We start from the raw sequence: 57,274 nt of genomic DNA, 5'->3' as shown, positions 1-57,274 counted from the left end.
CGACGGGACGGCCCCGGCCGCACCCCGCACGAGCTGACCGGGCCGGTCCGTCAGCGCTGCGGGGCCGCCGCCACCCGGTCGAGCCACCGTTCGGCCTCCGTCGGGTCGAGCACCCGCTCCAGCACCAGATCGCCCGGCATCTTCGCGAAGAACCGACCCGCCGGCCAACTCCGGGCGTAGGGCGGCGGATCGAGCACCAACAGCCGGACGCCGTCCACCTCGGGAATGTCCGACGGGGTGCCCTCGTTCCAGATCTCGCCCCCGTCGGGGGCGGTGAGGCGGAACGTGCCCCAGGTCGGTACCTGCCCCGGCACGTCACGGCACACGGCGACCGCCTCGGGGGCCGGCACCTCGCCCGGGACGTGTCCGGCGCCCGCCAGTTCGGCCGCCAGCAGCGTGTGCAACTGGAAGTTGTCGGCTATGCCCGTCATCCGCAGGCGGTAGCCGGTACGCGTCGTGCGGTGCAGCGCCACCAGGGGGTGGTCGTCGAGGACCAGCAGTGCGTAGATCAGACACTTGAGGTGGCCGTCGGCCGCCCCGGCGATCCGGCCGGCCGCCGCGAGCAGCTCCGGCCGGTGCGCCACGGCGTCCCTGACCGACCGGTGGTTGAGCACCGCCAGCGCGGCCGTCTCCCACTGCGGCAGCGTCCACCAGGCCACCGCCACCTCCTGACCCACCCGCGCCACCACTCCGCCGTGCGGGTCCCCCGCGTCCGGCAGCGGCAGTTCGCCCCCGCCCGCGCCCCGCCAACGCTCCGGGAACCGGGCCGCCGCGCCGAGGACGTCCCGGAGTCCGGTCAGCAGCGCCGGGGCGCTCGCCACCGGGTCTGCGCCCCGCTCCACGCACGCCCCCACGATCAGGGCCACGCTCGCCCGCGGCCCGGCCGGAACCTCGGGCAGCAGCGCCGCGAGCCGTACCGCGGCGGCGGCGATCTCGGCGTCCGACGCCGGCCCGAACCGCTGGTGGAGCATGCTGAGCGCTTCCTGTGACGCCTGCGGGTCCCGGGCCCGCACGGCGGCCTCGAACCGGCCCACGGCACCGGCGAACAGGGCTCTGCGGAAGATCATGCCCGCACGATAACCGCACAGTCCGACAAAGGGACCTGCTCTGTCGGGATCGGCCGGGATCCACCAGTGGCGACCCCGACGGCGGGGGCCCGGGAGCCCGCGCGCAGGACAGCGCGCCGCGCGTCGGCGACGATGGCGGGGGACGAGTTGCCCCGGGGCCGACCCGGCGGGTCGCGCCGGTGGCGGAGAGTGCGTCGCCCCAGGTCGACGGGGTGCGCGTGGAATCGGAAGCGGGTGTGTCGGACGTGACGGACGGGACTGTTGGGGCGAGCGCCGCGCTCCTGATGGACGCTTTCGGGCGGATTCGGGAGGAGGTCCACGCGGTCGTCGAGGGCCTTTCGCCCGCCGAACTGACGGCTCGTGTCGACCCCGGGGCCAACTCGGTCGGGTGGCTGGTCTGGCACCTCACCCGGGTCCAGGACGACCATGTGTCCGAGGCGGCGGGTGCGGAGCAGGAGTGGACCGCAGGGGACTGGGTCACCCGCTTCGACCTGCCGTACGCGCGGCTCGCCACCGGGTACGGGCACTCGAACCGCCAGGTGGCACGGATGCGGGCGGTCCCCGGTGCACTGCTGACCGGTTATCACGACGCCGTGCACGCCCGGACGGTGGAGTTCGTCCGGGGTCTCGACGGCGACGACCTGGAGCGGATCGTGGACGAGCGGTGGTCCCCGGCCGTCACCCTCGGCGTCCGGCTGGTCAGTGTGCTCGCGGACGACCTCCAGCACGTTGGTCAGGCGGCCTTCGTCCGCGGCGTGCTGGCGCGCACGGGCTCCTGACCGGCCTCGGTGCCGCGCCCGCCCGTGGTCCGACGGAGGGTGCCCGCTCCCGGCGCAGCGCAAGGGCGCCCGCCCGGTCAACCGCTGCGCTCCCGGGGGCTGTCCCCCCGAGGCTGGTCCATGTAGCGTGCACCGATCCAGGGCGCCCGGTCGGACCTCCCCCGCATCGGACCGCGGTGGCCCGCGAGGTACGCACCCGACCCCAGGAGCCCCGCCCATGACCACCGCCCCCACGCCGCGGTACCCCGACCGACTCGACCTGGGGGAGGGCGCCCGGTCCGTCGACGGCCGGGTCGTCCTGGTCGACATCCCCACCGGGCGCCTGCTGGCCGCCCCCGACGACCCCGCGGCCCCCTTGGAGACCGTCCTCCGCCTCGACGTGCCCCTCGGCGCGGTGGCACCCGTCGCCGGCCGCCCCGGCACCTGGATCGCCGCCGCGGACACCGGGATCTGCCTGCTCACCCCCGACGGCGTCCCCACCTGGCTCGCCCGCCCCGAGGACGGCTCCCCCGAGCGGATGCGGATGAACGACGGCACCGCCGATCCGCACGGCCGCTTCTGGGCCGGCAGCATGGCCCACGACGCCGTGGTGGGGGCGTCCTCCCTCTACCGGGTCGATCCGGACGGCACGGTGACCCGGGCCGTCACCGGACTGACGGTCCCCAACGGCCCCGCCTTCACCGCCGACGGCACGCTCATGTACCTCGCGGACAGCACCAAGGGCGTGATCCGCCGCTACCCGGTCGACCCGGCGACCGGCCGCCTCGGCCCTCCGCAGCTCTTCGCCACCTTCACCGAGGGGCTGCCCGACGGCATGACCGTCGACGTCGAGGGCGCCCTGTGGGTCGCGGTCTGGGGCACCGGGACCGTGCACCGCTACCGGGCCGACGGCAGCCGCAGCCATCTGCTGCGCCTGCCGGCCGTGCAACCCGCCGGGGTCTGCCTGCACGGCGACGTCCTGTACGTCACCACCGCCCGGGCCGGTCTCGCGGACCCCGGACCCTACGACGGGGCGGTGTTCACCGTCCGCACCGCCGTGCCGGGCACCCCGGCCGCCGCCTACCGGACGTCCCCAACTGCCGTGTAACAACTGGGCGTCGGGGCTCCCGGTACGCCTGCGGCGCAGGGGGTGCCCCGGAGTACTGTGCGCTGGTCGTCACCCCCGCCCAGGGGGAACGCGGACCGTTCGTGGAGGCTTCATGAAGCAGACAACCCGTGCGTGGCAACGCTCGGGCGTACTGGTGGCCGGTACAGCCGTCGGGTTGTTGGGGATCGGCCTGGCAGCCGCCCCGGCCACCGCCCACACCCCGGTGTGGAGCGTGACCTGTTCGGAGGTGACCGTCGACCTCACCGACTACGCGGACGACGAGAAGGTCACCAACACCGTGACCATCACCGCGGACGGCAAGGACGTCCTGCCCACCAAGAAGTTCGGCAAGACGTTCTCGGACCGGCTGACGCTGCCCGAGCACCGCGCGGAGATCGAGGTCAGACTGGTCGTCAAGGCCGGCGACGGCAAGCAGTTCGACGTGGACGAGACGAAGACCGCGCCGGTGTGCGCGTCCCCGTCCCCCTCGGGCTCGCCCGAGCCGTCCGGCAGCACGGAGCCGTCCCCGACGCCCACCGTGACCGCCTCGACCAGCGCCGAGCCCACCGGGCCCGGCTCGTCGGAGTCGGCGCGGCCCTCGCAGCCCCCGGCCTCCGCGGAGCCCACGGAACCCGAAGGGTCCGAGTCCGCCGCACCCGCACCGCGGACCAGCACGCCCGCGGACGAGGACCTGGCGGCCACCGGAGGTTCCAGCACCACCCCCTGGATAGCCGGCGCGGCCGTTCTCGTGCTGCTCGCCGGCGGCGGCATCGTGTTCGCCGCCCGCAAGCGCCGGACCCCCCGCGGCTGAGGCCCCGCACCCGTCGGTGCCCCGCGGCCCGTCCGGTCGTGGGGCACCGTCGCGTCCGGACGACGAACCGGCCGGGCGCCGGGCCGGTCCGTTTCCGGAAATCACGTTGCACGAAGCCACGGCGCGACGGACCATGCTGCGCGGACCGCAACCACCGACGGCGGACCGCACCCACCACGGACGGAAGTCAACGCGTGACGCTGAACGACGAAGAGCGGCAGGTGCTCACCGACCCCGAGGGGCAGCCGTTGCTCACCTACGTGCGGGGTGAACGCGCGGGACGCCCCTGGGCCGACCTCGTCCGGGTGACCGGCACCGCCGACCCGATACCGGTGGTCCTCGCCGCCCTGTCCGGCTGGGTGGTGTCCGGCAGCGTGCAGCTGGGTGAGGAACTGATCCGCCACGGGGCGCGGACCCTGCGGCACGCCCACGGCATGCGACGCGACCTCGTGGCCGAGCCGCTCGTCGCCGTGCCCCTGCCGCACGGGGCGCGCGTCGTCCCCTGCGACCGCAGCCCCCGCGCCCTGCTGCCCGCATGGCGGGCGGCCTTCGGCCCCGGCCATCCGGACCACCACCCGGGCACCGACGAGGAGGCGTACGCGGAGCGCCTCGTACCGCTGCTCGACGGCACGGTGCTGGGACCGGTGCTCCCGAGCAGCGTCCTCGCGGTGGACCCCGCGGACCGGGTGCTCGCGGGCGTCATCGTGACCGACCGCGGCGGACAGCCGTGGATCGCCGAGGTGTTCCGCGCCCCCGGCGACCGGTACGCGGGACTCGGCGCCGCACTGTTGCGCCACGCACTGGCCGATGCCGCCGACCGCGGTCTGACGAGCGTCGAACTGGCCGTCACCGACGGCAACCCCGCCCGCCGCGGGTACGAACGCCTCGGCTTCGTCCGCACGTCCACCGCGCTCACCGTCGTGGTCCCGTAGCCGAGGGGTGCTCGGCGCCCGCGGACCGCCACGAACCGCGACGTCGGTCGTTTGACCGGGCACGTCCCACCGACCGAACCGGGAGAGCACCCAGTGAAGTTCCGCCACGCCACGTTGGCCGCCGCGACCGGCGCCCTGATGATGTGCGGTGCCGTGACCGCCCATGCAGCCGACGGCACGCCCCGCGTCACCACCAGCGACAACGACCGGGGCCGGTTCGTCGACCTGAAGAAGGAGACGGCCAACCTGACCCGTGACATGGACCGGAAGGCCGTCGCCCCGGTCCACATGGCCGGATACCTGTTGACGCCCCGCCCCTCGCGGTGAGGGCCCCGCGGTACGCCGTGACGACCGGCGCTTAGGACGGCTCGGGCAGCGGCTCCCCGGTCTCCACCAGCGTCTTGAGGCTCGACAGCACCAGCGGCCAGCCCTCGCTGACCATCGCGACGACGGTGCTGTCGGGCACCGGTCCCTCATGGACGACCGTCAGTTTCACCACCTCGCCCAGCGGTTCCAGGGCGAACGACACCGTCGAACGCCCCTCCGCGACCAAGCGCTCGTGCACCGTGCCGCCCAGACCGACGGATGCCGCGAACGCGGGGGTGAACGTGTGCCAGGTGTACGCGAGCCGTCGGTACGGGGTGGCGTCGACGACCACCTGCTCCGGGTCCTCGATCACGGTGCCGTCCGCGAGGACCCAGGTCATCGGGGAACCGGTCCGCCAGTCCGACCGCAGCTCCACCTGCCAGTAGCGCCGGGTCAGCGCCGGATCGGTGAGGGCCCGCCACAGCTGCTCGGCTCCGGCCCTGATGTAGGTGGTGTGGACGAACCGGTCGTTCTTCATGGCGTCTCCGTACGGCCCGGGAACTGCATCCTAAGGACGCGGCCCCCGCCCCGCACGTCCGGTGCGGCCGCCGTGGCACCTCCGGGTGCCGTCGTCGTCGGGCCGCCCTAGGCTGGTGCCGCTCGCCCCGGGCGCGCCCGGGAACGGAAGCGGGGGCAGGGCCAGGAGGTTCGTCATGCCGCGTCCCGTGTGGTCGGGAGCCATCACCTTCGGTCTGGTCACCATCGCGGTCAAGGTGCTGCCGGCGACGGAGAGCCACACCATCGCCTTCCACCAGTACCACCGCACGGACATGGCCCGGGTCCGGGTCAAGAAGGTGTGCGCCGTCGACGGGCAGGCCCTGACCGCGGACGAGATCGGACGCGGGTTCGAGACCCCGGACGGCGACACCATCGAGATCACCGACGAGGAACTCGACGCGATCCCGCTCCCCACGGCCAAGGCCATCGAGATCGCCGGCTTCGTGCCCGCCGCGAGCATCGATCCCCTGCGCATCGGGGAGGGCTACTACCTCCAGAGCGGCGGCGAGGTGGCGGCGAAGCCCTATGTGCTGCTGCGCAGGGCACTGGAGCGCAACGCCAAGGTCGCCGTCGCGAAGTTCGCCTGGCACGGCCGCGAACGCCTCGGGCTGCTGAGGGTCAAGGACGACGTGCTGGTCCTGCACGCCATGAAGTGGCCCGACGAGATCCGCTCCCCGAAGGAGCTCGCGCCCACCGACGTCGAGATCGACGACCGGGAGATCGACGCGGCCGTCAGCCTGGTCGACGCGATGCCCGCGACCGACCCCGCCTCGTTCACCGACGCGTACCAGGAGGCCCTGGAGGAGGTCATCAGGGCCAAGTCCGGCGACGCCGGGGCACCCGCCCCGAGCGCGGCCGAACCGGAGCCGGGCGGCGAGGTGCTGGACCTGATGTCCGCACTGGAACGGTCCCTGGAACGGACGGGCGCGGCGGGCCGGGGCGACGGGCGGGCGGCGACGGTCCACGAACTGCCGCGGCGCCCGACCCGAGGCGGCGGGAAGCGGCGCAAGGCCGCCGGCTCCTGACCCGAACCCCCCCCGCGCGGGTGCGGTGGACCGCCCGAACGGGCGCATTTCCCGCACCTCGTAGCGTCGTCCGCGACCTCCCGTGCCTATCGTCGAGGGGCCGTCTCACGTGCGACGGCCCGTTGGACAGGTGCCGGGATCCGTCCCGGAAACGGAGGTCCCCGGCGGACCCCTAGGTCAGGAGGCCGGTGCTCATGGTGAAACCTGGGTGGCGGAACAGCATGGTCGGCGAACTCTCGGCCGAGTTCGCGGGGACCTTCATCCTCATCCTCTTCGGCTGCGGCGTCGTCGCCCAGGTCGTCGCGGCGGGCATCGGTGACCACGACAGCATCGCCTGGGCCTGGGGGCTCGGCGTCACGCTCGGCATCTACGTGGCGGCCCGCCTCAGCGGTGCGCACCTCAACCCCGCGGTCACGCTGGCGCTCGCCGCGTTCAAGGGGTTCGAGTGGCGCAAGGTGCTGCCCTACGCACTGGCCCAGACCGCCGGTGCGTTCGTCGCCGCGCTGCTCGTCCGGTGGAACTACAGCGAGGTCCTGGCCATGGCCGACCCCGGGCACACCCTGAAGACGCAGGTCGTCTTCTCGACGCTGCCCGGCAACGGCACCCTGCCGATCAGTGAGTTCGGTGCCCTGCGCGACCAGATCATCGGCACCGCGATCCTGCTGTTCGTGATCTTCGCGGTCACCGACCTCCTCAACACCCCGCCGGGCGCCAACCTCGGCGCGTTGATCATCGGACTGCTGATCGTCGCCATCGGCATGGCCTGGGGCACCGACGCCGGGTACGCGATCAACCCGGCCCGTGACCTCGGACCGCGACTCGCCAGTTTCCTCACCGGCTACGGCGACGCCTGGCGGGACCAGTACGGCAACTTCTACTTCTGGGTGCCCATCGTCGGCCCCCTGATCGGCGGCGTGCTGGGCGCCGCGCTGTACAAGGTCCTCGTCGGACGGTACCTGCCGCAGGCCGACGAGGAACCCCAGGAACCGGGGCAGGTCCCGGCGGCGGAGGGCCCTGGCTGAGCCGGCGGGCCGCCCGCTAGGGTGGCCCCGCGGGCGGCCCGCCCGAACGGCGGCACCGTCCCCGACGGCCGGCCCCGCCCGTACGGGTACGCACGGCGCGCCCGTGGCCCGCCGACTAGGAGCCGCGCGTGATCGCCCCGCCCGCGTGTGAACCCGTCGACCCGGACATCGCCCCCGCGGACCGCGCCGCGCCCGTGCGCCGGGTGGTCGCGGCCGTGGCCTGCGGCGGAGCCCTGGGTGCCGGCGCCCGGTACGGCGCCGTGCTGCTGTGGCCGACCCCGGCCGGTGCGTTCCCCTGGACCACTCTGACCGTGAACGCGGTCGGTTGCGCACTGATCGGCGTGCTGATGGCCGCGTTGAGCGCCGCCCGGACGCCGGGGCCGTTGGTGCGGCCGTTCCTCGGGACCGGGGTGCTGGGGGGATTCACCACCTTCTCCGCGTACGCCGTGGACGTACAGCACCTCGTGCGGCAGGACGAGGGCACCCGGGCGGCCGGGTACCTCCTGCTCACCCCGCTGTGCGCGCTCGCCGCGGTGTGGGCGGGCGCCCGGCTCACCCGGTGGGCGCTGCGGCGGGGCCGGTCGTGACGGGGTCCGGGGGAGCCGTGGAGTGGCTGCTCGTCCTGCTGGGCGCCGCGGTCGGTGCGCCGCTGCGCTATCTGACGGACCGGGCGGTCCGGGCCCGGCACGACACCCTCTTCCCCTGGGGCACCTTCGCCGTGAACGTCGTCGGCTCGCTGGTGCTGGGGCTGCTGACCGGCGCGGTCCTCGCCGGGGCGGGGGACTCGCGCGTGTACGCCCTGCTCGGAACCGGCTTCTGCGGGGCGCTCACCACGTACTCCACCTTCGCCTACGAGACCCTGCGGCTCGCCGAGGAGGGTGCGTCGGGGCGGGCCGTCCTCAACGTCCTGGGGAGCACGGCGGCCGGGGTGGGCGCGGCCTTCGCGGGGGTGGCGGCGGCCACCGCGCTCTGAGGCGGGAGCCGACCGGCACGTCGACTCCCGGTGCGGTGTGAGGAAGGTGACGCTCCGCCGAGTGAACCATTCGTGTGCGATGAGCGTATGAGCAGGTGAGACCGGACCGCACCAGCGGCCACGGCCGGGTGCGGTACCCGGCCGGGACCGCCGGCACGATCGTTCCGGGTGGACGCGCCCCGCGGAGGCCCGCATGCCCATCAGCCGAGACAACGACGTCGCCGTGCCCGAACCGGGGGGCGGCCCGCCGCTGTCGGTGCCGAGCGCGCTCCAGCGCTGGGCGGTCACCGGGCGGGACAGAGCGGTCGTCACCGCCCTGGTGGAAGAGGGCGCGCTCCTGTCGCGCGAGGACGTCTGCCGGGTCCTCGTCCGGGACGACGGGCCCGGTGGCCCCCGATGCGACTGGGTGCGGCTCGCGGGACGTCTGGACGGCCTGGAACTGACGGCGTCGGAGCGGGTGTTCCTCGCCCTGCTGCTCTCCATGGCGGGCTCCCAACAGGTCGAGCTGTCCCTCGTCCAACACCTCGACGAGGGCCGGCTCGCGATCGTGCTGCGCGCACTCGTCCGCCTCTCCGGCAACAGCCGGATCGCGGTGGGCACCCGGGTGTGACCCGACCGGAACAGGACAAGTCGCCCTGAGGGACGGGGAGATGGGGTGGCCCATCCCACAGGCGGCGATCTGAACGCCCCACGCGTCCCCTGCGTATCACACGGCGTTCAGACGTCCCGCGGTCCGACACCGCCACCGCAGTCCGGTGGTCGTGTCGACCGCGTTCCCCAGGAGGTCACCCCGATGAATCACCGACGCATCCCCCCGCGCAAGGCCGTGGTCGCGGGAGCCGCGGTGGTCGCGCTCGCCGCTGCCGCCGTCGTCCTGCCGAACGCCAGCGCCTCCCCCGAGGCGGCGCTGGCGTTCGGCCCCAGACAACTCACCCCCCTCGCCGCATCGGAGCTCGCCTCCCGACTCGCCGCGACGCTCGGCCGGGACCACGGCGGCTCGTACTACGACGTGGACCGGCAACAACTCGTCGTCAACGTCGTCCGTGCGGACGGCGCCGCCGTCGAGGAGGCGCGCGAGTCCGGCGCGGTCATCCGCGGTGTCGACCGCAGCACCAGTCAACTCCGAGTGGCATCAAGGGAGTTGAAGGAGCGGGCCACCATCCCCGGCACCTCCTGGGCCGTTGACCCGGTGACCAACCAGATACGTGTCACCGCCGACCGCACCGTCACGGGCGAGCGGTGGGACCGGCTGACGCGGGCCGTTGCCGGGCTCGGCGACTCAGTCGCCCGGATCGAACGCTCGGCGGGCGAGTTCGCCCCCTTCGTCGAAGGGGGCGACGCCATCTTCGGCGGCGGTGCCCGATGTTCGCTCGGCTTCAACGTCACCACCAGGGAGGGGACCCCGGGCTTCCTCACCGCCGGCCACTGCGCGGTCGCCGCGGCCCGGTGGAGCGACGACAACGGCACGGTGCTGGGCAGCGTCCGGGCGGCCACCTTCCCGGGCGCCGGCGACCTCGCCCTCGTCGGGTACGACGACCCGGGCGTCCGGGCGCCGAGCAGCGTCAACACCGGGCAGGGGCGGAGCGTCGCCATCGACCGGGCCGCCGACGCCACCGTGGGGCAGTCGGTGCAACGGATGGGCAGCACCACGGGGTTGCACGACGGTCGGGTGACCGGTCTGAACGCCACCGTGAACTATCCCGAGGGCACCGTCTCCGGGCTCATCCAGACCGACGTCTGCGCCGAGCCCGGGGACAGCGGCGGCCCCCTGTTCACCGGGGAGGGCGCCGCCGTCGGGCTCACCTCGGGCGGCAGCGGCAACTGCACCAGCGGCGGGGTCACCTTCTTCCAGCCGGTCACCACGGCGCTGGAGGCGTTCGGGGCACGGATCGGTGCCCCGGCGGGCAACGAGGGAGAGCAGCCCGGCGACCCGACGGGCCCGGCGAGCCCGCCGCACCAGGAGACCGCTCCGCCGCCCGTGGACGAGGAGCCCGCCCGGGACGACGACTGACCGGAGCTCCCCCGACCCGGACGGCGGCGCGGACCGGGCCACGCGTCAACGCCCGGCGCCTGCCCGGACCCGACGCAGGACCCGCAACAAGTACCCCTTGCGGTCCAGGGGGTCGAGGTCGGTGCGCGGCCGGCTCGGCGGCGCACCCGCGACCGGCCGGTAGTGGCCGAACGCCGACTCCAGGACCCCCTCTCCGCCGGTCAGGGTCGGCAACTGCCGTTCCAGTTCCTGGAGTCCGGCTGCCGGCACGTCCCCCTCCAGCACGCACCGGGCGTCCGTGAGGCGGGGCGTGTCGGGCCGGGCGCCGAGCCCGGCCAGTAAGCCCCACACCGGGGCGAAGGCGCCGGCCGGAACCTCCAGCCGGAACCGGTGCACCGGCTCCAGGACCTCCGTACCGGCCCGGCGCAGCGCCGCGACCAGGACCAGCGGGGTCAGCTGGCGGAAGTCCCCGGCGGTGCTCGACATCGCCTTGTCGAAGGTGGCGTGCGCATGGCTCTGCCGAGGTGCGTAGGCCGAGGTCGTGAGGACGACGACACCGTCCGCGATACGCCAACCGTGCAGACCCTGGAGCAACGTCTCGCGCACCGACTCCTCCACCGCCTTGATGAAGGCCAGCGGCAGCGAGCCGAGTTCGATGCCCAGCCGGAACTCCACCCCGGTGCCCTCCGGCGCGGGCTCCACCCGCAGCCCCACGGTGGCCAGGAAGGGGTTCCCCTCCGGTCCCGCCCCCCTGCCCTGCTCCCGGTCCAGCCGTTCGACGGCCTCGCCGGTGCCCAACAGCCGCTCCCGATGGATCGTCGTGGAGGGACGGAAGGTCACCGCCACCCCGAACTCCTCGGCCAGCGTCGCCTGGATGACCTCCTTCTGCACCTCGCCGTAGAGCGAGACGGACACCTCGTGACGGATGTCGTCCTGTCGGAGGTCGATCAGCGGGTCCTGCTCGGCGAGCAGGGTGAGGGCGCTGTGCAAGGCCCCCCGGTCCCGGTCCCGCACCGGTGTGACCACCGTCTCCAGGGTCGGCGGCGCGAACTGGCGGCCGCGTGCCCCGGACGGCGGCGGGCCCGAGCCGTGGGGCCCGGGGCCGGCGGCGGTCAGACGGTCGCCGATCCGGACGCCGGTGAGCCCCCGTAGCCGGGCGATCCGTCCCGCGGTCGCCTCCGCGCCCCGCCGGAACCCGCCCTCCTCGAAGACCTCGACGGCCGTCACCTTGGCCTCGGTGCTGCGCCCGTCCGGGTCGGCGCACACCAGTCGGTCCCGGCCGCGGACCGTTCCGGAGAACAGCCGGGCGTAGGCGATGCGTTCCCCGGCCGGTCCGCGTTCCACCTTGAAGACCGTGCCCGACACCGGCCCGTCCGAGGGCCCCTCGGCGGCGGGCAGCAGTTCCGGGAGGGCGTCGACCAGCGCGTCGATTCCGGCGCCGGTCACGGCCGAGCCGAAGAACACCGGATGGACCCGGCCCGCGCGGGTCTGGGACGCGAGGCAGGCGCGCAGCAGGTCGTAGGGGACATCGCGCTCGTCGTCGACGTACCGGGCGAGCAGTGCGTCGTCGCGTTCGGTGAGCAGTTCCAGGAGGTCCGCGCGGAAGGGCGCGTCCGCCGCGCCGAACGCCCGTACCCGAGCCCGTCGGGTGCCCGGCGCGTGCACGGTGGCCGCCGCGACCGACGCGGGGGTCAGTCGCGCCGACACCTCGCGCAGCACCTGATCGGGGTCGGCGCCCGCGCGGTCCACCTTGTTCACGAAGACGAGCGTCGGGATGCCGAGCCGGGTCAGGGTCCGCATCAGCACCCGGGTCCGCGCCTGGACGCCCTCGACGGACGACACGACCAGCACGGCCCCGTCGAGCACGCCGAGCACCCGTTCCACCTCGGCGATGAAGTCGGGGTGACCGGGGGTGTCGAGGAGGTTGACCGTGACGTCCCCGAGGGTGAAGGAGACCACGGCCGACCTGATGGTGATGCCGCGCCGGCGCTCCAGCGCCAGCGAATCGGTCTGTGTGGTGCCGTCGTCGACGCGACCGATCGCGTCGATGACTCCGGCGGCGTACAGCAGCCGCTCGGTCAGGCTCGTCTTACCGGCGTCGATGTGCGCCAGGATTCCCAGGTTGAGCGTACGCAAGGAGCTTTCCGTCCCTGTGGTCGTCGGGCATGACCTTCTCGCTGGACGTGAGAGCTCCTCGCATGACCGCCTCCTGGGTCGACCGGTGGTGAGGACCGAGTTCAGCAGCCCGCCCGGGGACCGGGCAACCGGTTTTCCGCCCGGTGTCCGCACGGCTGCCGGGCCGGCTCCGGACAGCGGAAGGTGCCCGGGGGGACGTGTGACCCCGTCCCCCCGGGCACCGGCGCGGCGCGCCCGAGTAGCGCGTGCGGACCGTCAGTCGTCGTCGAGACCCCGGTCGATGGCGCGGATGCCCTCACCGTCGGCCGTGTCGCCGTCGAGCGACCAGACCATGGCTCCGCCGAGCCCCCGGTCCACCACGTACTCCGCCTTGGTGCGCAGCACCTTCGGGTCGTCGTACGTCCACAGGGAGTTGCCGTCGAACAGCCAGGCGTGGCCGTTCTTCTTGTCCCGGTACACCTTGTACGTGCCCGAGGCCGCGAGCTTCTTGAGCTCCTTGTAGTCCTCGTACCCGGCCTGGTGCTTGGCGGGCGCCGGACCCGTGTTCGGCTGGTGCAGGCCGTCGCCGCCGCCCGACACCCCGGTCCAGCCCTGGCCGTACAGGGGCATGCCGACGACCAGCTTGTCGGCGGGTGCCCCGCGCCGCAGCCAGTCGTTGACCGTCTGGTCCACGCTGAAGTCGTCCTTGGCGTACAGCGCGGACTGCTGGTTCGTGGTCTTCTCGCCGGACACGTGGAAGTCGTAGCCCTGGAGGTTCACGAAGTCGAAGTCCCGCATGATCTTGCGGACCTCGAAGCCCGCGTCGATCTTCGCCGGAGCGGTGGGCACGAACGCCGACAGCTCGTAGTGCTTGCGCTGCTGGCCCTGCTTCTGCTGCGCCTTCGCGTATCCGTCGAGTTCGGTGCGGAACTCGCGGATGAGCGCGGTGAAGTTCTTCTTGTCCTCGGGGGTGTAGGGCGTGTCGTCCTCGCCCGAGGAACCGGGCCACTCCCAGTCGACGTCGATGCCGTCGAAGACGCCGGCCGCGGCCCCCTCGCCGCCGCGGGTGCCGTCCTGGGGCAGGTTGCCCTTGATGTAGAGGTCGACGCAGGACTTGACGAACGCCTTGCGCTTCGCCGGGGTGCTGACGGCGTTGGAGAAGTGCGTGGACCAGCTCCAGCCGCCCAGCGAGATCAAGACCTTGAGGCCCGGGTGCTTCTTCTTCAGCTCGACGAGCTGGTTGAAGTTGCCGGCCAGCCGCTGGTCGTAGGTGTCCGCGACGCCGTCGACGGAGTTCGCCGCGTCGATGGGACGGACGTAGTCCGCCCACGGGTCGCCCTCACCGGGCACGCTGTCGAGGAAGCACTTGCCTTGGGGGGAGACGTTCCCGAAGGCGTAGTTGATGTGGGTGAGCCGTGCCGCCGCACCGCTCTTGTCCAGGTCCTGGACCTGGAAGTCGCGCCCGTAGACGCCCCACTGGGTGAAGTAGCCGATCCGCCTCAGCTCGCTCTGCTGGTTCTTCTTGTCGTTCTGCGAACTGCTGGAATCGGCCGAGGCGGGGGCCGTGACCAGCAGCGAAACCGGAAGAGACGTGGCGCAGGCGGCTATCGCCAGCCGCGCGAGAATTCTTCGACGCATGCCGGGAAGTTATTGGTCTGGACCATCAGGGTCAAGAGGTTGAACCGGTGAACCGCGGTCGGAGTCGGATCGTCCGCCCGCCGGGCCGCGCGCACACCGACGTCCCGCCCGATCTACCCCAACCCCGTTGACGTCATGCCGATTTGACGTCACGTCAGTTATGTCGGAGGTGTTCGACGATGATGTGCCGGACGGGCAGCCGCGATCACCGGCGTCTCCCCGGCGGAGGGCCGGCACGCCGTGCCGGGGCCGGGGCGGGCGACCGGCGCGCCGTTTCACGGGGCGACGCCCAGCAGGAAGCGGTGAACCCTCCTACGATGGAGCGTGGCGCCCGGACGGTGCCGCGGTCATCAACCCGGGGGGCGGGAGACCCATGCCGGAACCCTCCGCCGTGACACGCACCGTGATCCTCACCGTGGACGACGACCCGGGAGTGTCCCGGGCGGTCGCCCGTGACCTGCGGCGACGCTACGGAGCTGACCACCGCATCGTGCGCGCCGAGTCCGGCGAGACGGCCCTGGAAGCGCTGCGCGAGCTGAAGCTGCGCGGGGACCAGGTCGCCGTGCTGCTCGCCGACTACCGGATGCCCCAGATGAACGGCATCGAGTTCCTCGAACAGGCACTCGACGTCTTCCCCGCCGCCCGCCGCGTCCTCCTCACCGCCTACGCCGACACCGGAGCGGCGATCGACGCGATCAACGTCGTCGACCTCGACCACTACCTGCTCAAGCCCTGGGACCCGCCCGAGGAGAAGCTGTACCCCGTCCTCGACGAGCTGCTGGAGTCCTGGCGGCACGCCGACCACCGCACCGTCGCGACCACCAAGGTCGTCGGTCACCGCTGGTCGGCGCGGTGCTCCGAGGTCCGGGAGTTCCTCGCCCGCAACCAGGTCCCCTACCGCTGGTACTCCTCCGACGAGCCCGAGGGGCGCCGGCTCCTGGCGGCGGCCGGGGTCGACGCCCTACGACTACCGCTGGTGATCACCGCGGACGGCACGACCCTGGTGGAACCACCGGACCAGGAGCTCGCCGCCCAGCTCCCGCATCGAGAACTACCTCGGCTTCCCCGACGGGGTCTCCGGCTCCCAGCTCACCGACCGGGCCCGCCGCCAGGCGACCCGGTTCGGCGCCGAGATCCTCACCGCCCGCGAGGTCACCGCACTGGAGGTGACCGGAGCCGCACGGTCGGTGCGGTTCCACGACGGCAGCGCCATCACCGCCCACAGCGTGCTGCTCGCCACCGGCGTGTCGTACCGGCAACTCGACGCGCCGGGCGTGGCCGACTTCACCGGCCGCGGCGTCTACTACGGGTCGGCCCTCACCGAGGCCGCGGCCTGCCAGGACCATGACGTGTACGTCGTCGGCGGCGCCAACTCGGCCGGTCAGGCGGCCGTGTACCTGTCCCGCAGCGCCAAGTCCGTCACCCTGCTCGTCCGGGGCGCATCACTGGCCGCGTCCATGTCGCACTACCTGGTCCAACAGGTCCAGGACGCCCCGAACATCACCGTCCGCACCGGCACCGTCGTGGAGTCCGCCCACGGCACCGGCCACCTCGAAGGGATCACCCTGCGCGACACCCGCATCGACCGCACCGAACGGGTCGACGCGCAGTGGCTGTTCGTGTTCATCGGCGCCGCCCCGCTCACCGACTGGTTGGACGGCACCGTCGCCCGGGACGCCCGCGGGTTCATCCTGGCCGGACCGGACCTCTCCCCGGACGGCACCCCGCCGACCGGTTGGGAACTCGACCGCCCGCCCTACCACCTGGAGACCGCGGTGCCGGGCGTGTTCGTCGCCGGGGACGCCCGCGCCGAGTCCGCGAAACGCGTCGCCTCCGCCGTGGGCGAGGGCGCCATGGCCGTGATGCTGGTGCACCGGTACCTGGAGCAGTCATGAACGAAGGACCGACCGCCCTGCCGTGCGAGACGGAGGAACTGCGCGGGCTGTTCCTCTTCGAGAAGCTGACCCCCGAACAACTGGACCGGCTGTGCGACGAAGGCACGGTCGAACGCCACCCGACGGGACCCGTGTACACCGAGGGGGAGCCGGCGACCTGCTTCTACGTCCTGCTGGACGGCACCGTGGTGCTCTCCCGGCGGGTGGGCGCCGACGACGTCGAGATCACCCGCACCTCCGCGCCCGGGGTCTACGCGGGGGCCTTCCAGTCCTATCTGGGGGACCGGGTGCCCCAGCGGTACAACAGCTCACTGCGGGTCACTGAGCCGTCCCGCTTCTTCGTGTTGCCCGCCGACACGTTCGCCGCCGTCATGCACGAGTGGTTCCCCATGGCGGTGCACCTGCTGGAGGGCGTGTTCTTCGGCAACCGCACCGCCCAACAGGCGATCGGACAGCGCGAGCGCCTGCTCGCCCTCGGCTCGCTGTCCGCCGGTCTCACCCACGAGTTGAACAACCCCGCGGCGGCGGCCGTGCGCGCCACCGCCTCCCTGCGCGAACGCGTCGCCGGAATGCGGCACAAGCTCGCCGTGCTCGCCGCCGGCCCGTACCACCGGGACACCCTGGCGGCCCTGGTCGGACTCCAGGAGCGCACCGCCGACCGGGTCGCCAAGGCCCCCGCCCTCACCCCGTTGGAGGCCACCGACCGCGAGGACGCCATCGGCGACTGGCTGGACGAGCACGGCGTCGCGGACGGCTGGCAGCTCGCGCCCGTCTTCGTCCAGGCGGGCCTCGACACCGACTGGCTCGACGAGATCGCGGTCACCGTGCAGGAGGGCGCCCTCGAAGGCGCCGTCCGCTGGCTGAACTACACCGTGGAGACGGAGCTCCTGATGAACGAGATCGGGGACTCCGCGACCCGGATCTCCGACCTCGTCGGGGCGGCCCGACAGTACTCCCAGCTCGATCGCGCACCGCACCAGAACACCGATGTGCACGAACTCCTCGACGCCACCCTGCTGATGCTCGGCGGGAAGATGGGCCCCGGCGTCACCGTCGTCAAGGAGTACGACACCACCCTCCCGAGGATCCCCGCCTTCCCCGGCGAGCTGAACCAGGTGTGGACCAACCTGATCGACAACGCCGTCGCCGCGATGCGCAGCGCCCACCGGGAGGACGACCCCGACCAGGGGCGGTTGACCGTGCGGACCGCACGCGACGGGGACCGGCTCCTCGTGGAGTTCGCGGACACCGGCCCGGGCGTCCCGCCCGAGATCAGGGACCGGATCTTCGACCCGTTCTTCACCACGAAGCCGGTCGGGGAGGGCACCGGACTCGGCCTCGACATCTCCTGGCGGATCGTCGTCAACAAACACCACGGGGACCTCAGGGTCGCCCGCGCGGAACCGGGCGACACACGGTTCCAGAGCGGCTGCCCCTGACCCCGGCGGAGCCCGACACGCCGGGTACCCCCCAGCCCCCCGAGGAGACACCATGACCGTGCCCGAAGGAATCGACCCCACCGCGGAGCCGTCCGGCACCGGCTGCGCCGAATGCGAGGACAGCGGCGGCTGGTGGTTCCACCTGCGCCGGTGCGCCCGGTGCGGACACATCGGCTGCTGTGACAGCTCCCCCGCGCAACACGCCACCGCACACGCCAGGGCCACCGGACACCCCCTGATACGGAGCTTCGAGCCCGGCGAGCAGTGGTTCTGGAACTACAAGACCGAGCAGATGTACGAGTCGGGTCCGGCGCTCGCACCGCCCGAGTCCCACCCCGAGGACCAGGCCGCGCCCGGCCCCGCCGGCCGCGTCCCCCCGAACTGGGCCGACACGCTGCGCTGATCCGTCATCCCTTGGGTGCTGCCCAGCGGGCGGGTTCGCCGCCCGCGCACAAGGATGGGGGTGACGGCCGGTCGCCCGGGCAGCCGGAGCGGCGTACGGACGAGCGGTCCAGGAAGGACGGTCACCGTGGCACGACCCAGGATTCTCGTGGTGGGCGCCGGTTTCGCCGGGGTGGAGTGCGTCCGCAGGCTGGAGCGGCGGCTGACGCCCGGGGAAGCGGACATCACCCTCGTCACCCCGTTCTCGTACCAGCTCTACCTGCCCCTGTTGCCGCAGGTCGCCTCGGGGGTGCTGACCCCGCAGTCCATCGCGGTGTCGCTGCGGCGCAGCCGCCGGCACCGCACCCGGATCATCCCCGGTGGCGCCATCGGGGTGGACGCGGCGGCGAAGGTCTGTGTGATCCGGAAGATCACCGACGAGGTCGTGAACGTGCCGTACGACATCGTCGTCCTGGCTCCGGGCAGCGTCACCCGCACGTTCGACATCCCCGGACTGGTGGACCACGCCCGCGGGATGAAGACCCTGGCCGAGGCCACCTACATCCGGGACCACGTCATCGCCCAGCTCGACCTCGCCGATGCCAGTCACGACGAGGAGGAACGGGCCTCCCGGCTCCAGTTCGTCGTGGTCGGCGGCGGGTACGCGGGCACCGAGACCGCCGCCTGCCTGCAACGCATCACCACCAGCGCCGTGCGGCGCTACCCGCGGCTCGACGCCCGACAGATCAAGTGGCACCTCGTCGACATCGCCCCGAAGCTCATGCCCGAGCTCGGCGACAAGCTGGGGCTCGACGCCCTGGCGATCCTGCGCCGACGCGGGATCGAGGTCTCGCTCGGCGTCTCGGTGGCCGAGGCGGCGGCCGACGAGGTGACCCTGACCGACGGCCGGGTCCTGCCGTGCCGCACCCTCATCTGGACCGCCGGGGTGGCCGCCAGCCCGCTGATCGCCACGCTGGGCGCCGAGACGGTGCGCGGACGGCTCGCCGTGCGCGCCGACATGAGCCTGCCCGGCACCGACGGCGTCTTCGCCCTCGGTGACGCCGGCGCCGTCCCCGACGTCGCCAAGGGCGGCGACGCGGTGTGTCCCCCCACGGCGCAGCACGCCTCGCGCCAGGGCAGCAAGGTCGCCGACAACGTCATCGCCACGCTGCGCGACCAGCCGCTCCAGCCCTACGAACACCGGGACCTCGGGCTCGTGGTCGACCTCGGCGGCAAGGACGCCGTGTCCAAGCCGCTCGGTGTCGAACTGCGGGGCCTGCCCGCCCAGGTGGTGGCCCGCGGCTACCACTGGTCGGCGCTGCGCACCAACGTGGCCAAGACGCGGGTGCTGACCAACTGGGTGCTCAACGCGGTCGCCGGGGACGACTTCGTCCGCACCGGATTCCTCGCGCGGACCCCGGCCACCCTGCGCGACTTCGAGCACACCGATGCGTACCTGACTCCGGAACAGGTCCGCGAGCACACGGCCGCACTGCGGGCGACCAGGGCGTGAACACCCGCCGCCGGGGCGTTCGACGCCCCGTACCGCGGCATCCGTCCGTCGTGGATCAGGCGCCCGGCACCCGGTCCAGGAAGCCGAACACCGAACGGATCCGGTCGTCCTCGTCGAGCACCATCACATCGGACCCGGCGGCCGGCGCAGACCCGTCCGCCGGGTTCACCAGCTCCCAGGAGAACCGGGCCGTGTCGTGGTGGCCGTCCACGGCGCCCGTCTGCCGGAACACCAGCCCGGGGAACTGCGCGTGGACGCCGTTGATCGCCGCGGCGAGCTGCTCGTGCCCGGCCACGTCCGCCAGCGGGTCCGTGTAGGTGCCGTCCTCGGTCCAGGCGGCGGCGACCGCCCGGGCGACCTCCTCGGGCGAGCCCGCGTTCCACGCCTCGAAGTAACGGGCGGCGGCGTTCTCGTAGCGGTTCGCGGTCATCGCGGGGCCTTTCGTCGGGCCCGGTCCCGAGGTCGGACCGGGGTGTGCCGTGCGGTGGTCACCACGATGCCCGCCCGGCGCGCCGGGGGCGATTACCCGCGAGGTAATCGCCCCCGGGCGGGCGGCCGTTCGCTCAGTGGTCGCCGCCGAGCAGCCACTCGCCCGGCAGCGCGGAGCGGACCGCGTCCAGCGCCGCGGCGTCCCGGGCGCGGGCCCACAGCCAGTCCGTGCCGTCCGCGCGCAGCAGCACGCCGTCCCCGGTGAACCAGCGCACGGGCGGCCCGTCCGGCACCGCCCACACGGGGTACGGGGCGAGGGGGAGCGGGGTGAACCGTTCCGTCAGGGCCGTGCTCGTGGGCGCGTCCAGATGACGGTTGTCGGTGGGTCCGTCGGGCGCGAGGAGCCGATCGGACAGCACCATCTCGACGCAGCCCAGCGAGAAGCGGTCGAGGAAGGGCCGCCACTCCTCCTCGTCGGTCGCCCGGAACCACATCGGGGGGTCGGCGTCCGCGCGGTCGCCGGACGCATCGGCGTCGCGCGACACCGGTACCCCCCATTCGACCGTGTACTGGTTCTCCACCCGGACGATGAGCACCGAACCGCTCGCGTCGGTCTCCCACTGCGCGGGCCGCAGCAACCGGTCCTGGGCGCGGACCAGGTCGTCCCGGCGCCCGAAGAGCGCGTACGCCGCGTGCACGGCGGCCGGCAGTCGGATGCCCAACCGGCCTGCGTGCTCCCGGAGTTCACCGGCGGGCCAACCGTCGTCGGGCGTGAGGGGGGTCGCCCAACGCTCGGCGAACCATCTGATGAAGTCCCAGGCCCCCTCGGCCCCACCGGACGCTGCGGCGAGCACGGGCCGCGGGTCGTAGTCGTCTCCCATGATCGTCAGCCTAGTAGCGGGCGATCATGACACGGGGCCGGATGCCGGGATCGTTCCGCGGACCGTCGGACCCGATGGGACCGGGCGGTGCCGCAGGCGCGCGGGTCGGGGCGCCGGTCAGCGGGCCCACCAATGGGCGAAAGCGGACAATCTGCATAGACTGGCGAGGTCACAGCCAGGACCGGACCCGGACGTGCGGCGGAGTTGAATCATGGCGTCGAACCGCCCCGCGGACCCACCCGACGACCTGTTGGCCCGCCTCGGCTCCCTCACCGCCGAGGCGAGGACGCGGGCGGAGGCGCACCGCACCCAGGTGGAACTGGCACTCGCCCTCCAGCGCGGCATGCTGCCCACCGAGCTGCCCGCCGCCCCGGGGCTGAGCGTGGCGGCCCGCTACGCCCCCGCCTTCGCGGGGCTGAACGTCGGGGGCGACTGGTACGACGGCTTCGTCCTGCCCGACGGCAGCATCGGCTACTCCATCGGCGACGTCCAGGGACACACCATCGAGGCCGCCGCCTTCATGGGGCAGGTCCGGGTCGGCCTGCGGGCGCTGGCCTCGGTGACCAGTGACCCGGGGGAGCTGCTGGGCCGCACCAACGACCTGCTGCTGTCGCTCGGCGGCGCGCTCTTCGCCACCTGCACGATGGTCCGCTTCGATCCGGTCGCCTGGGAGCTGGACAGCGCCCGCGCCGGCCACGTGCCCTTGGTCCGGGCCACCGCCGACGGCGCCTCCGGCGTGGTCGAGGACGAGGGAGGGCTGCCGCTCGGCATCGAGTCGGGGGTCACCTACCCGGTCACCCGGTACCGACTCACCGGGCGGGGCGCCTTCGTCCTGGTCACCGACGGGGTGGTGGAGGGCCCCTCGCTCGCCGTCGACGAAGGGCTGGCCCAGGTGGCCACTCTCGCCGGAGTGGGCGTCGGCGCCGCCCTGGGCGCCGAGTCCCTGGCCACGTCGGTGATGCGGATCGCCGACTCGATCGGCCATGACGACGACGCCGCGGTCCTGGTCATCAGCCACGACGCTCCGCCGCAGGGGGCGGCGTCGGGGCGCGGGGAAGGGGAGGAGCGCACCTGACGCCCGGGGCACCCGTTCCGGGTGCTGGTCTGGACTGGTCCGGTCCGGCCCGATCCGGCACCCGGGACGGTCCGGGCCTTGCGGGGTGGACCGGCAGGGGGGGCGGGCGGTCGGGGCGGGCCCGGTCCGCGGCCCCTCGTGGGGTGGGCCCGCCGCGGGCCGAGCGTGTCACGACGGCCCGACCGGCGGCGCGCGGTGTCTGATGGCTGGCGTGGCGAACAACCAGTCCAAGGGCCGACGGGCCGTGGTGCTCGTACTCCAGAACCTCGCCGTCGCGGCCTGCTACTACGTCGGCGGACGCCTCGGTCTGCTGAAGGCGCTGGTGGTCGAGGGCTCCGTGGTCAGCCCCATCTGGCCGCCGACCGGTATCGCCCTCGCGGCGCTGCTGACGCTCGGACCTGCGGTCTGGCCGGGCGTCGCGCTCGGTGCCCTGCTCGTCGTCGAGTACATCAGCACGCCGCTCCAGCCCAGCGCCATCGGCATCCTGGCCGGGAACACGCTCGCCCCGCTGTGCGCGTACGTCCTCCTGCGGGCGGTCGGCTTCCGCAACGAGCTGGACCGGCTGCGGGACGGCTTCGTGCTGGTGTTCCTGGGCGCGCTCGTCGGCATGCTCGTGAGCGCCACCGGAGGGGTGGGCCAGTTGTTGTTCAGCGGCCGGATCCACGCCTCGGACTTCTGGCCGGTGTGGTCGGCGTGGTGGACCGGGGACGCGCTCGGCGTGCTCGTGGTCACCCCGGTCCTGCTCATCCTGTGGCGGACCCGCTGGCCGCTGCCGTTCGACCGCTGGCCCGAGGTGCTGGCGCTGGCGGTCTGCGCGGGGTTCGTCGCACCCTTCGTGGCGACCAGTGAGCTCAGTCTGCTCTTCCTCGTGTACCCGCTGCTGATCTGGGCCGCGGTGCGCTTCCAACTGCCCGGTGCGGCCCTGTGCGCCCTGTTCGTCTCGGTGGTGACGGCGGTCGCCGCGGCCGACGGCGACGGCCCCTTCGAGGGGCACAGCCAGTTCGAGGTGATGATCAACCTCCAGGCGTTCAACGGCTCGGTCGCCCTGACCGCCCTGCTGCTGGCCGCGCTCGTCACCGAGCAGCGCACGATGCGGCTGCGCGTCGAGCAGGCGGTCGCCGAGCTCGCCGAGGTGGTCGAGCGGCTGGCGCCCGGCTGGGGTGGCGGGCGGCGGCGACCGCCCCGGGAGGAGTGAGCGCAGGTCGGGTGACGTGCCGCAGCTCACGACGGGACCGGAACAAAGCCAGCTGGTTCATCGTTCATCTAGATGTGGACGTGGAGGGAACAGTGTCCCCGGGCCCAACCCTTCGCCCACGAGGACGATCGTTCGGCTGAAGCCTCGTGGAGCCCCCCGCCGAGAGGCGACCGCCCTCCGAGTCCCCCTGGTCCGCCCCGGCTGGTCCCCCCCGTCCAGTCGGGGCTCCCTTTTGCGCCATCCCGGTCGGGTGGTGGGTGCGGTGCGCACCGTTCGCGACCCGGCCCGGGTGCGTCGAGCCCGGTGTTCGAGGTCTCGCACGGGGGCGTCGGTGCGCCCCGGACGGGCGGTCGCGTTCCTTCGCTCCCGCAACGACACACGGCCTGCGGACGTGGCCGGAACTGGCCCGTGTACGGAGCCAGTTCTCCGGTGGTCAGCCGGTCTTCGACCCGACTTTGTCTAGACCTATTTTGTCTAGACCTCTTGCCTAGCCGATGATCCGCGGGCTACGTTTCCGGCTGTTCGGAAGTACTTCAAGTTTCCTTCAATTCCCTTGACGAGCAAGGCTGGAAGGAGCATGTCCGCATGCAGGACCGGAGTTTGTCCAGACGAACCGTTCTCGCCTCCGCGACCGTAGTCGCGGCGGCAGCCACGGGCGTCGTGGGAGTAACGGCCTCCCCCGCACTCGCCAGCAAGCGTGACGCGGGCCTCAGGACGCTCATCTCGAAGATGAGCGTAGAGGCGAAGATCGGCCAGCTGTTCGTGCCGTACTTCTACGGTACCTCGGCCGACAACCCCAACCAGTTCGACCGGGAGCGCAACCTCCGGGAACTGGGCGTCGCCACCGCCGCAGAGCTCATCGCCAAGTACCACATCGGCGGTGTCATCTACTTCTCCGGCTGGGCGAACAACATTCAGGACCCCCACCAGGTCGCGGAGTTGACGAACGGCGTCCAGCGCGCCTCGCTCGCACTCGATACGGGCATCCCCTCCCTGATCTCCATCGACCAGGAGCACGGTGCGAACGTCCGCATCGGCAGCGGCGCCACCCAGCTCCCCGGCGCCATGGCGCTCGGCGCGGGCCGGAGCCTGTCCGACGCGCGCACCGCCGGCTGGATATCGGGCACCGAACTCGCGGCCCTCGGCATCCACCAGAACTACGCCCCGGTCGCCGACGTCAACGTCAACCCGGCCAACCCCATCATCAACGTGCGCTCGTTCGGCGCGGACGCCAACGCCGTCGGACGCATGGTGGCCGCCCAGGTGAAGGGCTACCAGGGGGCCGGTGTCGTGGCGTGCGCCAAGCACTTCCCCGGACACGGCGACACCGGCGAGGACAGCCACACCGGACTCCCCGTGATCACCCACACCCGCGAGGAGTGGGACCGGATCGACGCCCCGCCGTTCAAGGCGGCCATCGCCGCCGGCGTCGACTCGATCATGACCGCGCACCTCCAGGTCCCCGCGCTCGACCCGAGCAACGAGCCCGCGACCCTCTCGCCCAAGATCCTCCAGGGCGTGCTGCGCGGCGAGCTCGGCTTCGACGGGGTGATCGTCACCGACGCCCTCAACATGCGGGGCGTGCGCACCAAGTACGGTGACGACCGCGTCCCCGTCCTCGCTCTCAAGGCCGGCGTCGACCAGCTCCTGTTCCCGCCGAACATCGACGTGGCCTACAACGGCGTCCTGGCCGCCGTGCGGTCCGGTGAGATCACCGTGGCGCGGCTCGAAGAGTCGGTGCTGCGCATCCTGCGCCTCAAGCACAAGGTGGGCCTGTTCGACGGCAACCCCTACATCTCCCCGCGCGAGGTGGACCGCGTCGTCGGCGCCGCCAAGCACAAGGCCGCCGCCGGCCGGATCGCCGAACGCACCACCACCCTGCTCGTCAACAAGGACGAGACGCTCCCGCTGCGCCGCAGGCAGAAGAAGCTGCTGGTGGTCGGCGCGAGCCCGGCCTTCCCCACCGACGCCAACCGCACCTCGGTGCCGGAGCTGGCCAAGGCGTTCGACGAACTCGGCCTCACCACGACCGCCCTCGCCACCGGCCGGGCCCCGGACGCGGCGAAGATCGACGAAGCGGTCGCCGCGGCCCAGGGCCGGGACGCCGTGGTGGTCCTCACCGACAACGTCAACGCCACCAGTGCCCAGCGCACCCTGGTGTCCCGACTGATCGCGACGGGCGTGCCCGTGATCCACCTCGCGGTCCGCAACCCGTACGACATCGCCCACCTCAGCGGCGTCCGGGCCTCCCTCGTGTCCTACTGCTGGACCGAGGTGGAACTGCGGGCCGCCGCCCGGGTCATCGCGGGCCGTGTCGAACCGCGCGGCAAACTGCCCGTGCCGATCCAGCGGGCCGACGACCCGACGAAGGTGCTCTTCCGCTCCGGCCACGGTCTGTCGTACGACGACTGACCCGGCACGGTCGCCACGGGCCGACCACCGGGCGCCGGACGGCGCTCCACCCCACGGGCGGAGGCCGGTGACACGCACACCGCGTCCCGTACCGCCCCCACCGCCGTGCCCCACCCCGCACGCACGTCTGACCCGGCGGAGCCGGAACCCCCCACCGGGGACTCCGGCTCCGCCCAGGTCGTTCCCGGCCCATCCCCGCGCGCGGGCCCGCCGCCCGCGCCGGCCCGGACAGCGCTCGGCCCCGGCACCCTTCACAGGTACCGGGGCCTCGTCGTTCGCGACGGCCGGTGTTACGCGGCCGTGCTCGGCTGGAGGTAGCGCTCCAGCAGGTCGTCCAGACTCACCAGTCCGGCGAGCCCGCCCGACGCGTCCCGGACCACCGCCAGCGAGGCGCGACGCCTGCGCAACTGCTCCACGGCGTACGCCACCGTGTCGTCCTGCGCCAGCTCCGGCAGCGGTCGGGCCAGCTCACGCGCGGTCGTCGCGCGCTCCCGGGCCCGGGCGACCAAAGCGTCCCGGGTGTGCACCGACCCCACGACCCGATCCGCCTCACGGACCAGCAGCCGCGTCCGGTCGGCCGCCGACGCCACTCCGAGGATCGTGCCGGGGCCGGCGGAACCGTCCACCCAGGTGATGTCCGCCGCGGGCACCAGCAACTCCGCCACCGGGGTCAGCGGCTCCGTGAGCGACCGGGTGATCAACTCCGAGTCGGCCGCACTGATCAGACCCGTGCGCCGCGACTCCGCGACCAGGTCCGCCAGCTGTTCGCGGTCGTGTACCGGAACCAGCTCGTCCCGCGGGGTGACCCGGCACAGCCGCACCAGGGCGTTGCTGACCGCGTTGAGCACCCGGATCAGCGGACGCACGGCCTTCACCACCGCCCGGAACGGCGGCGACAGCAGCATGGCCGACCGCTCGGGGTGCGCGATGGCCCAGGACTTGGGGGCCATCTCGCCGACCACCATGTGCAGGAACACCACCACGACGATCGCCACGGCGAAGGACACCCCGTAGCTCAGACCGGTCGGAAGGCCCCAGCCGGTCAGGACCGGGTCCAGCGCGTGGGACACCGCGGGCTTGGAGATCGAGCCCAGGCCCAGGGTGGTCACCGTGATGCCGAGCTGGGCGCCCGCCAACATCAGCGACAGCTCCCGCATCCCGGCGAGCGCGGCCTTGGCGCCGCGCCGCCCCTCGGCGGCGGCCTTCTCCATCCGGTGCCGCTTCGCGGCGACCAGGGCGAACTCCGCGGCGACGAAGAACCCGCTGCCGATCAGCAGCAGCAGGGTCAGGAACAGGGCGACGGACAGGCTCATGCCGTCACCTCCTCATCCGAGTGGCGCAGGGCGGCGCCGTCGTGGCCGCCCCGCTGCGGGGTCTCGCCGGACGGCGTGGACTCCTGGGGTGCGGGCCGGTGCTCGATGCGCACCCGTTCCGGCACGTGCCGGTTCAGGGTGCGCACCTCGATGAGCGCGGCGCTGCCGTCCGGCAGGGCCACGTCCACCCGGTCACCGATCGCGGGGAAACGTCCCAGCCGGTCCACCACGAGGCCGGCGACCGTGTCGAAGTCGTCCTCCTCGGGCAGCGGCACGTCGATGACCGGCGCGACCTCGTCGATGCGCCGACCGGCGTCGACCAGCCAGCCGGACCCGTGGGGCACCGCGAGCGCGGTGACCCGGTCCGTCTCGTCGGCGATGTCACCGACGAGCTCCTCGGCGATGTCCTCGTAGGTGACGACGCCCGCCACCCCGCCGTGCTCGTCCAGCACGACGGCGAACTCGTCGTCCGCCTCCCGCATCCGGGTCACCGCGCCGGGCAGCGGCAAGGTGTCCGGCAGCAGCAGCGGACGGCGGGCCAGCTCGCCCGCGGTGCTCGCCGCGAGCCGCTCGGCGGGCAGCCGCGACAGCTCCCGCACCCCGAGGACCCCGGCGACGTCGTCCGGATGGTCTCCGAGCACCGGGTACGTCGAGTGCCCGTGGCGTGCGATCAGCTCCACGGCGTCCGCCCCGGAGGCGTCCCGGCGGATGAAGACGGTGTCCGCGCGGGGCACCATCACCTCGCCCATGGTGCGCTCGGAGAACTCCAGGGCGTGATCGAGCAGCTCCGCCGTGTCACGGGGCAGTGCGCCCCGCTCGTGCGACTCGTCGATCAGCTGGCCCAGCTCCTCCAGCGTCGCCCCGTGGTGCAGCTCCTCGACCGGCTCGATGCCGATCCGGCGCAGCAGCCAGGCGGCGGCCCCGTCGAAGACGTGGATGACCGGGCCGACCACCTTCAGATAGGCGAGGGTGGACGGCGCCAGCGACTTCGCGAGCCGCTCGGGCACCGCGATCGCCAGGTTCTTCGGGGCCAGCTCACCGAGGACCATCTGCACCACGGTCGCGACCACGAAGGCCAGGGCGACCGAGATCCCGTCCACGGCGGCGTCGGGCACCCCCACCCCCGAAACCAGGGGCCGGATGACCGCCGACACGGACGGCCCGGTGAGGAAGCCGACGATCAGGCCCGTCACCGTGATGCCCAGCTGGGCACCGGAGAGCATGAAGGAGAGCCGGCTCATGACCTTCAGGGCGCGCGCCGCGCGCCGGTCACCCGCTTCCGCCTCCCGCGCCAGCGCGAGCCGGTCGGCGGAGACGTAGGTGAACTCCTGGAGGACGAAATAGCCCGTGCCGACGGTGAGCAGGAGTACCGCCAACAGGCCGAGTGCGGCATTCATCGAACACCACCCCGCCGGGTGCCGCGATCACGCGTGAGAGGGCGGGATGGTCCGGGACTGTGTCCCGGAGGGTCGGGGTCCGTCGTCTGGGCGGACAAGTGGCCACTCCTCATAGGTGGTCGTTCTGTGGGTGCTCCCTACAACGAGCACCTCACGATCATTGTTCCCGAACCCTCCGAGAACCGACGAGGGACCCCCGTCGGGGTACCGAAGAGCAGCCCTGACCTGCGCTTCAGCACCCCGCGGGAGCTGCCGGCGGGGTCAGCCGGCGGGGGTCGGCCCCGGTTCGACGGCGTCGGCCACCGCAGCGGCGCCGCTCGCGGATCCCTGCTGCCGGGCCACCGCGAGCGCCACCGCCCCGGTGACCACGGCCACCGCCAGCAGGGCCGCGCTCACCCACACGGGGGAGCGGTAGCCCAGTCCGGCGGCGATCGTCAGCCCGCCGGCCCAGGGGCCGACCGAGGCGCCGACGTTGAACGCCGCGGTGGCGCTCGCCCCCGCCAGCATCGGCGCACCGGCGCCCGCGTAGAGCACCCGGGTGACCAGCGTCGAGCCGATCGCGAACGCCAGGGCGCCCTGGACCAGCACCAGGACCAGCACCACCGCCGGCCGGCCCGCGCCCTGCGCCAGCAGCACCCAACCGGCGAGGTGCACCACCGTCCCCACCGCCAGCAGCGGCACCGGCCGGGTGTCGGCGAGGCGGCCGGCCGCGGTGACGCCGGCGAAGGAACCGATGCCGAACAGCACCAGCACGGCGGGGACCCAGCGCTCCGGGATCCCGGACACCTCGGTGACCAGCGGCGCGAGGTAGGTGAAGCTCCCGAACGTGGCGCCGTTCACCAGCGCGCACAGCGCCAGCAGCACCAGGGGCTCACGGCGCCCCAGGACCCGCAACTCGGCGAGGACGTCCCGGAACCCGGGGACGCGCGCATCGCCCCGGCCGGCCGGGACGGAACGCCAGACGGCCACCACCGCGGGCGCCGACAGCACCACCACGGCCCAGAACGCCGAGCGCCAGCCCCAGTGCTGGCCGAGCAGCGCCCCGCCGGGCACCCCCGCCACGCAGGCCAGGGTCACCCCGCCGAGCAGCACCGCCGTCGCCCGGCCCTTGGCGTGCGGCGGGACCAGGGCGGCGGCGGCCGTGAACGCCACGGCCAGGAACCCCGCGTTGGCGAGCGCCGCGATGACGCGGGTCACCAACAGCACCGGGAAGCTGACGGTCAGCGCTCCCACGGCGTGCGCGGCGAGGAAGACCACCAGGAACACCAACAGCGCGTCACGGCGGGACCAGCGCATGGCGGCGACCGCCATCAGGGGTGCGCCGATCACCATGCCCACGGCGAACGCCGAGGTCAGCGCCCCGGCGGCCGGAAGCGTGACGTCCAGGTCACGGGCGATGTCCGCGAGGAGGCCGGACAGCATGAACTCGGACGTGCCCATGGCGAAGACCGCCAGTCCGAGGAAGTAGAGAGCAAGAGGCACCGCAGAACTCCACAGCCGTTTCGAGATCCGACAGGAAACGAGACCGGCGGTCCGCGGGGTGGCGTCGGCGCCCCGGCACCGGGGGTGCGGGGGCGCGGCGGGGAGCCACCGGGCGACGGCCGGTGGCTAGCCTCTGTCGGACTCGGGGCTGTTCACGCCGGGCAGCCTAGGAGGACGCGCGGCGTCCCGTCCACTGCATTACCCGGGCGTGCGGGCGACCGTCCCGCGGTCCGCCGGTCCCCGGTGCGGCGGTTGTTCGGGTGCGGGTCGCACCGGCGCGGGCCGGATGCCCCGACGCTCCGGCGAGCCGGGCGTCACCAACACCGGTCGGCCGTAGTGCCGCACGCCCAGCGGTTCGCCGGACAGCAGGGTGTAGGTGGCCGCCTCCCCGGTGATCTCCACCCGGAGCCGTCGCCCCACCACCTCCAGCGTGAACGCGAGCCGGCTGAACCGCTCCGGCAGCCGGGGCGAGAAGTTCGGGGTGCTCCCCAGCAGCCGCATCCCTCCGAACCCGGCCACCAGCGCCATCCAGGTCCCGGCGAGGGAGGCGATGTGGAGCCCGTCGCGGGTGTTGTTCTCCAGGTCGTCCAGATCCATCAGCGCCGCCTCCGCCACGTACTGGTAGGCGAGCGCCAGATGCCCCGCCTGGGCGGCGATCACCGCCTGGCAGCACGCCGACAGCGACGAGTCCCGTACGGTCAACGGCTCGTAGTAGGCGAAGTTGCGGGCCGTGTGCTCCTCGTCGAAGTACTCGCTGCACTTGTACATCGCCAGCACCAGATCGGCCTGTTTGACGACCTGCTTGCGGTAGATGTCGAAGTACGGGAAGTGCAGCATCAACGGGTACTGGTCGGCCCGGGTGTCCGCGAAGTCCCACACCTGGTGCCGGGTGAACCCGGACGACTGCTCGTGCACCCCGAGTTCGTCGTTGTACGGGACGTGCATCGCCTCGGCGGCGTCCCGCCAGGCGGCGCTCTCCTCGTCGTCCACCCCCAGCGCCGCCGCCTGCTGCGGATGGCGCTCGACCGCGTCCGCCGCGGCCAACAGGTTCGCCCGGGCCATCAGATTGGTGTACGTGTTGTCGTCCTGCACGGCGCTGTACTCGTCGGGGCCGGTGACCCCGTCGAGGTGGAACGCCCCGTGGTGGTCGTGGTGGCCGAGCGAACGCCACAACCGGGCCGTCTCCACCAGGAGTTCCACCCCGGTGTCCCGTTCGAAGGGCTCGTCCCCGGTGACCGCCACGTACCGGCTGACCGCGTCCGCGATGTCCGCATTGACGTGGAACGCCGCCGTACCGGCCGGCCAGTACGCCGAGCCCTCCGAGCCGTCGATGGTGCGCCAGGGGAACGCCGCGCCCTGGAAGCCCAGTTGGGCGGCCCGCTCCTTCGCGGCCGGTAGGGTGTTCTGCCGCCAGCGCAACGCCTCCGCCACCGCGAACGGGGAGGTGTAGGTGAGCAGCGGGAGCACGAAGATCTCGGTGTCCCAGAAGGCGTGGCCGTCGTATCCGGAGCCGGTCAGCCCCTTCGCCGGGATCGCCCGCTGTTCGGCCCGGGCGCCCGCCTGCAGGACGTGGAACAGTGCGAACCGCACCGCCTGTTGGATCTCCTCGTCCCCGTCGACCTCCACGTCCGAACGCGCCCAGAAGTCGTCCAGGTAGGTGCGCTGTTCCGCGACCAGCCCGTCCCAGCCGACGTTCATCGCCGCGGCGAGCGCCGCGTCGACCTGGTCGCTGACCGCGGGGAGCGAGCGGGTGCTCGACCAGCCGTACGCCACCACCTTGTCGAGCCGCAGGGTGTCGCCGGGCGCGAGCGTGGAGGCCAGGGTGAGACGGGCGACGTCCTCACGGCTCTCCCTGCTCGTCGTGGTGGGCCGCGGTCCGGTGACCACGTGGTCGGCCGCCGCCCCCACCCGCAGCTCACTGGTCCGGGTGCGGTGCACCAGGCCCAGCCGCGCGCCCGTCGCGAAGTGCGACTCGGGTTCGAGCGGGGACTCCAGCGCCACCGACGCCCGCGGGTCGCCGTTCGCCCCGGGCAACTGCTCGTTGGCGACGAGCTCGGACTGGATGACGATCCGCACCTCCGAGTCGACGGCTTCGACCTCGTAGCGCACCGCGGCGATGGCCCGTTGGGTGAACGACACCAGACGCGTCGAACGCACCCGGACCGAGCAGCCCGCCGGGGACACCCACTCGCACACCCGCGTCAACACGCCCGCCCGCAGGTCGAGGGTGCGCTCGTGGGACACCAGCCGCCCGTACCGCAGGTCGAAGGGCTCGTCGTCGACGAGCAGCCGGATGACCTTGCCGTTGGTGACGTTGATGACGGTCTGGCCGGACTCCGGATAGCCGTACCCGGCCTCCGCGTACGGCAGCGGGTGCAGTTCGTACACCCCGTTGAGATACGAACCGGGCAGCCCGTGCGGTTCCCCCTCGTCCAGGTTGCCCCGCCAGCCCACGTGCCCGTTCGACAGGGCGAACACCGACTCGCTCTGCGGCAGCACGTCCAGGTTCAGCGACCGTTCGCACAGGGACCAGGGTTCCACCGTGTACGAGGAATGGGTGATCATGCGCGCGTCTCCAACTCGGCGAGGTCCCGCACCACCGTGTCCGCCCCGTGGGCCCGCAGCGCCTGCGCCTGGCCGACCCGGTCGACCCCCACCACGTACCCGAAGTGACCCGAACGGCCGGCGTCCATTCCGGCGAGCGCGTCCTCGAACACCGCCGACCCGGCGGGCTCCGCCCCGAGGTCGGCCGCCGCCGCGAGGAACGTGTCCGGCCGCGGTTTGCCGGGCAGTCCCCGCCGCGCCGCCACCACCCCGTCGATCCGCACGTCGAACCGGTCCTCCGCGCCGACCGCCCGCAGGACGTCCCGGCAATTGGTGCTGGAGGAGACGACCGCGGTGCGCAGCCCCGCGGAGCGCACCGCGTCGAGGTAGCGCAGCGAACCCTCGTACGCCTCCACCCCGCCCGCCTTGATCCTCGCCAGCAGCAGGGCGTTCTTGCGGTTGCCCAGCCCCCGCACGCTCGCTTCGTGCGGGCCGTCCCCGTCCGCGCCCTCCGGCAGGGTGATGCCGCGGGAGGCCAGGAAGGACCGGACGCCGTCGGCCCGGGGGCGGCCGTCCACGTAGCGGTCGTAGTCCTCCTGGGTGAAGGGCCGGAAACCGGGCCCGTCGCGCTCGCGCAGGAAGGCGTCGAACGTCTCCTGCCACGCGGCGGCGTGCACCACGGCGGTCTTCGTGATCACGCCGTCCAGGTCGAACAGACAGGCGACGATGGTGTCCGGGAGACCCAGCCCTGCACGTGTCCCCATGGCGAGAACCTCCGGGTCCGGAACGCCGAAGCGGTGGTCGCCGCCATCGTAAGGCGGTCCCCGTCCCCCCACCCGTCGGCGGCCCGGACCGTCGCCCCCTCAGCCCGCCTCAGCCCGCGCCGGCCGCCCGGGGCGCCGCCGCGACCGGAGACCCGTCCGCGCCGAGGAAGTGGAAGTCGGGACGGGGGTGCATCAGGAACTCGTGGTGCGAGATGTTCCAGGCGTAGGCCCCCGCCATCTGGAACACCACCCGGTCCCCGGCCCGCAGCCCCGCTGCGGGGACCCGCCGGGCGAGCACGTCCTTGGGCGTGCACAACTGTCCGACCAGGGTGACCGGGCCGCGGCCCGCGGCGGGCCGCGGCCACGGGTGCGGCCAGGGCCCCACGGGCAGCACCGTGCACGGCTGGTCGTGCCCCTTGGTGGCGGGGGTGCGCAGGTGGTGGGTGCCGCCGCGGACCACCGCGAAGTCCTCGCCGTGGCTGTGCTTGACGTCCAGCACCTCCGTCGCGTACCAGCCGCAGTACGCGGTGAGCGCCCGGCCGGGCTCCACCCGCAGGGTCAGCCCCGGATGTTCCGCGAGCAGCGCGGCGAGGGCGGTGCCGTACGCCGTCCAGTCGAACCGGACCTCGGGCCGCGCGTAGTCGACGGCCATCCCGCCGCCGACGTTGACCTCTCGCAGCCGCACCCGGTGCCCGTCGGCGAGCGCCGTGGACCAGCGCACCACCTCCCGGGCGACCGAGGCGAGGGTGCCGGCGTCGAGGCCGCTCACCAGATGGGCGTGCGTGCCCCACCACTCCAACTGGGGGAACGCGCCCCCGGTCAGGAGGCCGAGGACCGCATCGGCCTCGGCGGGGTCGATGCCGAAGGGGCTGGGGCCGCCGCCCATGGTGAGGGAGCCGCCGGTGAGGGCGTCCTCGGCGACCGCCAGGTTGAACCGCGTCAGCACCGGGACCCGCACCCCGGGCGCGGTGCGGGCGGCGAGGGCGGCGAGCATCCGCAGTTCGTGCGCGCTCTCGACGTGGAACCGCGGCACCGGCCCGCCCGCCGCCGCGCCGGCGAGGGCCGCCGTCACCTCCGCCGGGGTCTTGCCGGGCCCGCCGAAGGCCAACGGACGGTCCGGCACCGCCGTCGCCACGTGCGCGAGCTCACCGCCGGAGGCCACCTCGAACCCGTCGACCAGCGGGGCCAGGGCACCGAGGACCGCGGGTTCCGGATTGGCCTTCGCCGCGTAGTACAACTCCACCCGCTCCGGCAGCGCCGCCCGGACGGCGGACGCGTGCGCGCGCAGCGCGTCCAGGTCGTAGAGGTAGGCGGGCAGGCCGTCGGCGGACAGGTCGAGGACCCGTTCGCGGACCGCCTCCGTGGGCGCGGTCACCGGGCGCTCCAGTCGGTGTCGGTGCGGCTCGCCCCGGACAGCACGTCCTCGGCCAGCGGCGAGGGCACGTGCACGTACCCAGCGTCCCGGTCCGCGGAGCGCTCCCACCGCGCCAGCAGGTTCGCCTTGGCGGGCAGCGGCACCCCGGCGAGGAGGGCGCGCAGCCGCGGCGGGCAGCCGTGTTCGCGGGCGTACTCCTCGACGGTGGCGCGCAGCCGGGCCCACAACGCCCGTTCCCGGTCGGGGTGGAGGTCGGCGAGGGCGGCCAGCACCTCCGCGGCGTGGTTGACGAACAGGCAGTACACGACGCGGTCCCAGCCGCGGCGCGCCCCGTAGGTCAGGGGGCCCGCGACCTCCGGCGGCAGCGCGGCGAGGGTCCGTGCGTGGTGCTCGGGGACGAGCTTGGTGCCCTCCAGGTCCCGGAAGAGCAACTGCACGGGCGTACCGTCGCCGTCCACGCAGACGATGACGTTCTGGAGGTGCGGCTCCAGGACGACGCCGTGGTCGAAGTAGGCGGCCAGCACCGGCGGCACCAACAGCCGCAGGTACGCGGACCACCAGCGCAGCGCGGTGTCGGGGTCCGCGTCGGCCAGCAGCCGGGACACCTGCGCCGGACCGGTCGGGTACTCGTCGGCGACGGCGGCGGCGAGCAACGGGGTGGCGCCGGGGCGCAGATGGCGTTCCAGGCCCTCGCGGACGATCACCCCGAAGCCCTCCAGCAGGGACCGGTCGGGCCGTCCGTCGGGCCCGGGCAGGGCGAGCGAACGGTACGCGGGCTCCCGGAGCACCGCCGTGCCGGGGAACCGGGCCGCCAGGTCGGCGAGGACGGGGGCGAGCACCCGGGACAGGGCGACCGCGCCGGTCAACTCGTAGGCGGCGTTCTTCCGCAGGCAGTTGGTGATGCGGACGTTGAGGCTGAACTTCAGGAACCCGTCGTCGGTGTGCAGGGTGCGCACCGACGCGGTGGGCCGCACGTCCTCGGTTCCCGGGCCGAGGTCCACGACGTCGCCCCGGTCGAGGGCGGCGCGCAGCACCGGGTGGTCGGCCAGCATCTCGTACTGCCAGGGGTGGGCGGGCAGCAGCCGGAACCCCTCGGGCACGCTCCGCAGCCGGTCCAGCGGGTCGGTCGCGGACGGCTCGGTCCGTTCTTCGGCGACCAGATCCTGACGGACGGCCAGCATGCGCAGCGGGAAGGCGGCCCCCGCTTCCGGTGCGTAGGCCGCCCAACGGGCCGGATCGCCGCTGTGCGCCTTGGGCGTGGGGTGGAAGCGGTGGCCGAGCAGCAGGGACTGCTCGGAGGCGAGGTACACGGCGAGCGGATCGTCGCCGAGGGCCCGGGGGGCGGGGCGCGGGGCGGCCAGGGCGGCGCGCACCCCGCGGTGGCTCGCGCCCACCTGGGAGAGGAACTCGTCGTTGTGGGCGCCGGTGCGCAGGGAGAGTTCGGCCCGGGTGTACTCGGCCAGGCGCAACCAGTCGACCTCGGACCAGCCGTCTCCGGTGTCCTCGCCGCCGCGGGCGAGCCGTTCGGTGACGGGGCCGGTGAAGCGGTGCGCGCCGAGCAGGGAGGTGCGGCGCAGGGCCACGCGCAGCAGGACGCCCAGCCGGGGGAGCCGGAGCAACAGGTGGTCGCCGATGACGGACGCCTGCCGTTCGGGCCCCGACACCTCGCGGAGCAGGCAGTTGAGGAGGGTGTGCGCCACGGCGAGGTCCGCGCCGGGCAGGTCCGGGACGGGCGCCGCAGTGCGCGGCAGGCCGGAAAGAGTGCTGGGCATCAGCGGATTACGCCCCTCGCAGGAGGTAGTTGGGACCGGTGGTGTAGTGCTTGTTGACGTCCTGGGCGCCCGAGCGCTGCTTGGTGAGCAGCGTCCCCGCGGTCACCATCGCCTTCACGGGCAGGCGCGCGGCGTCGAGTACGTGGGCGCGCAGGGCCGCGCCGGGCTGTCCGGGGCCGGTGCCGAGCCGTTCGACGGCCTCGCCGAGCCGGTCGCGCACCAGGGCGAGGAGCCGGTCGAGCGGGGCGCTGCCGTGCCGGGCCAAGGCGAAGGCGGGTGCCCCCGCGCACAGGTGGACGGTGATGGTGGTGAAGAGGTCGAGCACGGCGCGGTCGTCCTGCCCGGTGATCCGGGTGTCGTCGAAGCCGCTGAGGTCGTGCGCACCGAGGGTCGCCCGGAGCCGTCCGGTGTGCACCCGGGGACCGTCGTTGTCCTTGAACAGCAGGCGCAGGGGCGGCCGTTGCGGTCGGTCGTCGAAGGCCAGGGAGATGTTCTGCTGGTGCGACTCCAGCGCTATGCCGTAGCCGAAGAGGGTGGTCTGCCAGTCGAACAGCAGGGTGAGGACGGCGTCGAGGAGGGCGACGGGGTCACCGTCGTGGAAGCGGTCGGCGAGCCGGTCGATGACGAGCCCGCCCCCGGGCGCCGGCGCCGTGAGCGCGGCCATCGGCACCACCACCGAACCGTCGAGCCCTGCCGGCCAGCGCCGTCGCAGCACGGCCAGCAGCTCGTGGCCGGCATGGGCGTAGCGGGTCTCGTCGGCGTGCAGCACGGTGCCGTCGAAGCGCGGCTCGCGCGCGGCGACGGCCGCCAGCAGCCGTTGGCAGGCGGCGCCGTCGCGCAGGGTGCCCGGCTTGATGGTCCGGCGGTTGAGCCGGCCGAGGGTCGCCGTGGCCAGCGGCACCTTGAGGTGGGTGCCGGGGTGCGCGGTGAGGGCGACGGTCCGCATCGACAGGGTGGGCACCACCTCCGCGTACGGCTGCTCGGCGAGCACGGCCCGGTCGTCGAGGCCGGCCTCCTTGAGGGCGCCGTGCAGCGGGGCGCCCGCGGTGAGGGGGTGCACCGGCAGCGCGATGTGGTCGGCGTCCAGGGAACGGGGCAGTCCGAGCGTCGAGGGCGCGGGCCAGCCGGGGGCGGTCGTCAGGCCCTCGTCCACCACGTCCACCCGGGGGAGGGCCAGCCAGCGCAGCCGGAAGCTGGGGTGGAACTCCGGCGCGTACGAGCGTAGGTGACGGTCCGTCAGGCCGATTCGACCGCGTCCGGTCGGGTACACGGGGTGGTCGAGCCGGGCGGCCAGGGTGTCGAACGCCAGCGGGTCGGTCCAACGGGCGGGGTCGGGGCCGTACGCGCCGGTGAGCCGGGTGACGACCTCGGTCCGGGTGCCTTGGTGCAGCAGTTCGGCCGCGAGGGACTGGCGGCACTCGTCGGCGAAGGCGTCGAAGCCGGGCCGGTCCGCCGGGTCGGCGAGGTCCCCCAGGGCGGCCAGTACGGCGTCGGCGGTGTCGAGGTCCGTGGCCGGACCGGGTCCCTCGCGGCGCAGCAGCGGCAGCCGGGCGGCGAACTCGGACTGGAAGCCGTCGGGCTCCACCGGCAGGGCGAGCGCACCGCCGGGGTGCTCCCGACGGAGCCAACTGCCGTCCGGGCGCTCCACCCGGGTGCTGCGGGTGCGCAGCCCGGCCACGTCCTCGCGCAGCAGCGCGGTCAGGACCCGTAGGAGGTGCCGGTCGCGGTGCGCGCGGGTCCCTGCGGTCACGGTGTGATCTCCCAGTGGTGGTGGGCGAGGAAGTCCTCGACGGCCCGGTCGACGGCGCCCTGGTCGCGCCCCGTGGCGCGCACCACGCCGAGGAGGTCCCGGTTGGTGTGGTGGACGTCGTGGCGTTCCCCCAGGGCCCGCAGCGGACGGTACGTCAGTCGGACGCCGCCGGAGTCCAGGTCGATCCGCTGGGGGGCGGCGGTCAGGGTGCCGGCACGGCGTGCGTACGGGTAGTCGAGCCGGGCGGCGCCGTCGGTGCGGGCCCCGAGGTCGGCGGGGAGCGGTTCACCCAGATGGGTAAGGAGGACGTGGGCGAACAGGGGAATCCCGAGGAGGTCGGCGAGCAGGAGGTCGCACTGGTCGCCTATGGCCCGGTAATTCACTTCGATGATGCGGGCCCGGCCGCTGCCGTCCACCACGAATTCGGTGTGGCAGGCGCCGAAACCGACCCCCAGCGCGTCGAGCTGCGTCAGTATCTGGTCCACCACGGCCGGGGGGTGCGCCGGGACGTAGGTGAGGCGTTCCTCGATGAAGTACGGGGCGGGGGACAGGTCGGTGCGGAACCCGCCGAGCACATGGCGGGTGTTCCCGTCGCCGAGCGTCTCCAGGGTGTGCAACTCGCCTTCCAGGTACTCCTCCACCACCAGCGCGGCGCCGGGTCGGCGGGCCCGGATCTCCTCGCAGCGGGCGAGCAGTTCGTCCGGGGTCTCCACCCGGACGACGTCCTCGCTGGCCACCCCTTCGCGGGGTTTCACCACACAGGGGTAGGGCAGTGCGGCGCCGTGCAGGGCGTCGGCGGGTGCCGTCGTCGCGGGAACCTCCAGGCAGCGCACGCGGTCGGCCCCGGTGGTGCGCAGATGGCGTCGCAGCAGCGCCTTGTCCTTGGTGCGCAGGGCGGTGCGCCAGTCCTTGCCCGGGAGCCCGAAGTAGTCGGCGGCGAGCGCGGCCTGGGTCTGGAGGTGGTCGCTGTTGGTGAAGATCGCGTCCGGCCGTTCGCCGGCCGAGACCACGCTGATCACCTCCCGGAAGTCCCGTACGTCGCACGGCAGGACCTCCAGGTCCGGATGGCGCGTGCGATGGGCCTCGGGCTGGTCGGTGAGAACGGTGACGCGCAGTCCCAGGGAGCGCGCGGCCGGGAGGAATCCCTCGGTGACCGAGTCGGTGGGATTCAGTGCGAGCAGGTACATCCGCATGATCGGGAACACGAGCCGAGAGCTTAGGTTAGGCATGCCTAAGAGTGTCAATTCGTCCGGGCGTCATGTCGATTGGCTTTCTACCCCGTTGGTGCTAGTAAGGTGAGCCTTCCCTAAAGATCTTTGCGGGTCCGCCGCCACCCGCGGTGATTTTCTCATGCCCCCACCCCGTATTTCGTACGGTGTTCTAGGAGTACCCGTGTTCCTGGCCCCGGCGTCGGCCCCGACCGCCCCTGCCGTGAGCTCCTCCGTCCTGCTGGCCGCCACGTACCGGCGTCTCGCCGCCGCGTGTCCCGCCCTGGACGTGACCTGCGCCGAACCCTCGTCATCAGCCGGCCAGGGCTGGATCGACGGCGCCGAACTCGCCTGCCGCGAAGACTTCCTGAACGCCTGGTTGGAAGGGCACGCGGCCCGCATCCGCACCCGTTACGCCCACGAGCCGCGTCCGGACGTCGTCGCCTCCCGTGCGCTGCACGCCTATCTGTGGTCCGCGGCCGTCCTCATCAGCGGTCCCTGGTACCTCGAACGGCGGGTACCGAGGGTCAGTCCGCGTGATCTGCGGATCAGCCGTACGAGTGAGGCGTACGAGATCGTTCCCGCCTCCTTCAGCTGTCTGCCCGACGACCCCGCCGCCGGGCTGCCCGGGGTCCGCGTCCTGCCCCACGAGGAGGCGTTGCGGGCCGAGTTGCGCGCCGCCGTCGCCGATCACGTGCGTCCGCTGCTGGCCGCCACGGGCCCCCGCGTCCGCCGCGGTCCCCGGGCCCTGTGGGGGATGGTCGGCGACGACCTGGTCTCGGTCGTCTGGTACCTGGGCCGGATGCACGGTGACGAGGCCCGCGGGGTGCGGGAGGCCGAGGAGTTGTTGCCCGGAGCCGTCAGCCCCTATCCCGGCGGCGCGGCCTTCCGGACGCTCACCACCCGCAACGGACGTGAACACCCGACGCGCACCCGCCTCGGCTGCTGCCTCTACTACGCGATCCGTCCCGCCGAGGCGTGCGCCACCTGCCCGCGCACCGGTGACGCCGAACGGGTGCGCAGGATCGAGGACGGGGTCTGAGGTCCGGGCGGGAGCGCGGGTCCGTTCCGCCTCCCGCCCGTCCGTCTCACTGCCGGGCCGTCAGTCGTTCGCCGTCGGCCTTCGCCGCTGTCGCGTCGCGCCGGCCGCTCCCGGCGACCGGGTCGGCCGGGGGTCGGGTGGTCGGCAACCGGCGCAATCGCGTCAGTACGAGGACCGCGAGCGCCGTGGTGACCGCTCCGCTGAGCGCCGCGGTCGTGTGCAGTCCGTCCGTGAAGGCCGCCCGGGCCGCCGTCAGCAGGTCGTCGGCGAGCAGGTCGGGCAGGGACTCCGCGGCGCGGACGGCCCCGCCGAGGGTGTCGCGGGCGGCCCGGGCGGCTTCGTCGGGCACGGCCCCGGGGATCGTGTCCGCGACCTCGGACCGGTAGACGGCGGTGCCGACGCTGCCGATGACGGCGATGCCCATGGCCAACCCGAACTCGCTGCCCGTCTCCGACAGGGCGGAGGCCGAGCCGGCGCGCTCCGGCGGCGAGCTGCTGATGATCAGGTCCGTGGTGAGGGTCATCGCCGGACCCAGGCCGAAGGAGAGCAGGACGAACCCGGTCACCACGAGGGGCAGTCCGTCGCCCGGTCCGTCGGGGGAGACCAGGGAGAGGGTGACGAACGCCGCCGTCGAGACGAGCAGCGCCGCGGCCATCACCACGGCCGGTCGGATCCGTCGCACGAGCAGCGGCGCGAGCATCGATCCGGCGATGCCGAACACGGTCGACGGAAGGGTCCACAGTCCCGCCCGCAGGGGTGAGAGGCCCACCACCAGTTGGAGGTACTGGCCCACGAACAACTGGGTGCCCGCCATGGCGAAGATCGCGAACGCCTGGGTCGACATGGCCAGCGAGAACGTGCGGTTCTTGAACAGTCCCAGGTCCAGCAGGGGCTGACGGAGCGTCCGCTGTCGCCGTAGGAACGCGGAGCCCACCAGCGCCCCGCCCGCGAGCGCGGCCAGGGCCGCCAGGTCGGGGCCGTGTTCGGCCAGCCGCTTCACCCCGTACACGGTGGGCAGAACCGTCGCCAGCGACAGTGCCACGCTGACCAGGTCCGTCCGGCCGGCGCCGGGCTCGCGGTACTCGGGCAGGAAGCGGGGGCCGAGGAGCAGCAGCACCAGCATCACGGGGACGCCGAGCAGGAACACCGAGCCCCACCAGAAGTGCTCCAGCAGCGCCCCGCCCACCAGGGGGCCGAGGGCTCCGCCGGCCGTGAACCCGGTCATCCAGACGCCGATCGCGACGGTGCGCTGACCCGGGTCGGGGAACAGTTGACGGATCAGCGACAGGGTCGACGGCATCAAGGTGGCCCCGGCGATGCCGAGGAGGGCGCGGCTGAGGATCAGCAGTTCCGCGGTGGGCGAGAAGGCGGCCAGTACGGAGACGACGCCGAAGGCCGCGCCGCCGATCAGCAGCAGTCGCCGCCGCCCGATCCGGTCGCCCACGGCGCCCATGGTGATGAGCCATCCGGCGATCAGGAACCCGTAGACGTCCAGGATCCACAGGAGTTGGGCGCTGGAGGGGTTGAGGTCGGCGGTGAGCGACGGGACCGCGAGGTGCAGCACGGTCAGGTCCATCGCGATCAACAGGGTGGGCAGGAACAGGACCGCGAGCCCCGTCCACGCCCGCCGCCCCGCCCGTGGGGGTGCCGGGTCGATCGGGCTGGGTGTCGTGCCGTCCATGGACGTGCGCCTCCTTGCGTCGGGATGAGGCGACGCTAGGGGCTGAAGTTAAGTTGAGGTCAAGCGTGGACGGATGCGGCCCTTCGCCTTGGCCCTCGCCTTGACGCCTCGCCTTGATCCTTCGTCAGGGGGCGGGTTGCTCGCGCCGTGGTGAGTCGTACCGCTTGCCCGATGTTGTAAGGTAAGCCTTACCTTAGTGCGCATGAGGATCGCGGTGCGCACGGACGCGTCCGTGCTGCCCGATGCGCCCCTCTGGAGCGCTGGGGGAATCCGGAGCCGTCGGCGAGCCCGTCCTGACGTCGCGTCAGGACGGGCCGACGCTCCGGACCACGAACCTGCGGCGGGGCGTCCTCCTGTTCGGTCCCTGAGGAGGGCCCTCGCCGTAGTGGAACCGTCAGCGGGCGGGGTGCCCGCGGTCACGTCCCGTCGGCGCCCCGCCCGGCCGCGCAGGGCGACCCCGCCCGGGCGGGGTCGCCCCGGAGCGGGTCAGACGCCGAACGCCGCGGGGTACCGGATGGTGCCGGTGGGAACCGCCCGGGTGTCGTCCAGGGCCAGGGCCATCATGTACTCGTCGGGGACGTCGAACGGGCTCCGGATGCCGAAGCGGGAGGCCGGGGTGAAGCCGAACCGCGGATAGTACTCGGCGTGCCCCAGGACCAGGACGAGGTTCTCGCCCATGGTCCGGGCGGCGTCCAGGGCGGCGCGGACGGCGGCGGATCCGGCGCCGGTGCGCTGGGCCGCGGGGCGTACCGCGCAGGGTGCCAGGGCGAGGGCGGGTGCGTCGTCGACGTGGCACCGGGTGAGCAGTGCGTGTCCGACCGGGGTCCCGTCGGGGCCGGTGGCGATCATGGACAGGCCGTCGATCCATGCCTGCGGATCGGTGCGCAGCGCGTCGACGAGGTCGGCCTCCAGCGCGGTGGGGAAGGCGGCGAGGTTGATCTCGCGGACGGCGGCGACGTCCTCGGTGCTCCGGGTGTCCTCGGGGCGGGTGGTCCAGATGGTCATGGTGTTCTCGTTCTCGAAGAGGTGAGGGGTGTCGTTGAGGGGGCCCGGGGTGGGGGCGGTGCGGGTGCGGCTGCGGTGCCCGCGCGGCACGCCGACCTCCGGCCGGAGTGCGGCCGGGGTCTCGGGCGCGCCGGGCTGCGGAGCGGTCGGCGTATCGGTGTGGGGCGCGCGCTCCGGCGTTTCGGCCGTCCGTGCGGCTGGCGCTCCCGGAATGCCGGGCGGCCCGGTGGGAGCGGGGGAGGAAAGGGGTAGGGACAACGTGGAGACCCTTGAAAAGGGACCCCGGTGACCGTGAGGTCGCACCCGTGGGCCGTGGGGCCGGGGGTGGGTGTCAGGTCAGACCGGGGCCCGGGACGTGAGGATGGTCCGGCGGGCACTGCACACGGCAGTGGCCTCTACGACGGTCATCAACTCACCTCCCCTTCTGGTCCCGCAGTCGACGTGCGTCGTCCCTGCACGGTCAACGCTAGCACGCCCGTTCTCCGGTGTCGGACGGGGCCGCGGTGGAGAACGGGTCGGTCGCGGGGGGTCGGCCCCGCCTCATGACGCGCAGCGGGTTAACTTAGGCTTACCTAAGTTCGCGTGGTCGCTCCTGGCGGTCTGCGTCCGCGGTAGCCATTCCTCTGGGGGAGTTGACACACATGTATCAGGATCCGGACGAGTTCGCGCTCCTCGCCGCACAGGCGGGTGTTCATTTCGCGGACCGGCTCGCCCCGGGCCCCGCCGCATTCCAGACGGCCGACGTGGTGGAGATCCACGGCCCGTTGGACGAGGAACTGTTCGGCGCCGCGCTCACCCGCGTCGTGAGGGAGGCCGAGACCCTGCGGACCGTCGTGCGCGAGCACGCCGGCGGGCCCCGGCAGCGGGTCGCCCCCGCTCCCGCCGACGCCCCGCTGCACCGACTGGACCTGCGTGCGGACCCCGCCCCGCTCGCCGCCGCCCGGGCCTGGACCCACGCCGACCTGACCCACCCCTGCACCGCACCGACCCCGACCGCCGGCCCCGCAGACCACGCGGCCGGTGCCCCCGGGGCGAGCGGTGCGCCCACCGCCCCCGAGGGCGGGGGAGCGGACGCCGCCCCGCTGATGACCCAGGCCCTCATCCGTCTCGCGGACGACCACTACTGGTGGTACCAGCGGGCCCACCACATCGCCGCCGACTCCCATGCGCTCCACCTCGTCGGACGGCGCACCGCCGAGGTGTACACCGCGCTCGCCACCGGACAGGAGCCCCCGCGGACCCGCTTCGCCCCGCTGCGCGAGGTGGTCGAGGAGGAATCCCGCTATCTGAACGGCGAACGGTACGCCGCCGACCGGGAGTTCTGGACCGAACGACTGGCCGGGACGGAGGTGCCCACCACCCTCGGCGGTCCGCCCACCGGCAGGCCCGCGACCGTCCTGCGTGGTCACACCGACCTCCCGCCCGGAACCTTCCACCAGCTCACCGAGGCCGCGGCGACCAGCAGGGCGACCTGGGCCGAACTCGTCCTCGCCGCGACCGCCCTGCACCTCCACCGCGGCACCGGCGCCCGGAACGTCGTCCTCGGCCTGGCGCTGGCCAACCGGCGCGGCCCGGCCGCCCTGCACACCCCCGCCACGGGGGAGAACGTCGTGCCGCTGCGGCTCGACGTCCATCCGGCGGACACCGGCGCCGAACTCCTGCGCCGTGTCGCCCTGGAGGTCCGCGCGGTCCGCCGTCACCAGCGCTACCCCCAGTCCGACCTGCGTCAGGACCTCGGCCGCACCGGCGCCGACCGCCCCCTGACCGGCCCCGTGATCAGCATCAAACCGGTCGGTGCCGCACTCGACTTCGCCTCGTCCCCCGGCACCGTGCACCACCTGGCCACCGGGCCCGTGGAGGACCTGACGATCGGAGTCGCCCCCGGCGTCGACGGCGGACTGCGCCTGTCCTTCGACGCCCACGCCGGCCGGTACGACGAGCCGGCGGCCACCCGGCACCGCGCCACCCTCGGCCACCTGTTGACCGCCTACGCCGACCTGCTGCTGACCGACCCGCAGCGGCCCGTGGGCACGCTCGACCTCCTGCCCCGCGACGAGGTGTGGGCCGCCACCCGCGGGCGCGCCGAAGCCCCCGCCCGGCGCACCCTCCCCGCCGCACTCACCGACCGCGTCGCCCGGACGCCCGACGCCGTCGCCGTGCGCGCGGTGGACGCCACCCTCACCTTCGCGGAACTGGAGTCCGCGGCCAGTGGCCTCGGCGCCGAGCTCGCCCGGCTCGGGGTCACCACGGGCACGCCCGTCGCCCTCGCCCTGCCCCGCACCTCGACGATGGTCGTCGCGCTGTTCGCCGTGCTCGGGGCCGGCGGCGTCTGCCAGCCCCTCGACCTCGAACACCCCGCGGCCCGCACCCGCGCCGTCCTCGCGGACGCCCGTCCCGTCTGCGTCCTCGGCACCACCGGGACCCTGGCCGCCCTCCCCGACCAAGGGTTGCCCGTGCTCGCCCTCGACGACCCGGCCACCCGGGACCTCCTCGCCCGGCACCTCGCCGCCGTGCCGAGCACTCGTCCGACCCCGCGCGACCCGGCCTACCTCGTCCACCCCCACCACTCCCATCACCCCAGTCACCCCGGTCACGGTCCGGACCCCTTCGACGGCCGCGCCGAAGGCGTGCTCGTGAGCCACGCCGCCCTCGCCAACCGGTACGAAGGCCACGGGACCGACCACATCGCGCCCGCGGTCGCCCGCACCGGACGGGCGCGGCTGCGGCTCGTCCACAGCGCGTCGTTCGCCTCCGACGCGGCCTGGGACCCGCTGCTCTGGATGGTCCACGGGCACGAACTGCACCTCCTGGACGAGGCCACCCGCCGTGACCCGACGGCCTTCACCGCGTACGTGCACCGCGAGCGCATCGACCACCTGGCCGTCACCCCGTCCCAGGCCGCGGCCCTGCTCGCCGAGGGGCTGCTCGACGAGGGCCACCACCAGCCGGCCGTGCTGACCATCGAGGGCGAGCCCGCCCCGGAGCCGCTGCGGCAGCACGTCCCCTCCGCGGCCGGGCTGTACACGGTGCACCAGTACGGTCCGACCGGGGCCCACGGCGCCGCCTACTCCTGGCGCGTCGGCGAACCGGGCGACCCACGGGGGCCGGTGGTCGGGCGGCCCGTGCGGGGCTCCCGCGCCTACGTCCTCGACGCCGCGCTGCGCCCCGTCCCGCCCGGGGCGACGGGAGAGCTGTACCTCGCGGGACCGTGCCTCGCCGTCGGATACCTCGGCCGACCCGACCGCACCGCCCAACGGTTCGTGGCCGACCCGTTCGGAGCGCTGCACGACCACCCGGGCAGCCGGATGTACCGCACCGGCGACCTGGCGCGCCGCCGCGCCGACGGAACCGTGGAACTCCTCGCCCCCACAGTCCCCGAAGCCCCTGTCACCCCTGAAGCTGCTGATGTCCTCGGAGCCCCCGTCGGCCGTGGCGACCGTCGCGCACCGGTGCGGCCGGTCCCCGCACGCGACGCCGGGCTCCGGCGGCGCGTGCTCGGCGCCGACGACCCCCGTACCGGGGCGGCGCCGCGGCCGGCTCCCGTCGGGTGCACCCTCCCCGAGGTCTACGGCGCGGTCGCCCGCCGCTACCCGGACCGCATCGCCGTCTCCCACGGCGGTGCCACCCTCTCCCACGCCCGACTGTGCGCACGTGCCCACCAAGTGGCCCGCATGCTGGCCGTGCGGGGCATCGGACCCGGATCGGTGGTGGCGCTCGCCCTGCCCCGCTCCACCGACCTCGTCACCGGACTCCTCGCGGTGACCCTCGCCGGGGCCGCGTACCTCCCCCTGGACCTCGACCACCCGGCCGGCCGCCTCTCCTGCGCACTGGCCGACGTCGCCCCGGCGGCCGTGGTCACCGATTCGGTCACCGTGCCCCGGCTCCCCGACCACGACCTGCCGATCCTCTGCACCGACTCCTCCTTCGTCGACCGGTACGCCACCCGGCCGCTCACCCAGGCCGAACGGACCCGGCCGCTCACCCCGTACGACCCCGTGTGCGTCATCCACGCCCCGGACGCCGCCGACGGACCGGAGGGCGTGACCGTCACCCACCACGACGTCACCCGACTCCTCACCGCCACCGACCGCGGGTTCGGCTTCCGCCCCGACGACGCGTGGACCCGCTTCCCCTCCCACGCCTTCGACTCCTCCGTGTGGGAGTTGTGGGGAGCCCTGCTGCACGGCGGCCGGGTCGTCGTCGACGCCGCGGTGGCGGTCCGTGCCGATGTCGCCGGCGCCCGCCGGGACACGACCCCGTCCGAGCCGTTCGCCCCGCTCGCCCGCGTGCTCAGCGAGCGACTGACCGAACGGGAGAAGTGACCCCGACATGAGCGACCCCGACCCGAGCAACGCCCCCACCCACCCCTTCAGTGCCGAGGGCGAGCGCCGCGGCGCGGGGCCCGCGGAGTTCACGGTCCTCGCCGACGACTGGGGAGAGCACTCCTTGTGGCCCGTCTTCGCCGAGGTCCCGGACGGGTGGCGCACCGTGTACGGGCCCGCCGTCCGGCAGGACGCCCTGGACTGGATCACCGAGCACTGGATCGGTCCGTCCACGAACTGAGCTGCTGTCGACGGGGGATGGGGGCCACGGGTCGCCGGCGTTCCGCCCCACCCCGTACCGGCCGCCGATGCGTCCGGTCATGAGGGTGCGTCATGTGGTGCACCCTCCGGGATGTGGTGCGCCCTGCGGCAATGCGCCCTGGATCTGGGCGGATTGGGCGTCGAGCGTCGCTCCGGCCGAGGGTTTCACTTCGGCCAAGTGAGGTTAGCCTAACCGAATATGTGTGCCGCCTCACTGGGGGATCGGTCGGGTGTGCAAGCTTAATGAGTTAGGTTAGGCTCGCCTAAGTGAGGGGGGAGATTGCTCATGCCTGAACACCGACCCGAACACCGTACGGACTTCGTGGGCCGCATCGCTCTCGTGACCGGCGCCGGACAGGGGATAGGGGCCGCCGTCGCGGTCTCGCTGGCGACGCTGGGAACCGAAGTGATCGCCACCGACCGCTCCGCGCACGGGGTCGACGAGCTCGCCGCCTCCTGGCGGGAACGAAGCGGTGCGGACGGGCCGGACGGGCCGCACACCGGCCCCGGATCGATCACCCCGATGGTCCTCGACGTCACGGACCGCGCCGCCGTGGACGCCGCGGTCAAGGTCATCGAGGACGAACACGGCCCGCTCGGCCTGCTCGTGAACGTCGCCGGCGTACTGAGGCCGGGCCCCGTCGCCGAACTCACCGACGACGACTGGGCGCAGACCTTCGCCGTCAACACCACCGGCGTCTTCCACACCTCCCGCGCCGCGGTCAGGCCCATGACCGCCCGCGGCGGCGGATGCATCATCACCGTCGGCTCCAACGCCGCCGGCATTCCCCGCACCGGCATGGCCGCCTACGCCGCCTCCAAGGCAGCGGCCACCATGTTCACCAAGTGCCTCGGGCTGGAAGTCGCCCGCAGTGGTGTCCGGTGCAACATCGTCGCCCCCGGCTCCACGGACACCGCCATGCAGCGCGCCCTGTGGACCGACGGCGACGCCCCCCGGCGGGTCATCGCCGGGGATCCCCGCACGTACCGCACCGGGATACCCCTCGGACGGATAGCCGAGCCCCAGGACATCGCCGACGCGGTGGTTTTCCTCGCCTCCGACCGCGCCCGCCACATCACCATGCAGGAGCTGTACGTCGACGGCGGCGCCACGCTCAGGTAGACGGCGCCCCGTCCCCCCACCCCACCTCCGTGCACGCACGGAGCACCCGAGAAATGGAGCCCCCGTGTCGACGGCATCCGAAGTCGCCACGCACGTCCCCCTGGCCGGACAGGCCCTCACCGTGACCGCTGACGCCGCGGTCCGCCCCGACACGTCGCCCGACCCCGCGTACCCCGCGCTCGGTGCGGCGACCGCCCTGCTCCACGCCTACCGCACCGGGTCCAGATTCCTCGCCACCCCCACCCGCACCCTCCTCGGCCACGGCACCCGCGCCGAAGTCCCCCACGACGACAGACCGTTGCCCGTCAGGGTCGCCGAGGCGCTGGCCGCGGCCCGGGCCGACGGCCACGGCACGCCCCTGGTGCTCGGCGCCGTCCCCTTCGACCACCACGCCCCGGCCGCCCTCGCGGTCCCCGCCGAACTGCGCACCGGTCCCGCCCTCGCCTCGGACCCCATGATCGCGCTGCCCGCCGAGCGCCCCGACCCCGTCGACTGGGGGATACGCCAGGTACCCGCACCGGACGCGTACGCCGCCGGGGTCGCGGACGCCGTCGACCGCATGTGGCAGGGCGAGTTCAGCAAGGTCGTCCTCGCCCGCACCCTCGAACTGACCGCGCCCGGCCCGCTGGACCTGCCCGGCATGGTCGACCGGCTGGCGCGCCGCGACCCCTCCGGTTACACCTTCGCCCTGCCCGTCGGCCCCGACCGCACCCTGCTGGGCGCCAGCCCGGAGCTCCTGGTGTCCCGCCGCGGGACCCAGGTCGTCGCCAACCCCCTCGCCGGATCCACCCCGCGCGGCGCCGACCTCGCCGAAGACGTCCGCCGGGCCGCGGCCCTCCTCGAATCCGCCAAGGACCTGCACGAACACGCCGTCGTCGTCGACGCGGTGTACACCGCCCTCGCCCCCTTCTGTCGTGACCTCGTGGTCCCCGAACGGCCCACCCTCGTGCGGACCGCCACCATGTGGCACCTGTCGAGCACGGTCACCGCCACCCTCATCGACCCCACGACCTCCGCCCTCGAACTGGCCTGCGCCCTGCACCCCACGCCCGCCGTCTGCGGTACCCCCACCGCGCTCGCCCGCCGCGTCATCGCGGACACCGAGCCGTTCGACCGGGGCTACTTCACCGGAATGGTCGGCTGGGGCGACGCGGACGGCGACGGCGAATGGGTCGTCACCATCCGCTGCGCCGAGGCCGAGGCCAACCGGCTGCGCCTGTACGCGGGCGCCGGAGTCGTCGCCGCCTCCCAGCCGCAGGCCGAGACGGAGGAGACCGGAGCCAAGTTCCGCACCTTCCTCAGCGCCGTCGGAGCGGAACTGTGACACCGCGTCACCCCGCCCTCCTCGCAGATGCGTTCGAAGCCCGAAGATCGAGGGCGAACCGGTCGCACCCCGTGTCCGCCCACTGATCCCGTCGCTCCCCTCCGCTCCCCTCCGCTCCCCGTCGCTCACTCGAACGGAACCACCGACACCATGGCCCTGCCCGCCGTCACCCCCTATCCGATGCCCACCGCGGGGGAGTTGCCCGCCAACCGGGTCGACTGGAAGATCGACCCCGCCCGCGCGGTGCTGCTCGTGCACGACCTCCAGAACTACTTCCTCTCGGCCTTCGACACCTCCGCGTCTCCCGTCACCGAACTCCTCGCCCACACCGCGAGGCTGCGGCAGTGGGCCGCCGGGGCGTCGGTCCCGGTCGTGTACACCGCCCAGCCCGGCGGCCAGACACCCGCCGAGCGGGGACTCCAACAGGACTTCTGGGGGCCCGGTCTGCCCGCCGACCCGCACGCCGCCGCCATCGCGGACGCGGTGGCTCCCGGCCCCGGTGACACGGTCCTCACCAAGTGGAAGTACAGCGCCTTCGTCCGCACCGACCTCCTGGAGCGCATGCGGGAACTCGGTCGCGACCAACTCGTCATCACCGGTGTCTACGCGCACATCGGCGTCATGATGACCGCCTGCGACGCCTGGATGCAGGACGTGCAGGCGTTCGTGGTCGCGGACGCGGTGGCCGACTTCTCGGCGGACGACCACGCCGCCGCGCTGCGCTGGGCGGCCGGGAAGTGCGCGGTGGTCACCACCACCGGGGCGGTCCTGGGGGAGGGCTGACCGCGGTGCGCACCACCCCGGGTACCGGGCCGACCCGCTTCGGCGGCTGACCCCCGAGGCCCCTACCGGCCCGCCGGACCGTGGCGGGTCGGTCCGCGTCCCCTTGCCGGCCCGAAGGGGCGCGTACGGGGGCGTGACCGGGATGCGCACCCTAGGGGCCCTGCCCTTCAACGGCGGGTCACGGGCACGGTGTCCTTCGTCAGCAGCGTGTCGCCGGACCAGCAGAGCCGGTAGAGGTCGACCTGGCCCAACAGATCGCGGCCGGACCGGTAGAACTCGCAACGGGCGCCGGCCGGCCGGGAAGCGGAACGGGCGTGGTCGGACGGGTAGGGGTAGGCGCGGGCCGGCAGCAGGGGGGCGAGCTCGGCGCGGGGCCGGCCGGTGGTCAACTCGTCGAACCGGGAGGGCGGTAGCAGGCTCGTCGTCAGTTGCCATCCGGGTGGGGCGCGGTCTCGGACGGCGACGCGGGCCCTCGGGTGCCGACCGGCGTGCCGGGCTCGGCCCCTGGTCCCCGTGTCGGCGCCCCGGGGCGGGCGTCGGCCTGGTGCGGGAGGACGGCGGTGACATGGAATCCTCCCGCGTCGGATGCGGTCCGCAAGGAACCGCCGAGGACCGTCACCCGCTCCCGAAGCCCCATCAGCCCCCGGCCACCGGCGCCGTGTGCCGGGCCCTCGCCCGCGTGCGCCGGACCGCCGGCCGACGAGGCGGTGTTCACCACGCTCACCCGGGTGCGGTCGGCCCCGTGCGTGATCCGCACCCTGATCGCACAGTCCGATGCGTGCTTCACCGCGTTCGTGAGGGCCTCCTGCACCACCCGGTACATCCCGCGTTCGACCAGCGGAGACAGCGGGGGCGCCACCCTGCGCCGCTCCCAACGCACCGGCACCCCGGAGGCGATCGCCCGGGTGAGGAGGTCCTCGACGGTGTCGTGGACGGGGAGGCCCGCACCCGTGTCCGGGCCGGGCGGGTCGTGCAGGACGGCGACGGTCTCCCGCAGTTGCTCCACCGCGTCCGCGATCGTCCCGCGCAACTCGGCGAGGTCGGCGCGGTCGCGGTCGGTGAGGTCGGGCGAGAGTTCCAGGGCCCCGGCGCGCAGGGCCACCAGGCTCAGTGCGTGGCCGAGGGAGTCGTGCATGTCGGCCGCGATGCCCGCGCGTCCGGTCAGCCAGGGCAGCAGCAGGGCGCCGAGCAGACAGCTCAGGGCGGCCAGCGACAGGACGTGGGCGTTGCCGGGGGTCGCGGGGTCGGCGGCGGGACCACGGCACGGCCACCGCCAGGACGGCCAACGGGGGGAGGCGGCCATCTCCGCGTACGAGGCCGGCCTGGTCCGGACCGTTCCCCGCTGACCCGGGGTCAGCTCCCCGGAGCGGTCCGCCGTACGGGGTGGGCCGCGGTCTTGACCGTCTCCAGTGGTAAATCTGACGAGATCCTCACACCCATAAACGTATGATTCACCGTATGTCCACGATCCCCGACCCCGCCCGGTCCGGCGCGGCCCTGCGCTCCGCCGACGACATCAACGAGGACATCCGTGCGCTGTGGGCGCGCGCGGGCGGCAGACTCAGCACCGAGCAGCGACGGCAGTACCAGTGCCTGGTCATGGAGTGGTCCGCCGCTCGGCAGGCCGCCCGCCAGTCCCCGCCCGCCCGGGACCCCCGGACCGTGACCGACGACGTCGCCGTACCGGGGTGCGGGAGCCACGCCGCCTGAGCGTGCCCGTCCCGCTCCGGGCGGCACCGCGCTCCCGTTCCGCTGCGGCGACGTCAGTGCAGTCCGGCGACGACGTCGGCGAGCCGCTCGGGCATCGACAGGAACGGCGAGTGGGCGGCGTCGAGTTCCACGACGGAGGTCGGGTTCTCGGGGAACGCGGCGTCGGCCTCGGTGATGAACTTCCGTTGGAGGGCCGGGGGCAGTGCCCTGTCCCGGGTGCAGACCACGTAGGTGCGGGGCACCGAGCCCCAGCCGTCGGCGGTCAACCGGGTCGTTCCCCGGGCGATGCCCGCCGGGGCGTCGGGCGTGAGCAACCCCGTCGCGGCGTCGGCGAGGTCGCGGTCGACATCGGTGTAGAACGCGTCCCGCAGCAACCGGCGGTAGCCGGCGTCGGCGGAGGCGAGGTCGATCCGGTGCGCCCCTATGACGGCGGCATCGGCCCTGATGACGGCCCCGATCAGACTGTCCGCGTTCTCGGGCGCCTCGTGGTAGGCGCCCCCGGCGATGTCCGAGCCCGGCATGAAGGCGGCCAGGTACACGGCACGGCCGACCAACTCCGGTGCCCGTTGTGCGGCTCGGGTCAGCACCGCGCCGCCCATGCTGTGGGCCACCACCGTGACCGGGCGCCCGCCACCGATCCGTGCCAACTGCGCGACCAGTAGCGCACCCGCCGCATCGAGGTCGACGTCCGCCACCGGAGAGACCTCGCTGGTCAACCCGGCAGGGTCGAAGGGCCGTTCGGACAGGCAGCGGGCGCGCCGTGCGTGCAGTCCGTGTCCGGCCATGTCCACGGCCACGGCGGGGCGGCCGGCCGTCGCCACCCGGGCGATCACCTCGCTCCAACACCAGCTGCCGTGCCAGGAGCCGTGGAGGAACAGCAGCGGGGCGGGACCGGTGGACATGACGGCTCCTTCGGGGGCGCCGACCGTGGTGGGGGCGGCCACAGTCGTGCGTCGGTAGCGGTGGACGGGGTGGGAGGGGTGTGAGTGACCCACGCGTCAGCCTGGCACTCGGCGAGGTGTGCGACCAGTACGACGTCCGCCAAGTACCCGGCCGGCACCTGCGTCCGCCCGCGCACCGTCCGGGCCGCCCGGTGCACCGTCCGGGCCGCCCCGTGCACGGGCGGACGCACGGATCGGGCATGCGGTTTGCACGGGGAAGGCGGGGCTCCGAATGGTGACAACCGCGACTGGCCGCCCCGGATCGGGCTGTGGAAACGTTTCTCCCGTCCCCGCCGAACGAATCCGTGAGGAGCGTGTGTGAACCCCGAGTACGCCGCGTACACCCAAGCGGACGCCGACTTCTACGACTCCCCCCGGCACGGTGCGGGGAAGTCCACCGAAGGACCCGAGCTGTTCGCCGCCGCCCGGGCTGCGGCGCCCGAGGGCTGGCGGACCGAATGGCGCGGGGACTGGCTCTCGTTCAGTCCGCAGGGCCTGCGGTTGCCCGCCCAGGGCTGGAAGATCCACATATCGGCCGCGGCCGACAACGCCGAACGCGTCCTCGACCGGGTCGTCGCCCACTGCGTCGAACGACGGCTCCCCCTGAAGTTCGTCCCCGGCCCCCGACTGCTGCTCCTGCGCAACGCGAAGTACGCCGACCGCGCCGGCAGCGGCAAGTTCATCACCGTCTACCCGCACTCCGAAGAGCAGTTCCCCGCAGTGGCCGACGCCTTGGTCGACCTGCTCGCCGGAGAGCACGGGCCGTACGTCCTCAGCGATCTGCGCCTCGGCGACGGACCGGTGTACGTGCGCTACGGCGCCTTCGCCCGGCGCTTCTGCCTCGACGCCGAGGGCCGTACGGTGCCCGCGGTCGCCGATCCGGACGGCACCCTCGTCCCGGACCTGCGCGGACCGTCCTTCCGGGTCCCCGCGTGGGTGACCCCGCCGCCCTTCCTCGCACAGCACCTCGCCGCCCGCACCGGCGCCGACGCACTGCCGTACACCGTGGAGGGTGCGCTGCACTTCTCCAACGGCGGAGGCGTCTACCGGGCGCGCGACCCGCACACGGGCCGGCGGGTCGTCCTCAAGGAGGGGCGCCCGCACGCCGGTCTCGCCGCCGACGGGGCCGACGCGGTGCAACGCCTCGACCGGGAGCGCGCCGCGCTGGAACAACTCGCCGGGCTCGACTGCGTGCCCGAACTGCTCGGCTCCTTCACCGTCGAAGGACACCGCTTCCTCGCCCTGGAGTACGTTGCGGGCACCACGCTGAACACCGTCCTCGCCCGACGCTTCCCGCTGTCCCGGGCCACCGCCACCGCTGCCGAACTCGCCGAGCACGCGGCCTGGGCGCGCGACATGCACGCACGGGTGGCCGACGCGGTGCGCGCCGTGCACGAGCGCGGGCTCGTCATCAGCGATCTGCACCTGAGCAACATCATGGTCTCCGAGGACGGCACGCGCGTCGTCCTCCTCGACTTCGAGGCGGCCTCGCCCGCCGTCGAGCGACGCCGTCAGATCGTCGCCAATCCCTCCTTCGTCGCCCCACCGGGCCGGCGTGGGACGGACATCGACACCTATGCGCTCGCCTGTCTGCGGCTCGCCCTGCTCACCCCGTTGACCGTGCTGTTCTCCATCGACCGCGCCAAGGCCCGCCACCTGGTACGGGAGATCACCAGGATCTTCCCCGTCACCGCGGACGAACTCGCCCCCGCGCTCACGGAGATCCTGCGCGACCCCGACCCCGACCCCGACCCCGACCTCGCCCCCGACGCTGGCGCCCGCCCGGTGCGCCCGGTCAGGTCCGGCGGACCCGCCGCGGCACGACCCGACGCCCCGGACGTACCGGAGCCAGCGGATTGGCCCCGCAGCCGGGACTCGATGGTGCGTGCCCTGACCGCGGCCTGCACACCCGATCGCGAGGACCGATGTTTCCCGGGCGACATCGCCCAGTTCCTCACCCCGGTCGGCGGCCAGAGCTTCGGCTACGGCGCCGCCGGCGTGCTGCACGCCCTGCACGAGACCGGAGCCGCCCCCTGTCCCCAGGCCACCGAGTGGTTGCTGGACCGCGCCAAGGAACCCGTGTCCGGCACCCCGATCGGCTTCTACGACGGACTCGCCGGCATCGCCTGGACGCTGCACCGGCTCGGCCACCGCGCACAGGGCCTCGCCCTGGCCCGGCTGATCGCCCGTGAGCCGCTCGACGGCAGATCCGCCGATCTGCACGGCGGACACGCGGGCCTCGCCCTCGCCCTCGACGACCTCTCCCGCGCCACCGACGGGGCCGAAGCCGCGGCCCTGCGCACCGCCGCGGAACGCTGCACCGAACTCGCCGCGCACACCGTCCGGAACGCCTCCCCGACCCGCCGCACCGGACTGCTCCACGGCGCCAGCGGCCCGGCGCTCCTCTTCGTGCGCCGCTACGAGACCACCGGCGACGCCGCCTACCTGGACCTCGCGGCCACCGCACTGCGCCAGGACCTCGACCGCTGCCGCACCGGCACCGACGGCGCCCTGCTCGTGCTCGACGGCAAGCGCACCCTGCCCTACCTCGGCGGCGGCAGCGCCGGCATCGCGATGGTCCTCGACGACTTCCTCGCCCACCGCGACGACCCCGAACTGCGCGCCGCCCGCGAGCAGATCGAACCGGGACTGCGGTCCGCCTTCTACATCCAACCCGGGCTCTTCCGGGGCGCCGCCGGACTGCTGCTGCAACTCGCCCGCACCTCCTGCGGCGATCCGGCCGAACGGCAACGGACCCGCGAGCGGCACGCCCGACTGCTCGGGCTGCACTCCGTACCGTACGCGGGCGGACTCGCCTTCCCCGGCGAACAGATGATGCGCCGCTCCATGGACCTGGCCACCGGCACCGCCGGCTGTCTGCTCGCCCTCGGCGCCGCCTTCGGCGACCGCCCCGCCTCGCTGCCCTTCCTCCCGCCGCTCCCGCGGCCCACAGACCGGCCCCAGCCAGGGGCCGTACCCCAATGAGATCCATTCGTCCCCAGAAAGGACCCGTCATGGCGCTTCTCGACCTCCAGTCCCTGGACACCCCCGAAGAGGAGTTCGAGGGACCGGCCACCGGCAGCCAGGTGAGCCTGTTGGTCTGTGAGTACAGCTCGCTGAGTGTCATCCTCTGCACCCCGTGACGCTCCGCCGGGAGACCGCTCGATGAGCCGCCGCGCCGGTCCGGCCGACGCGACCGCCCGTCCCTCCCGGCCATGAGTCGCCGGTCCCGGGCCCACCAGGGCCCGGGACCGGTCGTCGTACGGCGGTCCGACGGCGCAGCGCCCCACCGGCGCCGCCGTCGGACCCGTTGCGGCCGACCCGGCACCGCCTGCGCACGGCGACGCCATCCGCGGCGAAAGGACCCCGGCGTGTCCCCCAGCCTCCCCCCGGCCCCCGACGGCCCCCGGGCCGCGCTCCCCGCGCCCGCCCGACCGCCGCTCGCCGTGGTCCTGCTCTGTTCCCTGGGCGGCGCCCTCGCCGCGCTCGCCCTGCCCGCCGTCCTCGGGCACGCCCTCGACCGGCTCCTCGACTCCGGCCGCGTCCCCTGGCCCGCCCTGCTGCTCGCCGCGGCCCTGACCGCGACCGAGGTCCTGCTCGACAGCACGGTCGCCGTGGTGGGCGGCAGCACCACGGCCCGGTACGCGGCCCGACTGCGGATCGACATCCTCGACCGGGTGCTGCGCGCCGAGCCCCACCGTGTGCGGGAGTTCCCGGCCGGAGACCTCACCACCCGACTCACCGCGAACGCCGCCGAGGCCGCGGCCGTGCCGGTGACCCTCGCCACCGCCGCGGGCACGGTGCTGCTGCCGCTCGGTGGTGTCCTGTGCCTGTTCCTCATCGACCCCTGGACCGGACTGGCGCTGGTCACCGGACTGCCGCTGTTCGTCCTGCTGTTGAGGGCCCTCGTCCGGGACACCGCCAGCGCGGCCACCGACTACCAGCGGGAGCAGG

Annotated in this window: 47 protein-coding genes and 2 pseudogenes (2 of these 49 only partly in view); 29 read left to right on the top strand and 20 right to left on the bottom strand. The window is 73.6% G+C overall.

Annotated elements, in window-relative coordinates; translation table 11 throughout:
- Positions 1-37 carry the final stretch of a SpoIIE family protein phosphatase gene (locus ACFYOU_RS13705; protein ID WP_391305531.1) on the top strand. Its footprint begins 2,156 nt before the window's first position, so only the last 37 of its 2,193 coding nucleotides appear in the window; its start codon lies off the left edge, out of view; it ends in the stop codon at positions 35-37.
- Between the two features lie 13 nt (positions 38-50).
- On the opposite strand, the gene ACFYOU_RS13700 is transcribed toward ACFYOU_RS13705, so the two are convergent.
- Positions 51-1,067, bottom strand: a complete 1,017-nt coding sequence (locus ACFYOU_RS13700; RefSeq protein ID WP_391305529.1) for a hypothetical protein — start codon at positions 1,065-1,067, stop codon at positions 51-53.
- Between the two features lie 284 nt (positions 1,068-1,351).
- Between ACFYOU_RS13700 and ACFYOU_RS13695 the strand changes: the two genes are divergently transcribed.
- From ACFYOU_RS13695 to ACFYOU_RS13675, 5 genes are all read left to right on the top strand, one after another.
- Entirely contained in the window at positions 1,352-1,846 is a 495-nt protein-coding gene (locus tag ACFYOU_RS13695; RefSeq protein WP_391305799.1) for a DUF664 domain-containing protein, read from the top strand.
- 217 nt (positions 1,847-2,063) lie between these two features.
- Positions 2,064-2,933 (top strand): SMP-30/gluconolactonase/LRE family protein, encoded by an 870-nt coding sequence (locus tag ACFYOU_RS13690; RefSeq protein ID WP_391305527.1) that lies wholly within the window; start codon positions 2,064-2,066, stop codon positions 2,931-2,933.
- Between the two features lie 112 nt (positions 2,934-3,045).
- Complete coding sequence (locus tag ACFYOU_RS13685; protein WP_391305526.1) at positions 3,046-3,744, top strand: LAETG motif-containing sortase-dependent surface protein; 699 nt, start codon at positions 3,046-3,048, stop codon at positions 3,742-3,744.
- Positions 3,745-3,938: 194 nt separating this feature from the next.
- Positions 3,939-4,676, top strand: a complete 738-nt coding sequence (locus ACFYOU_RS13680; RefSeq protein WP_391305524.1) for a GNAT family N-acetyltransferase — start codon at positions 3,939-3,941, stop codon at positions 4,674-4,676.
- 93 nt (positions 4,677-4,769) lie between these two features.
- On the top strand, positions 4,770-5,003 hold the full coding sequence (locus tag ACFYOU_RS13675; protein WP_391305523.1) for a hypothetical protein: 234 nt from the start codon (positions 4,770-4,772) through the stop codon (positions 5,001-5,003).
- A gap of 31 nt (positions 5,004-5,034) precedes the next feature.
- Here the strand turns inward: ACFYOU_RS13675 and ACFYOU_RS13670 are convergent, their stop codons facing one another.
- Positions 5,035-5,520, bottom strand: coding sequence for an SRPBCC domain-containing protein (locus ACFYOU_RS13670; RefSeq protein WP_391305522.1), 486 nt, complete (start codon positions 5,518-5,520; stop codon positions 5,035-5,037).
- Between the two features lie 175 nt (positions 5,521-5,695).
- Here ACFYOU_RS13670 and ACFYOU_RS13665 point away from each other — a divergent pair, with 175 nt between their 5' ends.
- From ACFYOU_RS13665 to ACFYOU_RS13640, 6 genes are all read left to right on the top strand, one after another.
- Positions 5,696-6,565, top strand: coding sequence for a Ku protein (locus ACFYOU_RS13665; RefSeq protein ID WP_391305521.1), 870 nt, complete (start codon positions 5,696-5,698; stop codon positions 6,563-6,565).
- A 194-nt stretch (positions 6,566-6,759) separates the two neighbouring features.
- Positions 6,760-7,587 carry an MIP/aquaporin family protein gene (locus tag ACFYOU_RS13660; protein ID WP_389766280.1) on the top strand — a complete coding sequence of 276 codons (828 nt, stop codon included), beginning with the start codon at positions 6,760-6,762 and terminating at the stop codon, positions 7,585-7,587.
- Positions 7,588-7,715: 128 nt separating this feature from the next.
- Positions 7,716-8,174, top strand: coding sequence for a CrcB family protein (locus tag ACFYOU_RS13655; RefSeq protein ID WP_391305519.1), 459 nt, complete (start codon positions 7,716-7,718; stop codon positions 8,172-8,174).
- A gap of 17 nt (positions 8,175-8,191) precedes the next feature.
- Positions 8,192-8,560, top strand: a complete 369-nt coding sequence (gene crcB / locus ACFYOU_RS13650; RefSeq protein WP_391305797.1) for a fluoride efflux transporter CrcB — start codon at positions 8,192-8,194, stop codon at positions 8,558-8,560.
- A gap of 193 nt (positions 8,561-8,753) precedes the next feature.
- The gene (locus tag ACFYOU_RS13645; RefSeq protein ID WP_391305517.1) at positions 8,754-9,170 is read left to right on the top strand and encodes a hypothetical protein; all 417 of its coding nucleotides are present in this window, start codon (positions 8,754-8,756) and stop codon (positions 9,168-9,170) included.
- A gap of 183 nt (positions 9,171-9,353) precedes the next feature.
- Entirely contained in the window at positions 9,354-10,571 is a 1,218-nt protein-coding gene (locus tag ACFYOU_RS13640; protein WP_391305516.1) for an alpha-lytic protease prodomain-containing protein, read from the top strand.
- Between the two features lie 45 nt (positions 10,572-10,616).
- On the opposite strand, the gene ACFYOU_RS13635 is transcribed toward ACFYOU_RS13640, so the two are convergent.
- Together ACFYOU_RS13635 and ACFYOU_RS13630 are read right to left on the bottom strand one after the other, a co-directional pair.
- Positions 10,617-12,686: a GTP-binding protein gene (locus tag ACFYOU_RS13635; protein WP_391305514.1), complete on the bottom strand. Its 2,070-nt coding sequence runs from the start codon at positions 12,684-12,686 to the stop codon at positions 10,617-10,619.
- Between the two features lie 255 nt (positions 12,687-12,941).
- Complete coding sequence (locus ACFYOU_RS13630; protein WP_389766288.1) at positions 12,942-14,303, bottom strand: glycoside hydrolase family 18 protein; 1,362 nt, start codon at positions 14,301-14,303, stop codon at positions 12,942-12,944.
- Positions 14,304-14,676: 373 nt separating this feature from the next.
- Here ACFYOU_RS13630 and ACFYOU_RS13625 point away from each other — a divergent pair.
- From ACFYOU_RS13625 to ACFYOU_RS13610, 4 genes and pseudogenes are all read left to right on the top strand, one after another.
- Positions 14,677-16,198: pseudogene (locus ACFYOU_RS13625) on the top strand (FAD-dependent oxidoreductase).
- Positions 16,195-17,693, top strand: a pseudogene (locus ACFYOU_RS13620) (ATP-binding protein). Before ACFYOU_RS13625 ends, ACFYOU_RS13620 begins: the two co-directional pseudogenes overlap by 4 nt.
- Positions 17,690-18,040, top strand: coding sequence for a UBP-type zinc finger domain-containing protein (locus tag ACFYOU_RS13615; RefSeq protein ID WP_385492994.1), 351 nt, complete (start codon positions 17,690-17,692; stop codon positions 18,038-18,040). Before ACFYOU_RS13620 ends, ACFYOU_RS13615 begins: the two are co-directional and overlap by 4 nt.
- A gap of 126 nt (positions 18,041-18,166) precedes the next feature.
- Positions 18,167-19,531 carry an FAD-dependent oxidoreductase gene (locus ACFYOU_RS13610; protein ID WP_391305511.1) on the top strand — a complete coding sequence of 455 codons (1,365 nt, stop codon included), beginning with the start codon at positions 18,167-18,169 and terminating at the stop codon, positions 19,529-19,531.
- A gap of 55 nt (positions 19,532-19,586) precedes the next feature.
- Here the strand turns inward: ACFYOU_RS13610 and ACFYOU_RS13605 are convergent, their stop codons facing one another.
- Together ACFYOU_RS13605 and ACFYOU_RS13600 are read right to left on the bottom strand one after the other, a co-directional pair.
- On the bottom strand, positions 19,587-19,961 hold the full coding sequence (locus tag ACFYOU_RS13605) for a nuclear transport factor 2 family protein (RefSeq protein WP_391305510.1): 375 nt from the start codon (positions 19,959-19,961) through the stop codon (positions 19,587-19,589).
- A 133-nt stretch (positions 19,962-20,094) separates the two neighbouring features.
- Positions 20,095-20,841, bottom strand: coding sequence for an SMI1/KNR4 family protein (locus ACFYOU_RS13600; RefSeq protein ID WP_391305508.1), 747 nt, complete (start codon positions 20,839-20,841; stop codon positions 20,095-20,097).
- 211 nt (positions 20,842-21,052) lie between these two features.
- Between ACFYOU_RS13600 and ACFYOU_RS13595 the strand changes: the two genes are divergently transcribed.
- The 3 genes from ACFYOU_RS13595 (at position 21,053) to ACFYOU_RS13585 (ending at position 25,523) form a co-directional block, all read left to right on the top strand.
- Positions 21,053-21,916 carry a SpoIIE family protein phosphatase gene (locus ACFYOU_RS13595; RefSeq protein WP_391305506.1) on the top strand — a complete coding sequence of 288 codons (864 nt, stop codon included), beginning with the start codon at positions 21,053-21,055 and terminating at the stop codon, positions 21,914-21,916.
- Between the two features lie 202 nt (positions 21,917-22,118).
- Positions 22,119-23,111, top strand: coding sequence for an MASE1 domain-containing protein (locus tag ACFYOU_RS13590; protein ID WP_391305504.1), 993 nt, complete (start codon positions 22,119-22,121; stop codon positions 23,109-23,111).
- Between the two features lie 585 nt (positions 23,112-23,696).
- A complete protein-coding gene (locus tag ACFYOU_RS13585; protein ID WP_391305503.1) occupies positions 23,697-25,523 on the top strand; it encodes a glycoside hydrolase family 3 N-terminal domain-containing protein in 1,827 nt (608 codons plus the stop codon).
- 290 nt (positions 25,524-25,813) lie between these two features.
- On the opposite strand, the gene ACFYOU_RS13580 is transcribed toward ACFYOU_RS13585, so the two are convergent.
- The 9 genes from ACFYOU_RS13580 to ACFYOU_RS13540 form a co-directional block, all read right to left on the bottom strand.
- Positions 25,814-26,836, bottom strand: a complete 1,023-nt coding sequence (locus ACFYOU_RS13580; protein WP_389766302.1) for a hemolysin family protein — start codon at positions 26,834-26,836, stop codon at positions 25,814-25,816.
- On the bottom strand, positions 26,833-28,233 hold the full coding sequence (locus ACFYOU_RS13575) for a hemolysin family protein (RefSeq protein ID WP_389766304.1): 1,401 nt from the start codon (positions 28,231-28,233) through the stop codon (positions 26,833-26,835). The genes ACFYOU_RS13580 and ACFYOU_RS13575 overlap by 4 nt, the downstream gene beginning before the upstream one ends.
- A 261-nt stretch (positions 28,234-28,494) precedes the next feature.
- Positions 28,495-29,715: a Cmx/CmrA family chloramphenicol efflux MFS transporter gene (locus ACFYOU_RS13570; protein ID WP_391305500.1), complete on the bottom strand. Its 1,221-nt coding sequence runs from the start codon at positions 29,713-29,715 to the stop codon at positions 28,495-28,497.
- Between the two features lie 198 nt (positions 29,716-29,913).
- Positions 29,914-32,280, bottom strand: coding sequence for a glycoside hydrolase family 65 protein (locus tag ACFYOU_RS13565; protein ID WP_389766308.1), 2,367 nt, complete (start codon positions 32,278-32,280; stop codon positions 29,914-29,916).
- Positions 32,277-33,023: an HAD-IA family hydrolase gene (locus tag ACFYOU_RS13560; protein ID WP_391305498.1), complete on the bottom strand. Its 747-nt coding sequence runs from the start codon at positions 33,021-33,023 to the stop codon at positions 32,277-32,279. Before ACFYOU_RS13560 ends, ACFYOU_RS13565 begins: the two co-directional genes overlap by 4 nt.
- 109 nt (positions 33,024-33,132) lie before the next feature.
- Complete coding sequence (locus tag ACFYOU_RS13555; protein ID WP_391305496.1) at positions 33,133-34,398, bottom strand: type III PLP-dependent enzyme; 1,266 nt, start codon at positions 34,396-34,398, stop codon at positions 33,133-33,135.
- Positions 34,395-36,170, bottom strand: a complete 1,776-nt coding sequence (locus ACFYOU_RS13550; protein ID WP_391305494.1) for an IucA/IucC family protein — start codon at positions 36,168-36,170, stop codon at positions 34,395-34,397. The genes ACFYOU_RS13555 and ACFYOU_RS13550 overlap by 4 nt, the downstream gene beginning before the upstream one ends.
- A 7-nt stretch (positions 36,171-36,177) precedes the next feature.
- Positions 36,178-37,920, bottom strand: a complete 1,743-nt coding sequence (locus tag ACFYOU_RS13545) for an IucA/IucC family protein (protein ID WP_391305493.1) — start codon at positions 37,918-37,920, stop codon at positions 36,178-36,180.
- A complete protein-coding gene (locus ACFYOU_RS13540) occupies positions 37,917-39,113 on the bottom strand; it encodes an ATP-grasp domain-containing protein (protein WP_391305796.1) in 1,197 nt (398 codons plus the stop codon). Before ACFYOU_RS13540 ends, ACFYOU_RS13545 begins: the two co-directional genes overlap by 4 nt.
- A 199-nt stretch (positions 39,114-39,312) precedes the next feature.
- On the opposite strand from ACFYOU_RS13540, the gene ACFYOU_RS13535 reads away from it, so the two are divergent.
- Positions 39,313-40,170 carry a (2Fe-2S)-binding protein gene (locus tag ACFYOU_RS13535; protein WP_391305492.1) on the top strand — a complete coding sequence of 286 codons (858 nt, stop codon included), beginning with the start codon at positions 39,313-39,315 and terminating at the stop codon, positions 40,168-40,170.
- 46 nt (positions 40,171-40,216) lie between these two features.
- On the opposite strand, the gene ACFYOU_RS13530 is transcribed toward ACFYOU_RS13535, so the two are convergent.
- Together ACFYOU_RS13530 and ACFYOU_RS13525 are read right to left on the bottom strand one after the other, a co-directional pair.
- Positions 40,217-41,851 carry an MFS transporter gene (locus ACFYOU_RS13530; RefSeq protein ID WP_391305490.1) on the bottom strand — a complete coding sequence of 545 codons (1,635 nt, stop codon included), beginning with the start codon at positions 41,849-41,851 and terminating at the stop codon, positions 40,217-40,219.
- A gap of 486 nt (positions 41,852-42,337) precedes the next feature.
- Positions 42,338-42,856 carry a GNAT family N-acetyltransferase gene (locus tag ACFYOU_RS13525; RefSeq protein WP_391305794.1) on the bottom strand — a complete coding sequence of 173 codons (519 nt, stop codon included), beginning with the start codon at positions 42,854-42,856 and terminating at the stop codon, positions 42,338-42,340.
- Positions 42,857-43,497: 641 nt separating this feature from the next.
- Here ACFYOU_RS13525 and ACFYOU_RS13520 point away from each other — a divergent pair.
- The 5 genes from ACFYOU_RS13520 to ACFYOU_RS13500 all read left to right on the top strand — a co-directional run bounded on the left by ACFYOU_RS13520 (position 43,498) and on the right by ACFYOU_RS13500 (position 50,669).
- Positions 43,498-47,178 carry an AMP-binding protein gene (locus ACFYOU_RS13520; protein WP_391305488.1) on the top strand — a complete coding sequence of 1,227 codons (3,681 nt, stop codon included), beginning with the start codon at positions 43,498-43,500 and terminating at the stop codon, positions 47,176-47,178.
- A gap of 7 nt (positions 47,179-47,185) precedes the next feature.
- A complete protein-coding gene (locus ACFYOU_RS13515; protein ID WP_391305486.1) occupies positions 47,186-47,419 on the top strand; it encodes an MbtH family NRPS accessory protein in 234 nt (77 codons plus the stop codon).
- Between the two features lie 306 nt (positions 47,420-47,725).
- A complete protein-coding gene (locus tag ACFYOU_RS13510) occupies positions 47,726-48,562 on the top strand; it encodes a 2,3-dihydro-2,3-dihydroxybenzoate dehydrogenase (RefSeq protein ID WP_391305484.1) in 837 nt (278 codons plus the stop codon).
- Between the two features lie 64 nt (positions 48,563-48,626).
- Entirely contained in the window at positions 48,627-49,886 is a 1,260-nt protein-coding gene (dhbC, locus tag ACFYOU_RS13505; protein ID WP_391305482.1) for an isochorismate synthase DhbC, read from the top strand.
- A 150-nt stretch (positions 49,887-50,036) separates the two neighbouring features.
- The gene (locus ACFYOU_RS13500) at positions 50,037-50,669 is read left to right on the top strand and encodes an isochorismatase family protein (protein ID WP_391305480.1); all 633 of its coding nucleotides are present in this window, start codon (positions 50,037-50,039) and stop codon (positions 50,667-50,669) included.
- Between the two features lie 167 nt (positions 50,670-50,836).
- Here the strand turns inward: ACFYOU_RS13500 and ACFYOU_RS13495 are convergent, their stop codons facing one another.
- Both ACFYOU_RS13495 and ACFYOU_RS13490 read right to left on the bottom strand, forming a co-directional pair.
- Positions 50,837-51,058: a hypothetical protein gene (locus tag ACFYOU_RS13495; RefSeq protein ID WP_391305479.1), complete on the bottom strand. Its 222-nt coding sequence runs from the start codon at positions 51,056-51,058 to the stop codon at positions 50,837-50,839.
- Between the two features lie 35 nt (positions 51,059-51,093).
- Positions 51,094-51,972 carry a histidine kinase gene (locus ACFYOU_RS13490; RefSeq protein WP_391305477.1) on the bottom strand — a complete coding sequence of 293 codons (879 nt, stop codon included), beginning with the start codon at positions 51,970-51,972 and terminating at the stop codon, positions 51,094-51,096.
- A gap of 155 nt (positions 51,973-52,127) precedes the next feature.
- Between ACFYOU_RS13490 and ACFYOU_RS13485 the strand changes: the two genes are divergently transcribed.
- Positions 52,128-52,379, top strand: a complete 252-nt coding sequence (locus tag ACFYOU_RS13485; protein ID WP_391305474.1) for a hypothetical protein — start codon at positions 52,128-52,130, stop codon at positions 52,377-52,379.
- A gap of 53 nt (positions 52,380-52,432) precedes the next feature.
- Here the strand turns inward: ACFYOU_RS13485 and ACFYOU_RS13480 are convergent, their stop codons facing one another.
- Entirely contained in the window at positions 52,433-53,281 is an 849-nt protein-coding gene (locus ACFYOU_RS13480) for an alpha/beta fold hydrolase (RefSeq protein ID WP_391305473.1), read from the bottom strand.
- A gap of 357 nt (positions 53,282-53,638) precedes the next feature.
- Here ACFYOU_RS13480 and lanKC point away from each other — a divergent pair, with 357 nt between their 5' ends.
- From lanKC to ACFYOU_RS13465, 3 genes are all read left to right on the top strand, one after another.
- Positions 53,639-56,305, top strand: a complete 2,667-nt coding sequence (lanKC, locus tag ACFYOU_RS13475) for a class III lanthionine synthetase LanKC (protein WP_391305471.1) — start codon at positions 53,639-53,641, stop codon at positions 56,303-56,305.
- A gap of 29 nt (positions 56,306-56,334) precedes the next feature.
- Positions 56,335-56,463 (top strand): SapB/AmfS family lanthipeptide, encoded by a 129-nt coding sequence (locus ACFYOU_RS13470; protein WP_387001118.1) that lies wholly within the window; start codon positions 56,335-56,337, stop codon positions 56,461-56,463.
- Between the two features lie 228 nt (positions 56,464-56,691).
- On the top strand, positions 56,692-57,274 hold the start of the coding sequence (locus ACFYOU_RS13465) for an ABC transporter transmembrane domain-containing protein (protein WP_391305468.1). Its footprint extends 1,196 nt past the window's final position; 583 of the gene's 1,779 nt are visible here — the first part of the coding sequence; its start codon is at positions 56,692-56,694; its stop codon lies beyond the right edge, outside the window.

The sequence above is a fragment of the Streptomyces sp. NPDC005955 genome (assembly GCF_042871255.1).
GTDB lineage: Bacteria > Actinomycetota > Actinomycetes > Streptomycetales > Streptomycetaceae > Streptomyces.
This window is presented reverse-complemented; position numbering and strand designations above follow the sequence as displayed.

Bases quoted from the DNA above. Each gene is read 5' to 3' on its own strand.
- ACFYOU_RS13700 (WP_391305529.1), bottom strand. From the start codon at position 1,067: ATGATCTTCCGCAGAGCCCTGTTCGCCGGTGCCGTGGGCCGGTTCGAG.
- ACFYOU_RS13695 (WP_391305799.1), top strand. From the start codon at position 1,352: ATGGACGCTTTCGGGCGGATTCGGGAGGAGGTCCACGCGGTCGTCGAG.
- ACFYOU_RS13690 (WP_391305527.1), top strand. From the start codon at position 2,064: ATGACCACCGCCCCCACGCCGCGGTACCCCGACCGACTCGACCTGGGG.
- ACFYOU_RS13685 (WP_391305526.1), top strand. From the start codon at position 3,046: ATGAAGCAGACAACCCGTGCGTGGCAACGCTCGGGCGTACTGGTGGCC.
- ACFYOU_RS13670 (WP_391305522.1), bottom strand. From the start codon at position 5,520: ATGAAGAACGACCGGTTCGTCCACACCACCTACATCAGGGCCGGAGCC.
- ACFYOU_RS13665 (WP_391305521.1), top strand. From the start codon at position 5,696: ATGCCGCGTCCCGTGTGGTCGGGAGCCATCACCTTCGGTCTGGTCACC.
- ACFYOU_RS13660 (WP_389766280.1), top strand. From the start codon at position 6,760: ATGGTGAAACCTGGGTGGCGGAACAGCATGGTCGGCGAACTCTCGGCC.
- ACFYOU_RS13645 (WP_391305517.1), top strand. From the start codon at position 8,754: ATGCCCATCAGCCGAGACAACGACGTCGCCGTGCCCGAACCGGGGGGC.
- ACFYOU_RS13640 (WP_391305516.1), top strand. From the start codon at position 9,354: ATGAATCACCGACGCATCCCCCCGCGCAAGGCCGTGGTCGCGGGAGCC.
- ACFYOU_RS13630 (WP_389766288.1), bottom strand. From the start codon at position 14,303: ATGCGTCGAAGAATTCTCGCGCGGCTGGCGATAGCCGCCTGCGCCACG.
- ACFYOU_RS13615 (WP_385492994.1), top strand. From the start codon at position 17,690: ATGACCGTGCCCGAAGGAATCGACCCCACCGCGGAGCCGTCCGGCACC.
- ACFYOU_RS13605 (WP_391305510.1), bottom strand. From the start codon at position 19,961: ATGACCGCGAACCGCTACGAGAACGCCGCCGCCCGTTACTTCGAGGCG.
- ACFYOU_RS13600 (WP_391305508.1), bottom strand. From the start codon at position 20,841: ATGGGAGACGACTACGACCCGCGGCCCGTGCTCGCCGCAGCGTCCGGT.
- ACFYOU_RS13595 (WP_391305506.1), top strand. From the start codon at position 21,053: ATGGCGTCGAACCGCCCCGCGGACCCACCCGACGACCTGTTGGCCCGC.
- ACFYOU_RS13590 (WP_391305504.1), top strand. From the start codon at position 22,119: ATGGCTGGCGTGGCGAACAACCAGTCCAAGGGCCGACGGGCCGTGGTG.
- ACFYOU_RS13585 (WP_391305503.1), top strand. From the start codon at position 23,697: ATGCAGGACCGGAGTTTGTCCAGACGAACCGTTCTCGCCTCCGCGACC.
- ACFYOU_RS13580 (WP_389766302.1), bottom strand. From the start codon at position 26,836: ATGAGCCTGTCCGTCGCCCTGTTCCTGACCCTGCTGCTGCTGATCGGC.
- ACFYOU_RS13575 (WP_389766304.1), bottom strand. From the start codon at position 28,233: ATGAATGCCGCACTCGGCCTGTTGGCGGTACTCCTGCTCACCGTCGGC.
- ACFYOU_RS13565 (WP_389766308.1), bottom strand. From the start codon at position 32,280: ATGATCACCCATTCCTCGTACACGGTGGAACCCTGGTCCCTGTGCGAA.
- ACFYOU_RS13560 (WP_391305498.1), bottom strand. From the start codon at position 33,023: ATGGGGACACGTGCAGGGCTGGGTCTCCCGGACACCATCGTCGCCTGT.
- ACFYOU_RS13550 (WP_391305494.1), bottom strand. From the start codon at position 36,170: ATGCCCAGCACTCTTTCCGGCCTGCCGCGCACTGCGGCGCCCGTCCCG.
- ACFYOU_RS13540 (WP_391305796.1), bottom strand. From the start codon at position 39,113: ATGCGGATGTACCTGCTCGCACTGAATCCCACCGACTCGGTCACCGAG.
- ACFYOU_RS13530 (WP_391305490.1), bottom strand. From the start codon at position 41,851: ATGGACGGCACGACACCCAGCCCGATCGACCCGGCACCCCCACGGGCG.
- ACFYOU_RS13525 (WP_391305794.1), bottom strand. From the start codon at position 42,856: ATGACCATCTGGACCACCCGCCCCGAGGACACCCGGAGCACCGAGGAC.
- ACFYOU_RS13520 (WP_391305488.1), top strand. From the start codon at position 43,498: ATGTATCAGGATCCGGACGAGTTCGCGCTCCTCGCCGCACAGGCGGGT.
- ACFYOU_RS13515 (WP_391305486.1), top strand. From the start codon at position 47,186: ATGAGCGACCCCGACCCGAGCAACGCCCCCACCCACCCCTTCAGTGCC.
- ACFYOU_RS13510 (WP_391305484.1), top strand. From the start codon at position 47,726: ATGCCTGAACACCGACCCGAACACCGTACGGACTTCGTGGGCCGCATC.
- ACFYOU_RS13500 (WP_391305480.1), top strand. From the start codon at position 50,037: ATGGCCCTGCCCGCCGTCACCCCCTATCCGATGCCCACCGCGGGGGAG.
- ACFYOU_RS13490 (WP_391305477.1), bottom strand. From the start codon at position 51,972: ATGGCCGCCTCCCCCCGTTGGCCGTCCTGGCGGTGGCCGTGCCGTGGT.
- ACFYOU_RS13485 (WP_391305474.1), top strand. From the start codon at position 52,128: ATGTCCACGATCCCCGACCCCGCCCGGTCCGGCGCGGCCCTGCGCTCC.
- ACFYOU_RS13480 (WP_391305473.1), bottom strand. From the start codon at position 53,281: ATGTCCACCGGTCCCGCCCCGCTGCTGTTCCTCCACGGCTCCTGGCAC.
- ACFYOU_RS13470 (WP_387001118.1), top strand. From the start codon at position 56,335: ATGGCGCTTCTCGACCTCCAGTCCCTGGACACCCCCGAAGAGGAGTTC.